This window comes from Sulfurovum sp. (genome assembly GCA_020525365.1).
Taxonomy (GTDB): domain Bacteria; phylum Campylobacterota; class Campylobacteria; order Campylobacterales; family Sulfurovaceae; genus Sulfurovum.
Window position 1 is genome coordinate 216,381 of the sequence record JAIZOF010000001.1, and the last position, 57,671, is coordinate 274,051.

General features: G+C 37.9%; 55 protein-coding genes, 4 tRNA genes and 2 pseudogenes (1 of these 61 only partly in view). 26 read left to right on the forward strand and 35 right to left on the reverse strand.

The features are described 5' to 3' along the window. A partial coding sequence (gene groL / locus LGB01_01105) for a chaperonin GroEL (protein ID MCB4752825.1) occupies positions 1-1,613 on the reverse strand: 1,613 nt, incomplete at its 3' end. Positions 1,614-1,659: 46 nt separating this feature from the next. Continuing rightward, on the reverse strand, positions 1,660-1,920 hold the full coding sequence (gene groES / locus LGB01_01110) for a co-chaperone GroES (protein ID MCB4752826.1): 261 nt from the start codon (positions 1,918-1,920) through the stop codon (positions 1,660-1,662). Positions 1,921-2,183: 263 nt separating this feature from the next. Here groES and LGB01_01115 point away from each other — a divergent pair. Further along, a tRNA-Met gene (locus LGB01_01115) sits at positions 2,184-2,260 on the forward strand. Between the two features lie 1,498 nt (positions 2,261-3,758). Here LGB01_01115 and LGB01_01120 read toward each other — a convergent pair. Together LGB01_01120 and LGB01_01125 are read right to left on the reverse strand one after the other, a co-directional pair. Continuing rightward, on the reverse strand, positions 3,759-4,031 hold the full coding sequence (locus tag LGB01_01120) for a hypothetical protein (protein MCB4752827.1): 273 nt from the start codon (positions 4,029-4,031) through the stop codon (positions 3,759-3,761). A 106-nt stretch (positions 4,032-4,137) separates the two neighbouring features. Continuing rightward, a pseudogene (locus LGB01_01125) lies at positions 4,138-4,365 on the reverse strand (co-chaperone GroES). Between the two features lie 293 nt (positions 4,366-4,658). On the opposite strand from LGB01_01125, the gene LGB01_01130 reads away from it, so the two are divergent. Both LGB01_01130 and serS read left to right on the forward strand, forming a co-directional pair. After that, positions 4,659-4,735, forward strand: a tRNA-OTHER gene (locus tag LGB01_01130). 74 nt (positions 4,736-4,809) lie between these two features. Continuing rightward, on the forward strand, positions 4,810-6,054 hold the full coding sequence (serS, locus tag LGB01_01135; protein MCB4752828.1) for a serine--tRNA ligase: 1,245 nt from the start codon (positions 4,810-4,812) through the stop codon (positions 6,052-6,054). A gap of 31 nt (positions 6,055-6,085) precedes the next feature. On the opposite strand, the gene LGB01_01140 is transcribed toward serS, so the two are convergent. The 8 genes and pseudogenes from LGB01_01140 to hisH all read right to left on the reverse strand — a co-directional run bounded on the left by LGB01_01140 (position 6,086) and on the right by hisH (position 15,263). Continuing rightward, positions 6,086-7,642: a 2-isopropylmalate synthase gene (locus LGB01_01140; GenBank protein MCB4752829.1), complete on the reverse strand. Its 1,557-nt coding sequence runs from the start codon at positions 7,640-7,642 to the stop codon at positions 6,086-6,088. A gap of 306 nt (positions 7,643-7,948) precedes the next feature. Then, the gene (locus tag LGB01_01145; protein MCB4752830.1) at positions 7,949-9,559 is read right to left on the reverse strand and encodes a lipid A phosphoethanolamine transferase; all 1,611 of its coding nucleotides are present in this window, start codon (positions 9,557-9,559) and stop codon (positions 7,949-7,951) included. Between the two features lie 81 nt (positions 9,560-9,640). After that, positions 9,641-11,563 carry an ATP-dependent zinc metalloprotease FtsH gene (ftsH, locus tag LGB01_01150; protein MCB4752831.1) on the reverse strand — a complete coding sequence of 641 codons (1,923 nt, stop codon included), beginning with the start codon at positions 11,561-11,563 and terminating at the stop codon, positions 9,641-9,643. Beyond that, a complete protein-coding gene (locus LGB01_01155) occupies positions 11,556-11,723 on the reverse strand; it encodes a 50S ribosomal protein L11 methyltransferase (protein ID MCB4752832.1) in 168 nt (55 codons plus the stop codon). The genes ftsH and LGB01_01155 overlap by 8 nt, the downstream gene beginning before the upstream one ends. Positions 11,724-12,177: 454 nt before the next feature. Continuing rightward, on the reverse strand, positions 12,178-12,540 hold the full coding sequence (locus tag LGB01_01160; protein ID MCB4752833.1) for a hypothetical protein: 363 nt from the start codon (positions 12,538-12,540) through the stop codon (positions 12,178-12,180). A 213-nt stretch (positions 12,541-12,753) separates the two neighbouring features. Next, positions 12,754-12,846 (reverse strand): hypothetical protein, encoded by a 93-nt coding sequence (locus tag LGB01_01165; GenBank protein ID MCB4752834.1) that lies wholly within the window; start codon positions 12,844-12,846, stop codon positions 12,754-12,756. Positions 12,847-13,264: 418 nt separating this feature from the next. Continuing rightward, complete coding sequence (locus LGB01_01170) at positions 13,265-13,450, reverse strand: hypothetical protein (protein ID MCB4752835.1); 186 nt, start codon at positions 13,448-13,450, stop codon at positions 13,265-13,267. A 1,363-nt stretch (positions 13,451-14,813) separates the two neighbouring features. Further along, a pseudogene (gene hisH, locus LGB01_01175) lies at positions 14,814-15,263 on the reverse strand (imidazole glycerol phosphate synthase subunit HisH). A 225-nt stretch (positions 15,264-15,488) separates the two neighbouring features. Between hisH and gltX the strand changes: the two are divergent. After that, positions 15,489-16,877: a glutamate--tRNA ligase gene (gltX, locus tag LGB01_01180; protein ID MCB4752836.1), complete on the forward strand. Its 1,389-nt coding sequence runs from the start codon at positions 15,489-15,491 to the stop codon at positions 16,875-16,877. 62 nt (positions 16,878-16,939) lie between these two features. Here the strand turns inward: gltX and LGB01_01185 are convergent, their stop codons facing one another. After that, on the reverse strand, positions 16,940-17,587 hold the full coding sequence (locus LGB01_01185; GenBank protein ID MCB4752837.1) for a hypothetical protein: 648 nt from the start codon (positions 17,585-17,587) through the stop codon (positions 16,940-16,942). Between the two features lie 85 nt (positions 17,588-17,672). On the opposite strand from LGB01_01185, the gene LGB01_01190 reads away from it, so the two are divergent. The 13 genes from LGB01_01190 (at position 17,673) to LGB01_01250 (ending at position 26,433) form a co-directional block, all read left to right on the forward strand. Continuing rightward, complete coding sequence (locus tag LGB01_01190; GenBank protein ID MCB4752838.1) at positions 17,673-17,894, forward strand: MoaD/ThiS family protein; 222 nt, start codon at positions 17,673-17,675, stop codon at positions 17,892-17,894. A gap of 64 nt (positions 17,895-17,958) precedes the next feature. Then, positions 17,959-18,393, forward strand: coding sequence for a molybdenum cofactor biosynthesis protein MoaE (locus tag LGB01_01195; protein ID MCB4752839.1), 435 nt, complete (start codon positions 17,959-17,961; stop codon positions 18,391-18,393). 86 nt (positions 18,394-18,479) lie between these two features. Further along, positions 18,480-19,679: a molybdopterin molybdotransferase MoeA gene (locus LGB01_01200; protein ID MCB4752840.1), complete on the forward strand. Its 1,200-nt coding sequence runs from the start codon at positions 18,480-18,482 to the stop codon at positions 19,677-19,679. Between the two features lie 277 nt (positions 19,680-19,956). Beyond that, the gene (locus LGB01_01205; GenBank protein MCB4752841.1) at positions 19,957-20,613 is read left to right on the forward strand and encodes a helix-turn-helix domain-containing protein; all 657 of its coding nucleotides are present in this window, start codon (positions 19,957-19,959) and stop codon (positions 20,611-20,613) included. A 6-nt stretch (positions 20,614-20,619) separates the two neighbouring features. After that, complete coding sequence (locus LGB01_01210) at positions 20,620-20,970, forward strand: DUF309 domain-containing protein (GenBank protein MCB4752842.1); 351 nt, start codon at positions 20,620-20,622, stop codon at positions 20,968-20,970. 110 nt (positions 20,971-21,080) lie between these two features. Next, a complete protein-coding gene (locus LGB01_01215; GenBank protein ID MCB4752843.1) occupies positions 21,081-22,430 on the forward strand; it encodes a S41 family peptidase in 1,350 nt (449 codons plus the stop codon). A 3-nt stretch (positions 22,431-22,433) separates the two neighbouring features. Beyond that, on the forward strand, positions 22,434-23,153 hold the full coding sequence (locus tag LGB01_01220; GenBank protein MCB4752844.1) for a phosphoribosylaminoimidazolesuccinocarboxamide synthase: 720 nt from the start codon (positions 22,434-22,436) through the stop codon (positions 23,151-23,153). Beyond that, positions 23,153-23,395, forward strand: a complete 243-nt coding sequence (gene purS / locus LGB01_01225; protein ID MCB4752845.1) for a phosphoribosylformylglycinamidine synthase subunit PurS — start codon at positions 23,153-23,155, stop codon at positions 23,393-23,395. The genes LGB01_01220 and purS overlap by 1 nt, the downstream gene beginning before the upstream one ends. After that, entirely contained in the window at positions 23,396-24,067 is a 672-nt protein-coding gene (gene purQ, locus LGB01_01230; protein ID MCB4752846.1) for a phosphoribosylformylglycinamidine synthase subunit PurQ, read from the forward strand. Positions 24,068-24,111: 44 nt separating this feature from the next. Continuing rightward, positions 24,112-25,110 carry a hypothetical protein gene (locus LGB01_01235; protein MCB4752847.1) on the forward strand — a complete coding sequence of 333 codons (999 nt, stop codon included), beginning with the start codon at positions 24,112-24,114 and terminating at the stop codon, positions 25,108-25,110. Continuing rightward, the gene (locus LGB01_01240; protein MCB4752848.1) at positions 25,088-25,798 is read left to right on the forward strand and encodes a 1-acyl-sn-glycerol-3-phosphate acyltransferase; all 711 of its coding nucleotides are present in this window, start codon (positions 25,088-25,090) and stop codon (positions 25,796-25,798) included. The genes LGB01_01235 and LGB01_01240 overlap by 23 nt, the downstream gene beginning before the upstream one ends. Continuing rightward, positions 25,767-26,153 carry a fluoride efflux transporter CrcB gene (gene crcB / locus LGB01_01245; protein ID MCB4752849.1) on the forward strand — a complete coding sequence of 129 codons (387 nt, stop codon included), beginning with the start codon at positions 25,767-25,769 and terminating at the stop codon, positions 26,151-26,153. Before LGB01_01240 ends, crcB begins: the two co-directional genes overlap by 32 nt. 19 nt (positions 26,154-26,172) lie before the next feature. After that, on the forward strand, positions 26,173-26,433 hold the full coding sequence (locus LGB01_01250; protein MCB4752850.1) for a hypothetical protein: 261 nt from the start codon (positions 26,173-26,175) through the stop codon (positions 26,431-26,433). Between the two features lie 45 nt (positions 26,434-26,478). Here LGB01_01250 and LGB01_01255 read toward each other — a convergent pair whose 3' ends face one another. The 4 genes from LGB01_01255 to speA form a co-directional block, all read right to left on the reverse strand. Beyond that, a complete protein-coding gene (locus LGB01_01255; protein MCB4752851.1) occupies positions 26,479-27,987 on the reverse strand; it encodes a hypothetical protein in 1,509 nt (502 codons plus the stop codon). Between the two features lie 129 nt (positions 27,988-28,116). After that, positions 28,117-29,310, reverse strand: a complete 1,194-nt coding sequence (locus tag LGB01_01260) for a pyridoxal phosphate-dependent aminotransferase (GenBank protein MCB4752852.1) — start codon at positions 29,308-29,310, stop codon at positions 28,117-28,119. A 136-nt stretch (positions 29,311-29,446) separates the two neighbouring features. After that, positions 29,447-30,148, reverse strand: coding sequence for a serine O-acetyltransferase (gene cysE / locus LGB01_01265; GenBank protein MCB4752853.1), 702 nt, complete (start codon positions 30,146-30,148; stop codon positions 29,447-29,449). After that, positions 30,145-32,025 (reverse strand): biosynthetic arginine decarboxylase, encoded by a 1,881-nt coding sequence (gene speA, locus LGB01_01270; GenBank protein ID MCB4752854.1) that lies wholly within the window; start codon positions 32,023-32,025, stop codon positions 30,145-30,147. The genes cysE and speA overlap by 4 nt, the downstream gene beginning before the upstream one ends. A gap of 69 nt (positions 32,026-32,094) precedes the next feature. Here speA and LGB01_01275 point away from each other — a divergent pair, with 69 nt between their 5' ends. Genes LGB01_01275 through LGB01_01290 form a run of 4 tightly spaced genes read left to right on the forward strand, consistent with a single transcriptional unit; the run spans position 32,095 to position 35,412 of the window. Continuing rightward, positions 32,095-33,198 (forward strand): MlaE family lipid ABC transporter permease subunit, encoded by a 1,104-nt coding sequence (locus LGB01_01275; protein MCB4752855.1) that lies wholly within the window; start codon positions 32,095-32,097, stop codon positions 33,196-33,198. After that, complete coding sequence (locus LGB01_01280) at positions 33,195-33,980, forward strand: ATP-binding cassette domain-containing protein (GenBank protein ID MCB4752856.1); 786 nt, start codon at positions 33,195-33,197, stop codon at positions 33,978-33,980. Before LGB01_01275 ends, LGB01_01280 begins: the two co-directional genes overlap by 4 nt. Further along, complete coding sequence (locus LGB01_01285; protein MCB4752857.1) at positions 33,973-34,788, forward strand: MlaD family protein; 816 nt, start codon at positions 33,973-33,975, stop codon at positions 34,786-34,788. Before LGB01_01280 ends, LGB01_01285 begins: the two co-directional genes overlap by 8 nt. A gap of 3 nt (positions 34,789-34,791) precedes the next feature. Next, on the forward strand, positions 34,792-35,412 hold the full coding sequence (locus LGB01_01290) for an ABC-type transport auxiliary lipoprotein family protein (GenBank protein MCB4752858.1): 621 nt from the start codon (positions 34,792-34,794) through the stop codon (positions 35,410-35,412). 1 nt (position 35,413) lies between these two features. Here LGB01_01290 and LGB01_01295 read toward each other — a convergent pair whose 3' ends face one another. Next, positions 35,414-36,178, reverse strand: coding sequence for a carbonic anhydrase family protein (locus LGB01_01295; protein MCB4752859.1), 765 nt, complete (start codon positions 36,176-36,178; stop codon positions 35,414-35,416). 296 nt (positions 36,179-36,474) lie between these two features. On the opposite strand from LGB01_01295, the gene LGB01_01300 reads away from it, so the two are divergent. Beyond that, complete coding sequence (locus tag LGB01_01300; protein MCB4752860.1) at positions 36,475-37,833, forward strand: OprD family porin; 1,359 nt, start codon at positions 36,475-36,477, stop codon at positions 37,831-37,833. An 84-nt stretch (positions 37,834-37,917) separates the two neighbouring features. On the opposite strand, the gene LGB01_01305 is transcribed toward LGB01_01300, so the two are convergent. From LGB01_01305 to LGB01_01365, 13 genes are all read right to left on the reverse strand, one after another. Next, complete coding sequence (locus LGB01_01305; protein ID MCB4752861.1) at positions 37,918-38,859, reverse strand: alpha/beta hydrolase; 942 nt, start codon at positions 38,857-38,859, stop codon at positions 37,918-37,920. 8 nt (positions 38,860-38,867) lie between these two features. Further along, the gene (locus LGB01_01310; protein ID MCB4752862.1) at positions 38,868-39,293 is read right to left on the reverse strand and encodes an alpha/beta hydrolase; all 426 of its coding nucleotides are present in this window, start codon (positions 39,291-39,293) and stop codon (positions 38,868-38,870) included. Between the two features lie 121 nt (positions 39,294-39,414). Next, the gene (hisS, locus tag LGB01_01315) at positions 39,415-40,626 is read right to left on the reverse strand and encodes a histidine--tRNA ligase (GenBank protein MCB4752863.1); all 1,212 of its coding nucleotides are present in this window, start codon (positions 40,624-40,626) and stop codon (positions 39,415-39,417) included. 79 nt (positions 40,627-40,705) lie between these two features. Beyond that, complete coding sequence (tmk, locus tag LGB01_01320; protein MCB4752864.1) at positions 40,706-41,281, reverse strand: dTMP kinase; 576 nt, start codon at positions 41,279-41,281, stop codon at positions 40,706-40,708. After that, positions 41,281-41,757 carry a pantetheine-phosphate adenylyltransferase gene (gene coaD, locus LGB01_01325; protein MCB4752865.1) on the reverse strand — a complete coding sequence of 159 codons (477 nt, stop codon included), beginning with the start codon at positions 41,755-41,757 and terminating at the stop codon, positions 41,281-41,283. The genes tmk and coaD overlap by 1 nt, the downstream gene beginning before the upstream one ends. A gap of 188 nt (positions 41,758-41,945) precedes the next feature. Then, positions 41,946-42,467: a UbiX family flavin prenyltransferase gene (locus LGB01_01330; protein MCB4752866.1), complete on the reverse strand. Its 522-nt coding sequence runs from the start codon at positions 42,465-42,467 to the stop codon at positions 41,946-41,948. 59 nt (positions 42,468-42,526) lie between these two features. Further along, complete coding sequence (locus LGB01_01335; GenBank protein MCB4752867.1) at positions 42,527-43,009, reverse strand: iron-sulfur cluster assembly protein; 483 nt, start codon at positions 43,007-43,009, stop codon at positions 42,527-42,529. Between the two features lie 14 nt (positions 43,010-43,023). Continuing rightward, positions 43,024-43,446 carry a SufE family protein gene (locus tag LGB01_01340; GenBank protein MCB4752868.1) on the reverse strand — a complete coding sequence of 141 codons (423 nt, stop codon included), beginning with the start codon at positions 43,444-43,446 and terminating at the stop codon, positions 43,024-43,026. Continuing rightward, positions 43,443-44,633 (reverse strand): SufD family Fe-S cluster assembly protein, encoded by a 1,191-nt coding sequence (locus LGB01_01345; GenBank protein MCB4752869.1) that lies wholly within the window; start codon positions 44,631-44,633, stop codon positions 43,443-43,445. The genes LGB01_01340 and LGB01_01345 overlap by 4 nt, the downstream gene beginning before the upstream one ends. Further along, positions 44,633-45,388, reverse strand: coding sequence for a Fe-S cluster assembly ATPase SufC (sufC, locus tag LGB01_01350; GenBank protein MCB4752870.1), 756 nt, complete (start codon positions 45,386-45,388; stop codon positions 44,633-44,635). Before sufC ends, LGB01_01345 begins: the two co-directional genes overlap by 1 nt. Next, on the reverse strand, positions 45,385-46,827 hold the full coding sequence (sufB, locus tag LGB01_01355; protein MCB4752871.1) for a Fe-S cluster assembly protein SufB: 1,443 nt from the start codon (positions 46,825-46,827) through the stop codon (positions 45,385-45,387). Before sufB ends, sufC begins: the two co-directional genes overlap by 4 nt. A gap of 105 nt (positions 46,828-46,932) precedes the next feature. Beyond that, positions 46,933-47,009 (reverse strand) — tRNA-Gly (locus LGB01_01360). Positions 47,010-47,029: 20 nt separating this feature from the next. Next, positions 47,030-47,114, reverse strand: a tRNA-Leu gene (locus LGB01_01365). Positions 47,115-47,291: 177 nt separating this feature from the next. On the opposite strand from LGB01_01365, the gene LGB01_01370 reads away from it, so the two are divergent. The 3 genes from LGB01_01370 (at position 47,292) to LGB01_01380 (ending at position 53,350) form a co-directional block, all read left to right on the forward strand. Beyond that, on the forward strand, positions 47,292-49,583 hold the full coding sequence (locus tag LGB01_01370) for a DNA translocase FtsK (GenBank protein ID MCB4752872.1): 2,292 nt from the start codon (positions 47,292-47,294) through the stop codon (positions 49,581-49,583). Positions 49,584-49,727: 144 nt separating this feature from the next. Continuing rightward, positions 49,728-52,304 (forward strand): bifunctional aconitate hydratase 2/2-methylisocitrate dehydratase, encoded by a 2,577-nt coding sequence (gene acnB / locus LGB01_01375; GenBank protein ID MCB4752873.1) that lies wholly within the window; start codon positions 49,728-49,730, stop codon positions 52,302-52,304. Between the two features lie 155 nt (positions 52,305-52,459). Beyond that, on the forward strand, positions 52,460-53,350 hold the full coding sequence (locus LGB01_01380) for a metallophosphoesterase (protein ID MCB4752874.1): 891 nt from the start codon (positions 52,460-52,462) through the stop codon (positions 53,348-53,350). 70 nt (positions 53,351-53,420) lie between these two features. Here the strand turns inward: LGB01_01380 and LGB01_01385 are convergent, their stop codons facing one another. Together LGB01_01385 and LGB01_01390 are read right to left on the reverse strand one after the other, a co-directional pair. Continuing rightward, complete coding sequence (locus LGB01_01385; GenBank protein MCB4752875.1) at positions 53,421-53,795, reverse strand: DUF779 domain-containing protein; 375 nt, start codon at positions 53,793-53,795, stop codon at positions 53,421-53,423. A gap of 48 nt (positions 53,796-53,843) precedes the next feature. Further along, positions 53,844-55,340 (reverse strand): aldehyde dehydrogenase, encoded by a 1,497-nt coding sequence (locus LGB01_01390; protein MCB4752876.1) that lies wholly within the window; start codon positions 55,338-55,340, stop codon positions 53,844-53,846. A gap of 448 nt (positions 55,341-55,788) precedes the next feature. On the opposite strand from LGB01_01390, the gene LGB01_01395 reads away from it, so the two are divergent. Continuing rightward, on the forward strand, positions 55,789-56,211 hold the full coding sequence (locus LGB01_01395) for a hypothetical protein (GenBank protein MCB4752877.1): 423 nt from the start codon (positions 55,789-55,791) through the stop codon (positions 56,209-56,211). A gap of 161 nt (positions 56,212-56,372) precedes the next feature. On the opposite strand, the gene LGB01_01400 is transcribed toward LGB01_01395, so the two are convergent. Both LGB01_01400 and LGB01_01405 read right to left on the reverse strand, forming a co-directional pair. After that, positions 56,373-57,356, reverse strand: a complete 984-nt coding sequence (locus LGB01_01400) for a lytic murein transglycosylase (GenBank protein ID MCB4752878.1) — start codon at positions 57,354-57,356, stop codon at positions 56,373-56,375. After that, positions 57,357-57,671, reverse strand: partial view of a CoA ester lyase gene (locus tag LGB01_01405; protein ID MCB4752879.1) — the 3' portion only. Its footprint extends 588 nt past the window's final position; the window shows 315 of its 903 coding nt (coding positions 589-903); the start codon falls outside the window, past its right edge; it ends in the stop codon at positions 57,357-57,359. It abuts the gene before it with no gap.

Consider the following 57,671-nt stretch of genomic DNA (forward strand, 5'->3'; position numbering starts at 1 on the left):
CCCATATCAGGCATTGCTGGAGCTGCTGCTGGAGCTTGCTTCTCTTTAATATCTGAAACGGTTGCTTCTGTTGTTAGAAGTAGGCTTGCTACTGATGTAGCATTTTGAAGTGCTACTCTCTCTACTTTTAATGGGTCAATAATTCCCGCATTAAACATATCGACATACTCACCAGTTGCAGCATTGAAACCAAAGTTTGCTTTGTCGGAATTGGCAATCTTGTCTGCTACCACACCCGCATCAAACCCTGCATTAGATGCAATCTGTTTCATAGGCGCATAGACAGCTCTAAGGATGATATCTGCACCAACTTGCTCATCACCACAAAGATCAAGGTTGACTGATTTGGATGCCTTAACAAGTGCTGCACCACCACCAATAACAATACCCTCATCGACTGCCGCTTTGGTTGCAGAGAGTGCATCATCAACTCTGTCTTTTTTCTCTTTCATTTCAGTCTCAGTTGCTGCACCAACTTTGATGACCGCTACACCACCGCTAAGTTTTGCTAGACGCTCTTGAAGCTTCTCTTTGTCATATTCACTTGTAGTATTATCAACTTGGATTTTAATCTCTTGAACACGTGCTTCAACAGCCTTAGAGTCACCCTTACCATCAACAATGACTGTATTGTCTTTGTCAATAACCACACGTCCTGCCTGACCAAGGTCTTCCAAGGTTGCCTTATCAAGACTTAAGCCAAGTTCTTCAGTGATGACATTACCACCTGTAAGGATAGCAATATCCTTGAGCATCTCTTTTTTTCTGTCACCAAACCCTGGTGCTTTGACCGCAGCAATGTTCAGCACACCTTTGAGTCTGTTAAGTACCAATGTTGCCAATGCTTCACCTTCTACATCATCAGCAATAATAAGCAGTGGTCTGCTACTTTGCTGAATTTGTTCCAATACAGGAATAAGATCTTTAAGTGATGTAATCTTACTATCAGCAATAAGCAGTAATGGGTTTTCAAGTTCGCATGTCATCTTTTCAGAATTGGTTACAAAGTATGGAGAGAGATATCCTCTGTCAAACTGCATACCTTCGACTACTTCAAGGTCATCATTAATACCTTTGGCCTCTTCAACTGTGATAACACCATCTTTGCCCACTCTATCCATTGCTTCAGCAATGAGACTACCAATATTTTCATCAGAGTTTGCAGAGATGGTTGCAACCTGTGCAATCTCTTTTTTATCTTTGACCTCTTTGGTAATCTTTTTAAGCTCATCAATAATTGCATTAGAGGCCTTGTCCATTCCTCTTTTAACTTCAATGGGGTTGGCACCTGCAGTAATATTTCTAAGCCCCTCTTTGAAAATGGAGTGTGCCAGTACAGTAGCAGTAGTGGTACCATCACCTGCCTCATCGGCAGTATTGCTTGCCACTTCTTTGACTAACTGTGCACCCATATTTTCAAGTGTATCATCAAGTTCAATCTCTCTTGCAACGGAGACACCATCTTTGGTAATATTGGGCGCACCAAAACTCTTTTGGATGAGTACATTACGTCCCCTCGGTCCCATAGTAACCTTTACGGCATCTGCCAGTTTGGTTACACCTTCAAACAGTCCATTTCTTGCGTTATCTGAAAAGTGAATCTCTTTTGCCATTTTTCTACTCCTTGTATTCTTTTTAGTATATTAAGTTAATTTTATGTTATGCAATGACACCAAGTACATCGGAAACTTCAAGTACCAAGTACTCTTTGTTGTCAAGTATTAACTCTGTTCCAGCATACTTACCAAATACGACAACATCTTTAACTTTGATATCTTCAACATCATTTCCAACTGCTAGTACATTACCTCTAGATGGCTTCTCCTTAGCATTGTCTGGGATGATGATGCCACTAGCTGTAGTGTTTGCTTCTTCAACTCTTTCTATAAGAAGTCTTTTACTGAGTGGTTTAAAGTTCATCTGATACCTCCGGTATGTTTAATTGATTTTTGTATGGGGATTCTACAATATTTTTTTAAAAATGTCAATAAAATTTAGTCAAATAGACTAAAACTTCCTACAAATTTTTTTACACCTTTTAAGTATTTACTGTAGTATTAATGAAAAAATAAAAACGGATTGTATCTTTTTTCGTTGACTAAAAAGTAATCAAAAAGTGTTATGCCAAGCATTTTAACCCCTTTTTAAGTAAGAATAAACTAAAATCTCGACCTCTCAAGAATGTCAAGGTAGCTCAGCTGGTTAGAGCGCTGGTCTCATAAGCCGGAGGTCGAGGGTTCAAGTCCCTCTCTTGACACCACTCCTTTAACTATATTTTTTAAATTTTACTATGAATTTAACATAAAAAATCCATTCTGAGCAACCACAATTATGATTGATCTCAAATATCTTCAGAACCATTTTGATGAAGCTTAGCTACAAAATTACAAGAAAAAGGGTGTTGATGCGCAGACATACAAGGTGCTTAAAACACTTTTTGCACAACTTAAAGAGGCTAACGCAACACTTGAGGCACTCAAGGCAGAACAGAACAGTATGTCTAAGCTTTGGGCGAGTATAAGCGTGAGGGTAAGGCATTGTTGAACTTAAAGCAAAAGTTGAGGTCACCAATAAAGAGGCAATGATACCATTGCAGGAAGGCAAGAAGAAGCAGAGGTTGCATTGTATGAGTAGCGCTGGCAATTCAAATCTTCGATGACTCTGTACAGAGGGTGCCAGTGAAGATGATAATATTGAACTTCGTAAAGTGCTTGAGCCACGTAGTTTGATTTACTGAACCATTGGAACACTGGGCATTGGCAGAAAAAAATGGATGGATTGACTTTGAGCGTGGAGTCAAGTTGGCAAAGAGAGTCGTTTCTCTATTTTGCGTGGTGAGGCGGCAAGGCTTGAGAGAGAGCACCAGTAATTTCTTTCTTGATGTCAATAGGGAAAAAGTTTGAAGAGATATGTGTGCCGTTTATGAATAGCACAGATGCTTCAAGGCACAGGACAATTACCAAGTTTGAGGATGATCTTTTCAAGATTTTGTGATGAGGACCTTTGAGGATTCCTACAGCAGAGGTGCCATTGACCAATATGTACAATGATGAAATCTTTAAAGAGAAGTGAATTACCTGTGCTAATGACAGGCCTATACCATGTTTTAGAAAAGAAGCTTGGGGAGTGCAGGGCGTGATACTCGTGGAATGATAAGACAACACCAATTTGATAAAGTAAGAGATGTAGTTTGCTATTTCACACCCCGATAAAAGTGATAAAATTTTTGAAATGATGGTACAGAATGCATCAGATATTTTGACTGCATTAAGGTTGCCACACAGTTTGTAGCGTTATGCGGTGGGGATCTTGGCTTCTCTGCGGCAAAGACCATTGATCTTGAGGTGTATGGCTACCAGGGCAGAACAAGTATCGTGAGATCAGTTCAATCCTCAAATACCCATGATTTTTCCAGGCAAGACAGCGCAAAGATACGATTTAAAGATGACAAAGAAATCGACTAGTACATACATTGAACGGTTCTGCCTGCACTAGCAGTTGGTATTACACCTGATTGCACCATTATGGAGAATTATCAGAATGCAGATGGATCAGATTGAGATACCAGAGGTTTTGAAGAGATATATGTAATAGAAACCAAGGCTACCTCTATTGTTTACACTGTCTGTGATGAATCCTTTAGCGTGATTTTGGTTTTCCTTCCATGCTTAAGTAGCTGTTGAGTGCACCAATGTAGTAATCTTTTTAAGCTCATCAATAATAGTGCATTAGAGGCCTTGTCCATTCCTCTTTTAACTTCAATGGGGTTGGCACCTCTGTGTATTTCTAAGCCCCTCTTTGAAAATGGAGTGTGCCAGTACAGTAGCAGTAGTGGTACCATCACCTGCCTCATCGGCAGTATTGCTTGCCACTTCTTTGACTAACTGGAGCACCCATATTTTCAAGTGTATCATCAAGTTCAATCTCTCTTGCAACGGAGACTTACCATCTTTGTGTGGGCGCACCAAAACTCTTTGGATGAGTACATTACGTCCCCTCGGTCCCATAGTAACCTTTACGGCATCTGCCAGTTTTAGTTTACACCTTCAAACAGTCCATTTCTTGCGTTATCTGAAAAGGTGAATCTCTTTTGCCATTTTTCTACTCCTTGTATTCTTTTAGTATATTAAGTTAATTTTATGTTATGCAATGACACGGTACATCGGAAACTTCAAGTACCAAGTACTCTTTGTTGTCAAGTATTAACTCTGTTCAGCATACTTACCAAATACGACGCATCTTTAACTTTGATATCTTCAACATCATTTCCAACTGCTAGTACATTACCCCTAGATGGCTTCTCCTTGGCATTGTCTGGGATGATGATGCCACTAGCCTGTAATTTGCTTCTTCAACTCTTTCTATAAGAAGTCTTTTACTGAGTGGTTTAAAGTTCGCTGATTACCTCCGGTATGTTTAATTGATTTTTGTATGGGGATTCACACAATATTTTTTAAAATGTCAATGAAAATTTAGTCAAATAGACTAAAACTTCCCACCTGGGGGTACACACCTTTTAGGTATTTACTGTAGTATTAATGAAAAATAAAACGGATTGTATCTTTTTTCGTTGACTAAAACAATCCAAAAGTGTTATGCCAACCATTTTAACCCCTTTTTAAGTAAGAATAAACTAAAATCTCGACCTCTCAAAGAATGTCAAGGTAGCTCAGCTGGTTAGAGCGCTGGTCTCTCATAAGCCGAGGTCGGGGTTCAAGTCCCTCTCTTGACACCACTCCTTTAACTATATTTTTTTAAATTTTTACTATAATTCCATAACATAAAAATCCATTCTAGGCAACCACAATTATGATTGATCTCAAATATCTTCAGAACCATTTTGATGAAGCAGCTACAAAATTACAGAAAAAGGGTGTTGATGCGCAGACACTTAAGGTGCTTAAAACACTTTTTGCACAACTTAAAGAGGCTAACGCAACACTTGAAGCACTCAAGGCAGAGCAGAACAGTATGTCTAAGCTTTTTGGGCAGTATAAGCGTGAGGGTAAAGATATTGTTGAACTTAAAGCAAAAGTTGATGCCAATAAAGAGACAATGATACCATTGCAGGAGAAGGCAAGAGAAGCAGAGGTTGCATTGTATGAAGTGGCACTGGCAATTCCAAATCTTCCTGATGACTCTGTACCAGAGGGTGCCAGTGAAGATGATAATATTGAACTTCGTAAAGTACTTGAGCCACGTAGTTTTGATTTTGAACCATTGGAACACTGGGCATTGGCAGAAAAAAATGGATGGATTGACTTTGAGCGTGGAGTCAAGTTGGCAAAGAGTCGTTTCTCTATTTTGCGTGGTGAGGCGGCAAGGCTTGAGAGAGCACTTATTAATTTCTTTCTTGATGTCAATAGGGAAAAAGGATTTGAAGAGATATGTGTGCCGTTTATGAATAACGCACAGATGCTTCAAGGCACAGGACAATTACCCAAGTTTGAGGATGATCTTTTCAAGATTTGTGATGAGGACCTTTATTTGATTCCTACAGCAGAGGTGCCATTGACCAATATGTACAATGATGAAATCTTACAAGAGAGTGAATTACCTGTGCTAATGACAGGCTATACACCATGTTTTAGAAAAGAAGCAGGGAGTGCAGGGCGTGATACTCGTGGAATGATAAGACAACACCAATTTGATAAAGTAGAGATGGTTGCTATTTCACACCCCGATAAAAGTGATAAAATTTTTGAAATGATGGTACAGAATGCATCAGATATTTTGACTGCATTAAGGTTGCCACACAGGGTTGTAGCGTTATGCGGTGGGGATCTTGGCTTCTCTGCGGCAAAGACCATTGATCTTGAGGTGTGGCTACCAGGGCAGAACAAGTATCGTGAGATCAGTTCAATCTCAAATACCCATGATTTTCAGGCAAGACGCGCAAAGATACGATTTAAAGATGACAAGAAGAATCGACTAGTACATACATTGAACGGTTCTGCACTAGCAGTTGGCCGTACACTGATTGCCATTATGGAGAATTATCAGAATGCAGATGGATCAATTGAGATACCAGAGGTTTTGAAGAGATATATGTAATAGAGGAAACCAGAAGGGCTACCTCTATTGTTTACACTGTCTGTGATGAATCGCTATGGCGTGATTTTAGTTTTCCTTCCATGCTTAAGTAGCTGTTGAGTGCACCAATGTAGGCTCTTGCAGAGGCAAGCATGGTATCAAGATGTAGTCCATGCCCAATGATGGCAGGTTCGTCTTCAAAGGAGACTTTGACGGTAACATTGGCAAGGGCATCTTTTCCTTCTGAGACTGATTTGACACTGTAACCTTCAAGGTTTCCATTGTAGCCAGTAATACGGTCAATCGTTTTGAAGACAGCATCAATGGTTCCCCCGCCAATACCGGCATCCATAATTTTTTTACCTTCTTTTACAATGCATACAGCTGCACTTGGTACCCCTTTAGAACAATCCATCAACTGAAGTGATACTATCTCATAGACTTGTGTGGCTTTGGTCATTTCATTGGTGACGAGTGCCCTGATGTCATCATCATAAATCTCCTTTTTTTGATCAGCAAGTATCTTAAAGCGTTCAAAAGAGGTGTTGAGTGCTTTATCATCAAGACTGAAGCCCAGTTTCTTCAATTTATCTTTAAATGCAGCACGTCCAGAGTGCTTGCCTAGTACCAGTGTATCATTCTTGCTCAAGCCAATATCTTCAGGACAGATAATTTCATAAGTCTCCTTATGTTTGAGTACACCATCTTGGTGTATGCCACTTTCATGTGCAAAAGCATTTTTACCAACAATGGCTTTGTTGGGTTGTGGCTCAATACCAGTGATGGTGGCAATGAGCCTGCTAGTAGGGTAGATCTCTTTAGCATTGATGTTAGTGTCGTATCCATTGAAAATATCACTCCTCACTTTAAGTGCCATGACAATCTCCTCAAGTGCTGCATTTCCAGCACGCTCTCCCAACCCATTAATGGTACACTCAACTTGTCTAGCACCATTAACAACTGCTTCAAGTGAGTTAGCAACACCAAGACCAAGATCGTTGTGGTTGTGTACAGAAATAATGGCACGCCCTTTGACATACTCACTCATCTCTTTAACCATTGCCCCAATTTCAGAGGGGAGCTTAAAGCCCACAGTATCTGGTAGATTAATGGTGGTTGCACCTGCTGTAATGACTGCATCACTAATCTCTTTCATGAAACCAATATCGGATCGTCCTGCATCTTCACAACTAAACTCCACATCTTTAACAAAAGTACGCGCATAGGAGACAGCTTCTACTGCACGTTTGATGACCTCTTCAGGCTTCATCTTTAACTTGTGTTCCATATGAATGGAGCTGGTAGCAATAAAAGTATGAATACGCTGATGTTTTGCTTTGGCAATCGCTTCACCAGCTGCTTTAATATCTCTCTCTAGAGCACGGGCAAGTGAACAGACAGTGGAGCTGATGATGCGTTGGGAAATTTTATCAATGGCATCGAAATCACCAGGGCTTGCTGCAGCAAATCCTGCTTCAATGATGTCAACCCCTAGACGCTCTAGCTGTATGGCAATTTGGATCTTCTCTTCGGTATTCATGGATGCACCAGGACTTTGCTCGCCGTCCCTTAATGTGGTGTCAAATATTTTGATAGTCTCTTTGTTCATATGTTTTACCTTGTAAAAATAGGTACCCTATTGCATTACACTATAAAATAGTATTTAGTATGAGTGTGACAAAAAGGTAGAAAAATTGTCTAATTTTACCCAAATTCGGGTAATTAGAAACTAAAGATGGGTTATAGAAAGACTAAAGAGATAGGAGCAGAAGTGTACTGTCTTGTTTGAAGATGGTTGTTTGGTTAATAATTTGTTTCATCGGTACACTCCTTTATGATTTGAATGGAGTATACATGTTTTTAATATTTTTGTCAAATATAGAATGAGTGAATCACATGACAGTGTGTGTGGGTTTTACTTTTTTGGAGATTTTAATAATGTTGTAAATGAGTCTTGAGATGATGGATTAGAGCAAAGATTTAAACTTTGGTGTTGCGTTTGACCATCTGATACAATTTGACTACAGCCTAAAATAGTATGAAATAGATAGTCATGTGTTATGTTGGCATCTAAACCTTTTGTTTGAACGAAATACTGAAGATTTTTTGCCTCGGCATAGTGCAAATAGGTGTCTGACATCCAGACAATAAAAGGTACTTTAAACTGTTCTTTGGGAGCACTGTTTTTAGGGTAGCCATGAAAATAAAACCCATTTTCCCCTAATGATTCTCCATGGTCAGAAATATAAAATAAGATAGCATTTTTATCTTGGAGCTTATTGATAATAGAAAATAGAAATTTATCTATTGCCACAATAGTATTATCATACGTATTGATGAGTATTTTTTGTGAACATCTTTTAACATCTTGATAGGTACAAATAGGTTTAAATTTAATATCATCAGTGTCAAGTCTATCTATATAGCTCTGATGAGAACCAAGTGTATGTAAAATGATTAACATTTTACCCTCTTTGTAGTTTTGTAATGTATGATGCAAGTATGGCAAAAGTGCCTTGTCTCTTGTTCCAAAATTTTGTTCATTGATAACTGCATATTTAGAAACAAGTGTATCGTAGCCCAAAAACCGATAAAATGAACTCAATGTTTGCAGGGAATAGATATGAACATTAAATCCAAGTCTTTGCATAATTGTGACAAAAGACTCTTCTTGTACCTGGGCTAGTTGTGTGTCACACTGTAAAGGAGTGAACATATATGCCAAAGATCGTATTGTTAAAGTATCACAAGATGTAACATTTTTAAAACTATATAGATGGGGAATTGTCTTGAGATATTGATTGGTCTCTTTTTTATACCCATTGAGTGAAAAATGATCAGCACGAGAAGATTCTCCTACGACAACAACTACGATGAGGTTATCATTTTTATTGTCTAAAATATAATTTTCAACTTGATTCGATTTTGCTTTCGTATAAGTTTTTTTCAATATTTTTAAAGATTTTACTGCTTTTTTGTATGCAACAATAAGGTCAATTGGTGAAGCCGCACTGATTGCCTTAATGGCAGTAAAGTCTCTAATTTGTCCTGGTTTTCGATATTTGTATCCTTGAAAATAAGCAACAGTAGACAAAAGAATCACAACAGTGATTGCACAATATAGAGCAGTTCTTTTTTTATATTTTTTAATTTGAATTAAAATGATGATTATCAAAGGGATAATGGCTGTTAAAAAGACCCAAACCAAAAAACTGATTGAAATAATTTCTTGTGTGAGAGAAAAATCATTAATAAGCCCACTAAGGAGAATATCCTCTGTAATTACAATATTATATTTCCATTTAAAAAAGATACTCCCACTCGCTAGCATTATCAAAATAACAGCTAAACTTTTTAAGAGTACTTGATGCAAAATGGCACCTATGGATAACAAAAGAGGTATCAAAAGCAAGGGAGCAATAGATAAGTAGATTGCTTCAAAATGATGATTAGCAAATAGGTTAAGTAAAAAGATATAAAAGCTAACAGTGGCAATAAAATATTCGAGTTTAAGCGATAGCTTCATTATTTTTGACTTTTATAGCAATATTTAGCCTGATAAAAATGATATATAAAAAATAAGATTTTTATCATTTTGGCTATGTTTTTACTTATCCTTATGGGCAAGACGACTTTTCATACTGTTCTCTTTTTCGTACGTTTCAATGATACTGCGAACAGTTTTTCCCTCAATAACCTCTGTGCTCAAAAGCTCTTGTGTCATTTTCTCGATCGCTCCTTTGTAAGTATGAAGCGTCTCTTTAACATAAGTATAGCGTTCGTTAAGGGTATGTTTGATGTAGGCATCCATCTCTTCGGCCATCTTTTCACTGTAGTCAGTATTTACCGCACCCCCGCCAAGGAAGGAGTTTTGGGTACGAGAGAGTACCATGAGTCCTGCCACATCGGTCATACCATAAATAGAGATCATATCTTTCAAGATAGCTGTAGCACGATCAAGGTCATTGCCTGCACCTGTACTAATTTCACCTATGAAAACCTCTTCTGAAGCACGTCCAGCAAGCAATACATCAACCTCAGCAAGTAGTTCGTGTTTCTGTTTGAGAAAACGCTCCTCATCTTCAGGAAGATGTAGAGTGTAGCCTAGTGCACCAAGCCCTCTTGGAATAATAGAGACTTTGGTAACACGTGTTGCACCCTTTGTTAATTCTGCCATCAACGCATGACCACTCTCATGATAGGAGACGATACGCTTTTCAGTCTCATTGATCTTTCTATTCTTCTTTTCTAATCCAACGAAAGAGCGCTCAATGGCTTCAAGCAGATCCTCTTGATCAATCTGTTTTTTATTCTGACGACCAGCAAGGAGAGCTGCCTCGTTGATGATATTGGCAAGATCTGCCCCAGCAAGTCCAGCTGTCTGCTTGGCAACAATTTCAAGGTCAACGCTAGAAGAGAGCTTAACCCCTTTGGAGTGTACTTTGAGAATTGCAAGACGCCCTTCGTAGTCAGGTTTGTCTACCAGTACTTGTCGATCAAAACGCCCCGCACGCAATAGGGCGGCATCAAGTGTTTCGGGACGGTTGGTAGCGGCAAGAACAATGACAGGAGTGTCGGTACCAAAACCATCCATCTCAGCAAGAAGTTGGTTAAGTGTCTGCTCACGTTCATCGTTTCCGCCCATCTGTCCACCAGCTGCACGGCTTTTACCAATTGCATCAATCTCATCAATAAAAATAATACAGGGTGCCTCTTTTTTTGCTTGTGCGAAGAGGTCACGCACACGACTGGCTCCAACGCCAACAAACATCTCAATAAAACCTGAACCACTCACAGAAAAGAAAGGCACACTTGCTTCTCCTGCCACGGCTTTTGCAAGCAGGGTTTTACCAGTACCTGGGGGACCCACAAGCAACACCCCTTTGGGAATCTTTGCACCCAATTCCATGTAGCGTTCAGGGAACTTGAGAAAGTCAACAATCTCTTTGACTTCATCTTTTGCCTCTTCAACCCCTTGCACATCACTAAATTTGGTATCAGGCTTCTCAGAGTTGATTAGCTTGTCTGCTTTGCCTGCACCCAGAATGCCACCACCCATTCCTTTTGACATCTTTTTGGCAAGGAAGATCCAGATGGCAAAAAAGATAAGAATGGGTAAGAGCATATTGATAATCTCAGAGAGAAAACCACTACCTATTACTCCTTCATAATCAATACGCTTCTTATCAAGTAGAGGGATGAGGTCTCGATCGTAAGTAGGTATATTGGAGGCAACATATCGTACTTTCCGCCCATTTTCATCTAAAATTGCTTCAACAGTACTTTGTGTCAGTTTGACACCCTTAACAACACCTTCTTCAATCTTTTTTTTAATTTCAGAATACTTTACTTGTTTGGTTAGTGATATGCGCTGTGTATTCACCATGGTATTAAATGAACCTGTTCCACTGTCACCAACAAATGTTTTAAATATCAAGATAATGACAATAGAAAAGATAGCAAATGCCAACAACGGATTGTCGTTGAAAAAGTTGTTTTTATTATTTTGGTTTTTATTATTTTTACCCATGTATATCCTTCTGATAAATAAGTGTTACCCACTCATCTTTGAGTATTCTTTTTTTTAAAGCAAGATCTTTAAATGATACTTTAACAAGATCCTCTTTTTTATCTAAAATGCCTGAAAGTATTAAATATCCGCCAGATTTAGTGGCCTTTTGCCACTCCAACAAGGCACAACTACTTCAGGTCTTAAGGGAAGAGTATATTCATTGGTGATGCTGCACTTCAATACTATCTTGGGGAAAGGGCACCATCTAGCAGAGGCTTCAGGCTGCAAAACTGTCTACTATTTGTTCTTGCAGGCCTCTGTTACAACCAAGAAAGTACCTATATTAATAAACTAGCACAGGCTTTTGCTGCCAAAAAGGTGCGTACCCACAATATATCCTAAAAAAGAGGCACAAAGAGAGCTCATTACCTCTAACGAAACTACACTGGTATCTAGACATATTCTATTATAAAATGGATTGGAAGGCAAGAAGTTTGAAAATTCCAATGTCGTTAACATTCTGCAGCTAATAATAGATAAAAATAGTAAAATAAGGTTACATCTAACTTTATCTTGTTTGCAAAAATGCTTCAATACGCTTAATTGTTGTGATCAACCCCAAGTATTACATATCATTCATCAACCCTGCACCTGTTAGTACAACAAGTGCTACACGAAGCGGCATACCAATCTTTCCCAAAACCAATATCTTTCTTAGTTACAATCGACTCAAGCACTTCATGATAATCACTTGCACAGTGGTTTTTGCCATGTTTGAAGTGCATTGTCATAAAGTCTGTTAATACTTCTTGTCCCTTCCTTGAAAGCTTTAACTGCCTTAGAGTCATACCTGTTGGTGCATTCAAAATCAACTTAATCTGCTCTGCCAACTCGACCAATGTTCCTGCTTCGCTCTTTGGTCGCATGTAAAATGATAGAGGTATTTTTATTGTCCCTAGGTCTACTCCAAACTCTTGAGCAAACTTTATGTTCATTCGATGCCTTTGATATAATGTGCGTTAAGCCACAAGAGCTATCGAGATTATAGTTTGAGGCAGATTTATTAATATTTTGAGGGTCGTGTTGTATCATCTCCTCCAAAGAGAAGATCTCCGATCACCATGGCTCCACCTTAGATCGTACTAAAAAATTAAGGAGTGCTTCTGCAAGAAACCTGTATTTTATACTCCATCACATCAGTTGCACCATCACGTTTGGAGAGTTTTTCCTTGCTCGTTGTTAATCATTGCCACATGATAAAAACTGAGGAAGTCAAAACCCAATGCATTATACACCACAATCTGCTTAGGCGTATTATAGAGATGGTCGTCACCACGGGATTACGTCGTCAAACCCATCAATGCATCATCAATGGCGACAACGAAATTATATGAACGGTGCGCCGTCTGCACGAGCAATAATGAAATCACTCCACCTCCAGCAGCGGACAATATCTCCTTGACTCCATCGTCGTGCCAATCATGCCCCTGCGGTGCTTCTTAATACGGATGACTGGTTAACTCCCTGTGGAGGCGTGTACCACTAAATCACGATAGCGACCCATCATAATGGGACGTTCTGCGTGCTGTCTAAGTTGCGAAGTGCACTCAAGTTCCCTTGGTCATATAACACTTGTAGGCTTTATTCTCTTTAAGAAGCTGGATCAATATACTTTATAAAGGTCAAACGCTTTCTTGACCCTGATAGACCACTTCACCGTCATAGCTCAACCCTGCCCACTAAATGCCTTAATAATTGCTTCAAGTGCCTCTTTGGAGTTTCGAGAAAGATTCGCATCTTCACGCGAAGTAAAAATTTTCCATTGTTGTGTCTAGCAGTCAACCAAGAAAAAAGTGCTGTTCTCAGTCCACCAATATGTAGATACCCTTGTGGAGTAAGGAGCAAAACGTGTTACCGTCGACATAAATTAACCTAATTTTTTCGCAAAGTAATTATACCATGAGGAGTAGCTAAGAGGGAGAGGGTGGCTGTGCAGGTTTTGTCGGACTAGGCGGTACAAAACCTTAAAATAATTAGATATAATCACAACACAACAGAACAAGAGGCATGCAGTAACGTGAGCATAGACAAAAAGAAAACATTGTCAAGCAATGCATGCTGGTATACTACTAACTACCCAAAAGGCATTTTAATGATAGGTATCGTCGACTATAGTATGGGCAACCTGCTCTGTCATTAATGCTTTTTGGTGTGCGGGTACCAAAGGTACTAGAGAGGACCCAGAGAAGCTTCTTGCACTATGACAGACTCGTCCTTCCAGGTGTTGGTGCATTTGGTGATGCTATGATGATTTAAAGAAGCGGATGGATGAAGGGTCAAAGCCTTTGCTGCTTCCAGGAAACCATTACTAGGTATCTGTTTCAGTGGTAACTTCTTTGAAAGTAGCAAGAGTTTGTTTCACTAGCTATCTAGGGGCTCATCCCTGGGAAAGTGGATTGCATTTGACGAAAGCAGATTTGATCACCCTCAAAAAGTATTCTCATGGTTGAATGAACTATTTGTACAAAAACAGCACAAAACCATTTGATGGCTCAATCACAGTTTGATTCCTATTTTGTCCACTCATTCCATCATGATGATACGTACACCATAGGTAAACCATGGTTACGAGCTTTGTAGCTGTCAACAAAGAGAACATCTACGGTATATACAACCCCACCCAGAGAAGAGTCACAAACGGGTTGAAGATTATAGGAGACTCTTGCAATCTATAAACTTTGTAATACTTAAAGAAGGGAGAGATCCGATGCAAGAAGAAGAAAAGACCATTTCATCAAAAATATAGAAATCGAAAACTTCAAATGTTTCAAAGAGTTCAAAGCAGAAGGTTTTTTGAGACTGGTCAATCTCATTGGTGGGAAGAATAATGGGAAGACGGCTTATGAGGCGTGTTATCTTACTACAAATATGCATCAAAATCACACAACATGTAGATTTAAACATACTATGGGGTAATTGCGAATGAAAGAATGGATGTATTTTGAAATGATTTAAATTCTTATAATCATTCAAAGCAACAAACAGAGAACAAGTAGATTTTATTACAGAATGATGTTATTAGCTCAATTGACTACATATGATGATTGTGTGTATTAACTTTAAATGAAACTCAATAAAATAAATATGAGAGGTCTTGATTTAAATAACAGAATTTAAAATATCTTCAGTGGTATCATATTATGACATAACATCTATTCATGATTTCAAAATAAATACTTTTATAAAATTTTTAAAAATAATCCCTCAATGAGTGGACAAAATAGAGATAAAACTCTTGATTGAGCCCATCAAATAGTTTTGTGCTGTTTTGTACAAATAGTTCATTCCAGCCCATATGAGGTACTTTTTGAGGGTGATCAAATCTGCTCTCGTCAAATGCAATCACTTTCCCAGGGATGAGCCCTAGTCCTTCGTGGCTCCCAAACTCTTCACTGCTTTCAAAAAGAAGTTGCATACCCAAACAGATACCTAGTAATGGTTTCCCTGAAGCAACAAAGGTTTTGACCGCTTCATCCATCCCACGCTTCTTTAAATGCATCATAGCATCACCAAATGCACCAACACCTGGAAGGACGAGTCTGTCATAGTGCAGAAGCTTCTCTGGGTCACTCTCTAGTACTGCTTTGGTGCCCACTTTTTTAAAAGCATTAATGACAGAGGCAAGGTTGCCCATACTATAGTCGACGATACCTATCATTTAAAATGCCTTTTGGGTAGTTGAAGTAAAGTATACCAGCATACATTGCTTGACAATGTTTTCTTTTTGTCTATGCTCACGTTACTGCATGCCTCTTGTTCTATTGTGTTGTGATTATATCTAATTATTTTAAAAGGTTTTGTACCGCCTAGTCGACAAACCTGCACAGCACCTCTCCCTCTTAGCCTCCTCATGGTATAATTGCAAAAAAATTAAGGTTAATTTATGTCGACAGTAACACGTTTTGCTCCTTCTCCCACAGGGTATCTACATATTGGTGGACTGAGAACAGCACTTTTTTCTTGGTTAACTGCTAGACACAACAATGGAAAATTTTTACTTCGCATTGAAGATACAGATCTTTCTCGAAACTCCAAAGAGGCACTTGAAGCAATTATTAAGGCATTTGAGTGGGCAGGGTTGAGCTATGATGGTGAAGTGGTCTATCAGTCCAAGCGTTTTGACCTTTATAAAAAGTATATTGATCGGCTTCTTAAAGAGAATAAAGCCTACAAGTGTTATATGACCAAAGAGGAGCTTGATGCACTTCGCAAAGCACAGACAGCACGCAAAGAACGTCCACATTATGATGGTCGCTATCGTGATTTTAGTGGTACGCCTCCTGAGGGAGTTGAACCAGTCATCCGTATTAAAGCACCGCAAGAGGGCATGATTACTTTTGATGATGGTATCAAGGGAGATATTGAGATCGCTGCTACGGAGGTAGATGATTTCATTATTGCTCGTGCAGACGGTACACCGACATATAATTTCGTTGTCGCCATTGATGATGCATTGATGGGTTTGACTGACGTAATCCGTGGTGACGACCATCTCTATAATACCCCTAAGCAGATTGTGGTGTATAATGCATTGGGTTTTGAGCTTCCTCGATTTTATCATGTGGCAATGATTAACAACGAGCAAGGAAAAAAACTCTCCAAACGTGATGGTGCAACTGATGTGATGGAGTATAAAATACAAGGTTTCTTACCAGAAGCACTCCTTAATTTTTTGGTACGTCTAGGGTGGAGCCATGGTGATCAGGAGATCTTCTCTTTGGAGGAGATGATACAACTTTTTGACCCTCAAAATATTAATAAATCTGCCTCAAGCTATAATCTCGATAAGCTCTTGTGGCTTAACGCACATTATATCAAAGAGGCATCAGATGAAAAGCTTATAGGTTTGCTCAAAGAGTTTGGAGTAGACCTAGAGGACAATAAAAATGCCTCTATCATTTTACATGCGACCAAAGAGCGAAGCAAGACATTGGTTGAGTTGGCAGAGCAGATTAAGTTGATTTTGAATGCACCAACAGGGTATGATTCTAAGGCAGTTAAAAAAGCTTTCAAGGAAGGGACAAAAGAGATATTAACAGACTTTATGACAATGCTTCAAACATGGCAAAAACCACTGTACTTGCCAAGTGATTATCATGAAGTGCTTGAGTCGATTGTAACTAAGAAAGATATTGGTTTTGGGAAGATTGGTATGCCGCTTCGTGTGGCACTTGTTGGCGCACTAACAGGTGCAGGGGTTGATGAGATGATGGCAATACTTGGGGTTGATGCAACAATTAAGCGTATTGAAGCATTTTTGCAAACAAGATAAAATAACCTCTTGTTAGACATAGCCTTGTTTTACTGTTTTTTATCCTAATGTGCTGGGAAATATTAACGATTGTATTGTAGGAATTTTTTCAAACTTTTCTTTGCCTTCCAATCCATTTTATAATGAATATGCTCTAGATACCAGTGTAGTTCGTTAGAGGTAATAGCTCTCTTTTGTGCCTCTTTTTTTAGGATATATTGTGGAATACGCACCTTTTTGGCAACAAAAGCCTGTGCTAGTTTATTAATATAGGTACTTTCTTGGTTGTAACAGAGCCTTGCAAAGACAAATGGTAGACCAGTTTTTGCATACCAAGCCTCTGCTAGATCGATGCCCTTTCCCCCCTTAAGATAGTATTGAAGTGCAGCATCACCAATGAATACTCTTCCCTTAAGACCTAGTAGTTGTGCTAGCTTGTTGGAAGTGGCAGAGGCAGGATCTTTTTGGTCTTCTCCAGGGATAAGAAGCACACTGTAGACGCTCTTTTTGGCAATGATGCCAACATCAGTACAGTGACATTTTTTTGATACTACTGAAGAGATAAATGCTGCATGTATTGCCCTTCTTTTAAAGTCATGGTTGATTTTTGATGGGATAGCACGGTTGTGGTGAAATGCCATTTTTGCACCACTACTTTTAAGTCGTTTTTTGAGAAAAATATGAAAAGGAAGGAGATTGAGGTATGAGATGGAGCCAAAACGTATGCCCATAATGCTCCTACCTCCTTTTTGGATAATTTAAGCGCAATTATACCAAACAAGAATTATAATCGGTCAATATTGCAAGGAGTCTTGTGTGGTAACAATAGAGTTTCTCGGACCCATTAAAAAGCCCTCTGTAGAGATTGAAGCCAAAACACTTTTAGATGTAGCAAAACAACTGAAGGAAGATAAGGAGATTCAAGAATGGTTACCGCAATGTGCTGTAGCATTAAATGATACCATGGTGAATGATCTTTCCATACCATTGAAAAATGGAGACAGAATTTCCATCCTTCCCCCTGTTTGTGGCGGATAACAGTTACATTAGTAAAACGTAGTGATATATTTATTGTAATACTTTAATTATAGTAGGGATACCGATGGAATTATATAATGGTTCTTTAGATGTTAAAGAGATTTTTACCAGATGGCTGGATGAAGAAGCCAGATCAAATTATGGTGCCTTTATTCCATTTATAGGAACAATACGTGCTGAAAATGGTATAGAAGCACTCAGTTTTGATATTTATGAACCCGTACTGAAAATATGGTTTGATACATGGCAAGAGAGAGCTAAAGCAAGAGGGGCAATAGTAAAGATGGCACATGCCATTGGGGATGTACCAATACATTCGTCTTCTTATATTGCAGCAGTATTTTCTCCTAAGCGACGTGTGGCATTGGATCTCATAGAAAAATTTGTTGAAGATTTCAAGGCTAACGCACCTATTTGGAAGTATGATATGAAGCATGGGGAACGTATCTATGCAAAAGATAGAAGTACACCGATGGATGGTGCAGGGCTACTGGGGTAATTTTGCAAGTTAGTTATAAATAGTGTTAGCAAGCACTGCTCTGTAATGCTAGAATGAATAATAAATTTGAAAAAGGAACTTTTCCCATGATACATTTTGATGAATCGATGGCATTACTTGAGGGTTTACAGATTAAAAAGTATAAGACTAAAAAATGCTATCTAATGGATACACTCGGTTATGTGTTAGCAGAAGATATTGTTGCCAAGCACAACTCTCCAGAACTTCCAACTTCAGGGATGGATGGATATGCGATTATATATGAAGATCAGGCAATGGGACGGCTTAAAATTACTAGCATAAATCCTGCTGGCTCAACACTATGTAGTCAGGTAATTGGTGGAACTTGTATTAAGACTTTTACAGGATCACTGATGCCAGAGGGTGCCGATACACTCATTCCTATTGAAAATGTAGAGGTAGAAGGTAATGAGATTATCATTAAAGAGGAGGTACCTCAAGGTTTTGCCGTACGTGAGGTAGGTGAGAATTATGCCAAAGGGCAGAAGCTCATTGAAATGGGCACCAAGATAGATTTTTCTCATATTGGTGTACTTGCTAGTTTGAATATTGTACACGTATTGGTTTATGAAAAGCCGATAGTTTCCATTCTCTCTACCGGATCCGAGCTACTTGATTTGGGTGAAGTACAGATAAATAATTCACAGATACGTTCATCGAATAACTATACTATTGAAGCAATTGTTAAGAAGTATGATGGGCATCCTATGCAGTTAGGATGTGTTGGTGATGACAAAGCAAGTATTAAAACAGTGGTTTCTGATGCGCTAGAGAAGAGTGATATTGTAGTGACTACTGGTGGGGTGAGTGTTGGAGACTTCGACTTTGTCAAGGATATTATCTATGAATTGGAGTGTGAAGTTATTTTCAAAGGGGTGCGTGTCAAGCCAGGTCAGCATATTATGGTAGCACGTAAAGCAGATAAGTTCATTGTGGCACTTCCTGGTTTTGCATACTCTGCAACAGTAATGGCACTGGTCTATGTGGTGCCACTGATTGAAAAGCTACAAAGAGGCAAAAACCCCATAAAGCAGGTAAGGGCTAAACTTAAAGAGCCATTTTCCAAACGTACAAAAAAGGCAGAGTTTACAGCTTGCAATATCTCACTTATACAAGGAGAGTATTATGCAGACTTCAAAGGAAAAAAGGTTGGCACATCTGCTATCTTAACCAATATGCTTGGTAATATTGGACTTATCTTTACCTCTGAGAATGATACTTCTAAAGAGACTGGAGATGAGGTGACTGTACTACTGCTAGATTAGTCATAAAATTCCTTTTGCCATAACCATGTTTTTAGAGTGCAAGAATTGACTCCCTTGCCTTTAAAAATAGTGCAAAATCAGATGCTGTTTTACACCCCATTTTTACCGCATAACCTAAAAGCTCTTTATGTAGTCTATAATTCATTATTAATCCTTTTTAGTATTTTTTATATCAAATTGTAATTTAATATAAAAAAAATCATTAAAAGTATGTCAATTTGACATACTTTTTAAGAAAAATATCCTATAATTTGATATATAAAAAATTAAAGGAGTAATGATGCAGACTATGACAGAGACTATAGAAAAACTAAAAGATATTATTTCTGAAACCAAGATAGGCAGCAAGGTGTTTGATAAAGATGTTGCCAATGCACTCAATATTCCACAAGCAACCTTTGCAACAATGAAGAAACGAAATGCTATTCCTTATGAGGAGATACTTGAATTTTGTGCACTTAAAAAGATCTCTGCCAATTGGCTCTTTTTTGATCAAGCGGTTGACATGCTCAAGGAGCAGACAGAGAAGTATTTTAGGGTACGCTATTTTGCAGACATCCGTGCAAGTGCTGGAGGGGGAGCTGAAGTATTTGATGAGAACTATGAGACTATTGCTATCGATAAGAAAATTATGCATAATATGGTAGGATTGGGAAATACTGAACTTGAGGCAATACATGTTGATGGCGAATCGATGGAGCCTACCCTTCAAGATGGAAGTATTGTTTTTATTGATCGTGCCCAAACCAATATCAACAAAGATGGTATCTTTATTGCTGCAACTACAGCTGGACTCTTCATTAAGCGTATCCGCCAAAGAGCCGACGGTATGGTAGAATTAATCTCTGACAATAAAGCATATTCACCTGAAGTGCTTTCTCCTGATGAGGTGGTGATTGTGGGAAAAGTAGTTGGAAATATTGAGAGTCTGTAAGAATAGATGTCGTTAGCCAATAATGATCTTGAAGAGATACTTCAGACATATTTGATATTGATGGATACTGAAAAGTATTTTGAGGCACATGAGGTGCTAGAGGAAGCATGGCATTTGCTACGGTTTCACAAAGACCCCCTTGCCAATCTTGCTAAAGGGCTCATCAATGGGGCAATTGCATTTGAACATTTGAAACGCAATAAAGAGAGAGCAGTTGCACGTGCACAACGGGTAATTGTCTCTTATGAGCGCCATAAACATTTGTGCGTGGAAGGGATAGAATATTTTATGCTTTTTGCTAAGGCATGCAAAAAGATTGAAATATTAAAAAAGAAATATATGTTACATGGCGTATAAAAATTAAATATTATATCGATAGACTTTTCTTTCTTAAACTATGCACTGACAGCGGTCTCTTAGTGAGATTTTTATAGAATAATAAACTAATTTTTGGAGTATATTATTGTATGATTAAAAAAAATAAAAAAATAATTGTTTTGGGTCTTGTTGTTACCTTAGCTTTTACCTATCTTTCCGGCTCTTCCCTTTCAACAAAAGAGACAAAAAAATCTACCGCAAAAGAGAAACTTGAATCCTATATTAAATTTACTCAAATTCTAAATGTTATTGAAAGAGAGTATGTGGATGATATTAATACCACAGCACTTATCAACAAAGCACTTAAGGGGCTTATGACAAACCTTGATGCTCACTCAACTTTTATGGATACCAAGTCTTATAAAAATTTAACCGTTCAAACCAAAGGTGAATTTGGTGGATTAGGCATCTCTGTAGGCATGAAGGATGGTGCGCTGACAGTCATTGCACCACTTGATGGTACACCTGCTATGAAAGCGGGTGTTAAAGCAGGTGATATTATTCTCAAGATCGATGACAAGGCAACTATTGGTATGAATATCGATGAGGCAGTTCAGTTAATGCGTGGAAAACCAGGAACGGATATTACACTCACTGTCATACGCAAAAAAGAGTCTAGACCACTTAAGATTAAAATTACCAGAGGCATTATTAAGATTGATTCAGTTTATGCCAAAACCATCGAAGGTGCTAGTGGGATACTCTATTTGCATATAGTATCTTTTGATCAAAAAGTAGTCAAGAGTGTTAAAAAGGCAATTCAAGAGCACAACAATACTAAAGGGATTATTCTTGATTTGCGCAATAACCCAGGAGGGCTACTTGATCAGGCAACTGGTTTGGTTGATATGTTTGTTGAAAAAGGTGTTATTGTGAGCCAAAAAGGTAAAAGCAAACATGAAAATATTAAATACAAAGCACATAGAGAGAGTACTGACACCAAAACACCTATTGTAACACTTGTTAATAGTGGTTCTGCTTCAGCAAGTGAGATTGTCTCTGGTGCATTACAGGATTTTAACCGTTCTGTTATTGTTGGAGAGAAGACTTTTGGTAAAGGGTCGGTACAGGTTGTTATACCTGTAGGCAAGAAAGAAGCACTTAAATTAACCATAGCACGCTACTATCTCCCAAGTGGACGCACCATTCAAAACAAAGGTGTTACACCTGATATTATTGTTCATTTTGGTAAAATAGAGTATGTCAAAGACCTAATACGCTTTAAAGAGAAAGACCTTAAGAAGCATCTTGAGGTTGAGTTGGAAAAAATAGATGGTAAAAAGCAGAGTAAAAAAAGTGATGATACTACTGTAGCTGAAGATCAAAATATGACTAAATATAAAAAATATATTACAGAAAAAATGGTCTATAGTGATACGCAGCTTAAAAGTGCCATTGATATTCTTAAAGCACTTATTGTTGCACAAAAAGGGAAATAGTGTATGAATAAAAAGTCACTTATATATGAAGGTAAGGCTAAAAAGATTTGGTCTACAGATAATGAAAAACTTTATATTTCTGAGTTTAAAGATGACTTAACAGCATTTAATGGAGAGAAGAAGTCAAGTGAAGCAGGAAAAGGGGCACTTAATAACAAAATATCTACCGAACTCTTTAAATTTCTTAATACTAAAGGGGTTCCAACACATTTTATTGAAATGCTTGATGGTACCCATATGCTACATAAAAAAGCCGAAGTGATTCTTATTGAGGTGATTGTACGCAATATTGCCACAGGAAGTCTCAGTCGTAATCTTGGTATTGAAGATGGAAAAGTACTTCCCTTTGCGCTGGTAGAATTTGATTATAAAAATGATGAACTAGGAGACCCTAAACTTAATGATCAGCATTGCCTTATTCTTGAATTGGTTAATGATGCGGCAGAGCTTGATTTTATCCGCTACTGGGCAAGGCGCATCAATGAGCTTCTTAAAGTATTTTATGAAGAGCGTGGGCTTATATTGGTTGATTTTAAACTTGAGTTTGGACGTGATGTAGATGGTAATATTATGCTTATTGATGAGCTCAGCCCAGATAATTTTAGACTTTGGGACAGTGAAAGTGGTGAGAGTATGGACAAAGATCGTTTTCGAAAAGGTCTTGGTGGACTCAAGGTGGCATACGAAGAGGTGCTTAACAGAATTTTAAGGGGAAACAAATAATGACAACAGCAATTGTAAATATATTTTTAAAAGAAGGTGTATTGGATCCCCAAGGAAAAGCAACACATCATGCACTTGATTCACTTGGCTTTAAGGGTGTAAAAGATGTACGCATAGGAAAGCAGATTATTCTGCAGCTTGAAACAGATGACAAGAGTGAAGCCAAAGCCAAAGTTAAAGAGATGTGTGAGATGTTGCTTGCAAATACAGTGATTGAAGACTATACTATTGAGATGAAGTAAATGAAAGTAGCAATATTACGATTTCCTGGAACCAACTGCGAATTTGATACACAGTATGCGTTTGAAAAACTAGGATATAGCACCGAACTTGTTTGGCATAAACAGGAGAGTCTTTCTAAAGATTTTGACCTAGTGGTCGTACCTGGTGGGTTTTCTTATGGTGATTATCTACGTTCAGGATCTATTGCCTGTTTTTCTCCTATTATGAAGGCAGTATCAAAATATGCTAAAAGTGGTGGTAAGGTACTTGGTATTTGTAATGGATTTCAGATACTTACAGAGGTTGGGCTTCTTCCTGGGGCTTTGAAGCGAAATAATAATCTACATTTTATCTCTAAACATCAAACATTGTATGTTGAGAATAATAATAATGCTTTCTTGAATCAGTGTGATAAAGGCGAGGTGCTCAATATCCCTATTGCTCATGCAGATGGGAACTATTATATTGATGATGAAGGCATCAAGAAGCTCGAAAGTAATGGGCAGGTGTTGCTTCGATACTGCGATAAAGCAGGTAACCGAGTTATGGTAAATGGTTCTGTTGCTTCTATTGCTGGTATCTGTAATGAAAAAAAGAATGTCTTTGGTCTTATGCCACACCCAGAGCGTGCACTTGAATCTATTCTTGGGAGTGAAGATGGCATTAAAATGCTGAAAGGTTTTAAGGTCTGATTTCTTTGATGCGTATCTTATACCCTATATGGACTTTTTTATTGATGGCAGCATCCATACTTCATGCTGAGAGTAGTTTTAAGTATAGCTATGTACCAAAAAAGGTGTATGAAAATCAGATTTTCCCCATTACCATTATTGATACACGTACAAAAAAGATCCCTCTTCACTATCGATTTGAGATAGGAAGTGATGTGTATCCTCTTTCTGCTGAACCGCTTGTTATTAAAAATGGAAATTATGACTTCTATACTTTTTACTTTAAAGCAGCACAATCAGGAGAAATTACCCTTCCACGCATCTTTATCGATATCAACGGGAAGAGTACCATTTTAGAATCTCATACTATTCCTGTAGTTACACTAAAACGGAGAAAAGATTTCTGTGGTGTGCTTGCTGCTGATATGAAGATCCAAAATTCACAAGTTTCCCACTATGACGAAAAGAACTATCTTGTTATGTTATCTGTAGAAGCCCATGAGGCTAACTTGGAAGATATGCATCTTCAAAAAGTTGAAGAATCAGGGGTTGAGGATATTGAACGCCAAGGAGCAAAAGCCAAAGGTGAGTTCTATGTAGTGATACCCACAACACAAAAAAAACTCAGTTTTACCTACTTTAATACGATTAAACACCAGTATGTTTTTTTAAAAACACCAGTAGAATTATTTGAAAATAGCGTTATTACACAGATTAATCTTAATCCTCAAGAAGATAACTTCGATAAACTTAAAAAGTATATTGTTATAGTATTGGTTGGATTCTTTTTTCTGATGCTTTTAATTTATCAAGATTTTTTCTATCTTATATTAGGAACAGTCTCCTTAATTACACTCCTTACTTTTTATGTACCAAAAGAACGTATATGTGTGAAGCAGGGTGCACCCCTTTATGTTCTTCCTACAAAGACTAGTGATGTCAGTACTGAAGTAGATAGTAAATACACCACCCCCCTGCTTGGGAAACGTTTAGAGTTTAGAAAGATTGAATATAAGAATGGCATTATAGGATGGGTTAAGGATGAAGATCTTTGCAAAAATTAGATTTTATTGGGGTGTAGTAGTCATCTCTTTTGTAAGTGGGGCTTTAATGATTCCTGCTATTTTTATTGCGCCAAAGTACAAAGGATCTATTATCCATACACTTAATAGGCTTAGTATGTTTCTTATGGGTGCAAGGTTTAAGCAAGAAGGGAAGATGGATCTTGAAGCTGACTTGTATGTGATGAATCATCAAGGGGTTATTGATATTGTTGGCATGGAAGCACTACAAAAGAACCACCTTCGATGGGTAGCAAAAAAAGAGCTTTTTGATGTATTGTGGTTTGGAAATCTACTCAGAGGCGGAGACATGATCTCTTTGGATAGAGGCAATAAAGCGGGGATAGTTAAGCTGATGAAAGATGTTAAAAAGTCTATAGAAGAAAAGCACCGTGCTGTTATCATTTTTCCTGAAGGTACCCGTGCTAAAGGTCAAAAATTGCTTCCTTTCAAGCAGGGTGCCAATATAATTGCTAAAAAATTGGGACTGAAAGTACAACCGATAGTCGTTACTGGTAGCAAATGGATACTAGATCAGCATGAAAGAACAGGACACGGTGGAACAGTACATTATAAATTTCTTCCAGTTGTTAATGTAGAAAAAGCCCCTGATAATTGGTATAAAACTATTCAGGAACAGATGCAAAAGGAGATAGACAATGCAGCTACCTACCATCATCGCAGTCGCTAGTGGAGGCGCAATTGGTGCAACGGCACGGATGCTTATTAATGGATTTGTTAATAGCCGTATGCCACATGCACTACCCTTTGGCACATTGACTGTCAATCTGATTGGAAGCCTTTTCATCGGTATATTGTTTGCCTATTTTCATCTCAATGAACATTTCTCTCTCCACTTAAAAACCTTCCTTGTTACAGGTATACTTGGAGCACTAACAACTTACTCAACCTTTGCTATGGAGAGTTTCCTTTTGCTTGAATCTGGTCATTATGGTCATGCTTTTTTGAATATGGCACTTAATCTTTTTGGTACTATTGTGATGGCAGGGCTTGGCTATATGTTGTTACTACAGCTAACAAAATAATAGATACAATTAGGAAAATATGAAAACATTACAAGAAGAGGTTACTCTACACATCAACAAATTAGTTCATCCACTTAAAGCAGAGAAAGAGCTTAAAGAAGTACTAAAAGTCAAATTAACCAAAAAAGAGTTCAAAATTCTCAATGCATGGGCAGAAGATATTGATATTGAAGCACTGAAGCTAAAACTTAACCTTGATGAGAAGCGCTTTTTAGAACTATCGGCCAAACTAGTTAAAAAGCTCAATCAGGAGAAGATTAAGCAGGCAATATGTTGCTAAACCATCTCTATTTTACAGATAAAACTAATTTTTAAGAAAGCCAATCTAAGCCTGAATCAGACTTTTGGCATAATCTAGAGCTATTTTTTTGTTATACAACTCCCCCTCCATTTGCAATATGTATACTGTATCAAGGATTTCTTTGAAGCGTACAGATGGTGTCATGCCCAAAGCAATAAGATCCCTCCCTTGAAGTAATGGTTTAAGTGGTTTATTTTTAACCTGTAAATTTTCTGCTACCATCAAAAGCCAATTCCCAGCCGGATAATTATGTGTTATATTCTGATTGGTTTGTGCTTCTGTTGAAATATCTTTTTTATCTTCTCCCCCAAGATAGTCAGCTGTGGCAACCAATACAAGCTCTTCAATACTTACTTTGGTTGCTAGGCGACATATATCACCTGCTTTTATATTTTGGATATAGAACTCAGAAGGCTTGAGGTGGTATGCCACCAAGGGGAGGATACTTTCGATGAAAGTATGTTCATTGGTGAGACGATAAAGAAAGCTACGAACAGCTTCAAGATCAATAGTTTTGTATGAAAAAGTATAAATTGATACATCAAGAGTACCGGTTTGTACTGCTGCTAAAATACTCTTATGCTTTTGAATATTTTTCCCTGAAAATATATCCTCATACTTTGGGTTAATTGTTATGAATGGTTTTCCAAAATCATGGCACAATACAGCAAATAAAAGTTTGAGCCAAAACTTATGATTACTGGCTTGTTTTTTATTTTTCTGTCTCTGCTTTTTGAGTATTGATACCATGATATCAATACTTATCATTGTATGTGCCCATCTATCTTTTTCTAGATACCATCTTGGATAACCAATAAGTGCATGAAGTTCTGGAAAATAACGTATGGTGATACCCCATATTCTCATCAATTCAAAACCAATAGAAGGTTTGGATGCTTTAAGTAACAGCTTTTTCCACTCTTCATAAATACGTTCTTTGGGTAGCTCGTCAAGCTGTTTATTTTCAACCATCTTTTGACACAATATGGATGTCTCCTCTGCTATCCTAAACTCAAAACGTGCTGCAAACTGTATTGCTCGATATACTCGTAGTGGATCATCCATAAATGTAGCATCATCAATATGTCTTAATACTTTATGTTGTATATCTTGTAAGCCTCCGAAGGGATCAAGAATCTTTCCTGTTAATATATCATATCCTAATGCATTCATTGTAAAATCTCGTCGCTTCGCAGCAGTAGAAAAATCAAGAAACCCATCTACTTCAACACAAAACCCTCTATGCCCATTACCTATTTTCCTTTCTGTACGGGGAAAAGAGAAGTCATACTCCTTTTTATCAATATAGAGCTTGACAACACCAAAGCATTTCCCTACTTGACTAACATTGCCGTAGGCATGAAGAAAATTTTCAAGACTATTTAGTGTATTTAGACCATATACTTCAATATCATAATCTTTTACTTCTCTCTCCATTATCATATCCCGTACCGCACCGCCTACAAGCAATGTTCGGGCACCTTGAGTTTGTAGATCTTTGGCAATAACCTTAAGGATAGATGGTAGATTCATATACTCTCTTTCATGTAGCTCTTACTCAAATTCTAATACGATTTTTGAATCTATAATACTTATCAGTCTTATAGATAAGTATATTATCGAGAGGGAAGAGGTATATTCTTCTTGAGGGAGAAGAGAGATTTAGTTTTTTTTCAATGGAGTATATTTACTTTTAATAAACTTCTCAATACGTCTAATTCCTTCACGAATTGTTATGATGTCAGTAGCAAATGAGAACCGGAAGTATCCTTCGCTTCCAAAACCAATACCAGGCACAACGGCAACACCAGTTTCTTTGAGAAGCTCTTCGCAGAATACAATAGATTTTTCTGTGATATCTTTAATATTCACAAAGAGATAAAAGGCACCCTGTGGTTTAATAACAGAGAGACCGTCTATTTCATTAAAGAGCTTGACTGCCTCTTCAGCCCGTTTCTTGAATGCTTTTTTCATCTGTGTAATTTCTTCATCTACCTCACCTAACAGAGCTGGAATAGCTGCTTTTTGAGTGATAGAATTAATATTTGAAGTACTTTGACTCTGTAGTTTATTTATAGTAGCAATCAGCTTTTTGTTTGGACTTGCAAGGTAGCCAAAGCGCCATCCAGTCATTGCAACCGATTTACTTAATCCATTAATTGTAACTGTTCTTTGATACATGTCATTGCTAATACTTGCTGTGGCAGTAAAGTCGACACCATAAATAAGTTTTTCATACATTTCATCACTGGCAACAAGAATATTAGTGTCTTTAAGTACTTCAGAAATCTCTTTAAGTTCCTCTTTGGTATAGACTGAACCTGTTGGATTAGACGGTGAGGTTAGTACTAGCATTTTTGTTTTGGAGGTAATGGCATTCTTAAGTTGCTTGGGAGTAATTTTAAACTTATTGGTATCGTCGGTCTCAATAATGACAGGTACACCAAAAGCATATTTAACCAATTCAGGATAAGTAACCCAATAAGGAGATGGAATAATGACTTCATCGCCTGGATTGATCACTGCTTGGAAGAGGTTAAATAGTGAGTGTTTTGCACCATTACTAACAATAATATCAGATGGAGCATACTCAAGGTTGTTGTCTCTTTCAAGTTTAGTAGCCACCGCTTTAAGTAGTTTGGGAATACCAGGTACGGCCGTATATTGGGTAAATCCTTCATTGATTGCTTTGATTGCTTCATCTTTGATACGTTTTGGCGTGCCAAAATCTGGTTCTCCTGCAGAGAAAGAGAGTATATCTTTTCCTTCTGCTTTGAGCTCTCGTGCTAATGTTGAGATTGCAATTGTTAAAGATGGTGAGAGTGTTTGCATGCGGTCGGAAAGTGTTAGTTTCATAAAAACCCTTATTGAAAAATACTACATATTATAACAAAAAGTGCTTGACAGAGCAGTAAAATGAAACAGGAAGTATTACTGAAACTAAAGTACTATTTGTTTTAAGTCTGCCAATAGCCCAATATAATATCCAATCTTAATCCATTGAATGAATAAAATTATTATAGAGCTCTTCTAGATCATGGTCTTTCTCTTTGACCTTCTCTTTTTTGGTTTTTGGCAATACTTCTTCAAGCACTTCGATACGTTGTAGCAGGTATGCAAAAAGCTCTTTGTCGACATCGGGTATTTTGTTATGACTAAGTGGATTTTTATCATGACCACGTTTGAGAACACGGGCAGGAATACCAATCGCGGTAGAGTTGGATGGTACATCTTTAACTACAACGGAATTAGCACCAACCTTAGAATTTTCTCCAATAGTAATATTGCCAAGTATTTTAGCACCTGCACTAAGTAAAACATTATTCTCAATGGTAGGGTGACGTTTTCCTTGATTGGTGCTAACCCCTCCAAGTGTTACTTGTTGGTAGATTAGTACATCATTGCCAATAATTGTGGTTTCTCCTATAACCACTCCTACACCATGATCAATGAAGACACGCCGACCAAGCTTGGCAGCAGGATGAATATCTACCATTGTTAAGAACATACCAAGTGCTGAAATGAGACGTGGAATAAATCGTAACCCTTTCTGGTAGAACCAGTGAGCAATACGGTAAAATAATAGTGCCCATAAGCCAGGATAGTTAAAGAAGAGCTCAAAAGTGGAGCGGAGTGCTGGATCGTTACGTTTGACATTGGCAAAGTCTTCCTTAATGAGTCTAAAGAGGTTCACGTGTTAGCTCCTTGTGATATTTCGCTAATAGCTTGAATGGTTTTAAGATAACTATTTTCACTTAAATAAAGATAAATTTTACCTAAAAGTTCTCGTTTCTCCTCAGATGAAATGTGAGATGACTCCTCTATTTTGTGTTTGAGTGATTTATCAATAATGCCGGTATCATAGTCAAAATCATCGAGTATATCCATGAGATTTTGTGCTTCAATAATATTATCGATACTGTAACTGTTGTCTTCATGGAAGGTAATGATACATTCGGTTGGGTGGGTAAAGAGGTTATGCTTCATGCCTAAAACCTCTTGATAGGCACCAGTGAGGAAGAAGCCAATAAAATACTCCTCTTTGCTTAGATCAATGTCGTGTAGATAGAGCGGTAGATTGCGATTGAATCCTATTTCTCCATCAGAGTCACAAGTGATATCCCAAATACTAGCAGGGTTGGTTGGCTTAGTATCAAGATGGCTTAATGGCACAATAGGGAAGTGTTGCCCCAATCCCCAAAAATCAGGTAAGGATTGAAAAGCAGAGAAGTTAACCAAATATTTTTCCTGAATACGGTCTTGTAGTTTTTTTAATTCATCCGTCCCTTCGTTTTCTAAAAGAGCAATTGCTTTTTTAATAATAAGGTTAACCAGTATCTCTGTATTGGAGCGGTCTTCAAGGTCAATGTATCCAAGATCAAAAAGTGTCAGCAGGCTTTCCATATGGTCAAGTGCATCGTGTAAATATTCTCGTGCATTTTTCTGTTTAATAGAGAGATAGAGGTCGTAGAGTTCCTGAATAAGTGGTGGATTTTTCTCCTTAAGACGTAGAAGCTTGGTATTATACTCTGAGGAAAACAGTTCCAATACGGGTGCTACCAATACCGAGTGTGATGCTGCGATGTATCGTCCTGACTCAGTAAAGATATCAGGCTCTGCAACCCCTTTGCTTTTGGCAATTTCTTGCATGAGATAGACCACATCATTAGCAAATTCATCAAGCGAATAGTTACGTTCTTGTGCAGTGTGATGCTGAGAATACTCTACGGCAAGTCCCCCACCAATATTGATAGCACCAAGTGCATTTGCACCTCTTTTTTTTAGTTCAGCATAGATATTTCCAGCCTCTCTCAGTGCTTTTTTGAGTGGAGCAATATCTTCCATTTGGGAACCAATATGAAAATGAATCATCCAGAGTTGGTTGAGTAGGGTATGTTTTTTAAGAAGTTCATAGACTTCGAGTAGCTCAGTGGAGGTTAAGCCGAATTTAGAAGAGTATCCTCCACTTTTTGCCCAAATGCCTATGCCAGAACTATGAAGTCTGATGCGAATACCAATTTTGGGTGAAATGGGTGTGTTGTTGTGTGCATTAAACTCTTCATTGACTTGTATGATTGTTTTTAATTCACCAGTTCCTTCGATAGTGACAGTAATGTTGTGCCCCATTTTTACAGCAATAAAACAGAGTGCAATCATCTCTTTATCTTTGAATCCATTAACGGTGATGGGCGCACCAAGTGGTGTTTTGGTCATTGCAATAATCAACTCCGCCTTACTCCCTGCCTCTAACCCATAACCATATGGTTGAGAGATCTCCATAAGTGCGTGAATAAAGTTGGGGAATTGATTTACTTTCAGGGGAAAGACTGCGTGGAATTTGCCTTGATAATTAAATGCTTTTTTTGCTTTTTCAAAAGTTTTAAAAAGAGTAGAAATCTGTTTTTCAATCAGATGGGGAAAGCGCAATAGAAGTGGTCCCTTATATCCTTTTTCTCTAACTTCTTTAGTGATTTGAAGCAAAGAGGGTTTAGAGGCATGGTTAATATTGATTGTTTTACCATGAATGATAAAGTTATCATCCCCCCAAATATTTAACCCAAAATACTTCATACTGTTACCTCTTATACATCGTGAAGTGATTATACCAAAATTTAATCCAATCTCCTCTATAATAAAACAATGAAGAGAAACTTTATTCAATGGAAAGATAATCAAGATCAGCTTATACTTAAGGCAACTGGAGAGTGGACGCTTCATCATATATCAACCATAGAGGCAGAGCTGCAGGCTGTTCCTGTGACAAAAAAGATCTTTTGGGATCTCTCTTTGGTTACTAACTTTGATAGCTCAGGGATCCTGCTTTTCATGGAACATCTCAAGTACTTTAATACAAAGACAGAGGTAATTGTGACAGGTTACACGCAAAGCCAAAAAGAGATGTATAATCTATTACAAGAACATACAGTAGAGAATGTCTCCGCTCAAAAGAGTAGTTTTCTAGAAGATATAGGGAAAGTGACAATAAAGACACTTTCAGATATAAAGGATTTTATCACTTTTTTAGGACACTTGTTTGCCACTTTATTTTATACTTTTGTTCACCCCCGAACTATTCGCTTCAAAGAGATGGCTTATCACATTCATCAGTCTGGATTCAACGCACTTATCATTATTGGACTGACTTCTTTCCTTGTGGGGATGGTTATTGCCTATCAAGGGGCAGTACAGCTTGCTAAATTTGGAGCTGATATTTTTATTGTCGATACAGTAGGTATTTCTATTGTTAGAGAACTAGGACCGATGATTACTGCAATTGTTATTGCAGGCAGGAGTGGTTCGGCTTATACAGCAGAGATTGGTGCAATGAAGATTACCGAAGAGATTGCCGCTATGCGTACAATGGGGTTTGACTCTTACCATTTTCTGGTACTGCCACGTATCTTTGCATTGATGATTGCTTTACCACTACTGATATTTTTTTCAGACATTATAGGAATACTTGGTGGAATGGTGGCTTCAGGTATAGTGACTGGCATCTCTTATGATCAGTTCATTTCCAGACTCTATGAGGTACTTGAGGTAAAGCACTATATACTAGGAATGATTAAGGGACCAGTATTTGCCTTTCTAATTGCTGCAATTGCATGTTTTCGTGGTTTTCAAGTTTCAGATAATACAGAAAGTATTGGGTTACATACTACAGCATCAGTCGTTAATGCCATTTTTATGGTTATTGCGTTTGATGCACTCTTTTCGGTTCTCTACACGGAGCTTGGTTTATGAGTACGGTTATAAATATAGAAAATATCATTACCCGCTTTAGGGGACGTACCATACACGATGGTGTCTCTTTGCATATTGAAAAGAATGAAATATATGGTATTTTGGGGAAGAGTGGTTCAGGAAAATCAGTTTTGATGAGAGAGATGATTATGCTTCTTGAACCTAGTGGGGGAAAGATAGAGGTTTTAGGGCGAAATATAGGTACAATTGGTTTTAAAGAGGCACAAAAATTACGTGGTGAATGGGGTGTACTTTTTCAGTTTGGTGCACTCTACTCCTCTTTGACGGTTGCTGAAAATATTGAAATACAATTAAAAGAGTATACACATTTAAACAAATATATGCGAGAAAAACTTGTACGCTCAAAAATTGCACTTGTTGGGCTTGATGCACATGTGGCTACGCTTTACCCTTCTGAGCTTAGTGGAGGGATGGTTAAGCGTGCTGCGCTTGCACGTGCACTGGCTATGGATCCAAAGCTACTTTTTCTTGATGAACCAACTTCTGGGCTTGATCCAGTTGGTGCACGTAACTTTGATAAACTTATTGTAGAATTACGCAATATGCTTGGGATTACAGTTGTAATGATTACACATGATTTGGATAGTATTTTTAATATTGTTGATCGTATGGCAATATTAGCAGATAAGCAGGTTGTAGCAGAGGGGAACATGAAGAAAGTACTCCGCTCAACACATCCATTTGTAGAAGCATTTTTTAAGAATGAATATACTAAAGAGAAGTTTGCACAGAAGCTTAAGGAGGGGGAAGGAAATGTATAATAAGGTCAACTATACCATTGTTGGACTATTTGTACTTCTTTTTGGAGTTGCCATGACTGCATTCTTTTTTTGGCTTGCCAAGTATGGATTACAGCAAAAATATGATGTCTATAAGATATATATGAAAGAGTCAGTATCGGGACTCTCCAAAGACTCTGTGGTTAAGCTTCGAGGTGTGTCCATTGGAAGGGTTAGGGAGATACGCATTGACCCTAACAATATTGAGCGTATTGAAATACTATTGAGCATTAAACATGGTATCCTCATTAAAGAAAATATGGTTGCATATATGGCAATGCAGGGACTTACAGGTCTTTTGGCAGTTGATATCAAAAATGGAACCAATGATGCGAAGACACTTGAACCGACTAAAGACTATATTCCTACAATCAAAACAGCCTCTTCTTGGTTTAATGCCACCAAGAAAGACATTGGAACACTTACGGGTCATCTATCAAGGCTGGTACAGCAGGTCAATAAACTCATGAGCAATAAAAATATTGAACACCTTGATAAAATGTTACAGAATATGGAGGCACTAACAGATGTCTTTAAAGATGTGGGTCATGAGACTATTCCAGTCATGAAGAAGCTTATGGAGACAACACAGAACTTCAACAGAGTAACCCTTAAAATAGAGAGGAGTCTCGATAGAGGAGACTATAATATTAAAAAAATCTTTGAGCCAATGATTATAGAGGCAGAGATACTCTCGGAGCAGGTCAACGATTTGGCAACCAAAATGAACCAAAGCCCAAGTGATATCTTCTTTAAAGCAAGGGAAATTAGACAGGGACCAGGAGAATAGAAAATGAAAAGTTATTATAGTCTTATAGTTGTAGTAGTACTGTTTATAAGTGGTTGCATTGTAAAAGAGGCAATACCGATGAAATACTACACACTCAAGATAGGGAAAATGCCAATTATACACAATAGCCCATTTCGTGATAAGGTACTTAAGGTCTCCTATCCTAAGACACTAACAGGAAAGCTGACCAATAAGATTGCTTTTTCCTACAGCAGCAGTGACCGAGGCGTGTACCAGAACTCACGATGGTCTAATACACTCGAAAAACTGATTGAGGGCAACATTATTGCGACACTTCACCAGATTAAGATCTTTAAAGCAGTTCTGGCCTACAACTCAACAGCAACAGCTGACTTAAGACTAGAGAGTGTGGTTTATGATTTTTCCCACTATGTTAGAAAAGATGCCTCTTATGCAATCATTTCCATGGGGTTTATACTCATTGATGTTGAGACTGGAAAACTCATCAAGACCAAATATTTTTCATACCGTGAAGATACCGAAACAACTGATGCAAAAGGGTATGCCAAAGCAGTTAATATTGCTATGACACGGCTTATTAAAGATTTGATAAAATGGATAAAAAGTGAAGAAGGTATAGATATTAAATCTATACCTTTGTAGTCTATTCAGCAATGATTCTAGCATCTAATGGCTGAATAGGTCTGTTGTTGTTATGATGCATTGTGTCATCATGAAATTTTTTGATCTGCTCTTTTGAAACAACCAAAGGCTCTTTTAGTACAAACCATCTTACCCCTTCTGTGCAAGGGGGAGTAGTTAGTGAGCCATTAAAACGATAATAGTGCTTATTTTTTGGTAAAAGTGATTGTGCAATATGGGCTAGTTTTAGTTGTTTACTCTTTCCCTCTTTGTTGGGCATATCTTTCCATATTTTTTCAAGTACAGTATTTGTTTTCCCCTCTTTAAACATCACCGCAATAACAGCAATGTTTCCATTTTTATCTACATTAACAAAATGTGCTTCAAGAGGAAAGGCTTTTCCGTTAATATGGTTTTCGCTAGGCGAATGAAAATGAAACTGCTTGAGTTCAAAGGTTATGCCATCAACAGTAAATGTACTTCCTGACTCCATATTGACTTGAATTGTATGTCCATTGTCTACAATATTTTTAGAATGACTTGCATAGTGAGGATCTAGTGGAGGAAGGTTTGCATGAAGAGAATGTGTAATATTGATTGGAGATTGGTTTAGTCCCACACCACACTCTCTAAATTTTTTAGACAAGGTGCCCCACTTATCGGGTGTATTGTGTCCAGTATAGCCCCAGTGCATAGTTTCTGTTTTGGGCTCATTCGCAAAAGCAAATGTGGTTGTTAATGCTACGATAGCAGAAACACTTCGTAAGAGGTTTATATTTTTGTGCATATGTTAAATCCTTTATTGTTGATATGTCAAAAGTATAGTACAGCAAAGCTCAAAAAGCTCAAAAAAAATAATAAAATAAAAGATAAAAGCTTTTTTAATTATTAATTTTTGTATATAGTTTATATGCTAATCAATTTTTTAGTTTAAAATAAACAAGATAATTGACATATAATTTATATTTTAATCATGCTATTTGGTAATAGATGTAATTTTAGTAAATTATGAAGCTAAAAAAGTATTTTTCTACTTTGGAAGAGTTATGATAAATAAAATAATAACCCAAAAGGAGAATTAAAGTGTCAAAAATTTTATTGAGTGGATTAGCCTGTTTTGCATTACTGCAGGGTGCAGATAGTACTCAAGATATCCTTAAAAATGGAAAAGTGTATGGAAATATAAAATACTACTACATTCAGACAGATAAACAAAATAATACACCTCATAAAGATAGTTCTGCTAATGCAAATGCTATTGGGGGAACATTTGGAGTTCAAACGGGGAAATATTATGGGTTTAGCGGACAAGCAACATTCATGACAACAAACGGTTTTGGTTTAAGTGGTGCGGTAGATACATCTGTTTTAGGACGTGATAATGGTGTAAGATTAGACAGTGGTAATCCATCAGGTTCGATTGCACAAGACTCTTTTTCTGTATTGGGCGAAGAGTTTATTGGTTATAGTTATAAAAAATTTTATATTAATTATGGACGACAAATTTTAAAGACCCCTCTTGTTAATGCCAAGGAAGTGCGTATGTTGCCTTCATCTATGGAAGGTTTAAAAATAAGCTATCGCACAAAAGATGATCATCTGTCTTTTGGTGGCAAATATTTGACACATTTTAAACAGCGTACCTCTAGTCAGTTTATGAACATCATTGAACATGCATTAGGTACGCATACAGAGGAGGTAATAGGTGATGAAAAAGGTAGTATGTGTATTGCAAATATAAACTACAATAATCATAATCTATCTACTTCTATATATGACTATTATGCAGCAAATTTTATGAACTCATTGTTTGCAAATATATTGTATAAAGGTAATACAAATAGTTATGTTTATCATTTAGGATTAGAGGGAATTGTTCAAAAGAGTATTGGTAATGCAGATATAAATTTACAAAAATCTGATTCTATTACAGGAGGCAAGAAGATTAATGCGGCATCTATATCTGTAAAAAGTGATATCCAATATCATGAGAGTAAGTTTATGCTTGGTTATTCGCATATCTCAAGTGATGACTCGGCACATGACAGCCTGGTTTTACCTTGGGATGGTACACCACTTTATACTAATATGATTACTTCGAATGATCTATTTGTTTCAAATTATGGGAAAAGTCTAATTGCAGATAGTATTTATATAGGTGGAACACAGTCTTTTAAAATTGCGTATACACAAGGCTATGACTTTACAGGTAAAAAAGGTTTTAAATCAACTCTCTCTTATATGGTTGCAGATAATGATAGGTTTTTAAAAGGAAAACAAAAAGATTTTAATATTGTGTTGGCTTATCGGCACAATAAACACTTTTCTGTAGTACTTAAAGGCATATTTGTTACAAATAACACTTCTGCCGAAGAAGATGGTACCATCAAACAGCTTGATGATTTTCAACAATATCGTGTAATAGCTAACTATGTATTTTAAACAAGAGTACTAGAAATATCATGGTCAGTCTGATAAAAATACTATCAAGGACTGGCGATGAAGTATTTCATGGGGCTTTAAATGTTAAGGTATCTGTACAAAATGATCACTTCTTTCATTGTCTAAAATATTAATATTTTCACTCTCAATAAATTTATCTATTAGTACTTGAGCATATGGACTATCCATTGAAAGTCCATGCTCTGTATCTTTAAAGAAAAAAAGTTTACTATTTGTCAGATATTGTCGAGCTTGTTTAGACCAATATAGTGGCGTTTGATTGTCGTGTTCTGCTGAAAGTATTAGGGTTTTTATATTTGTCCTTACTGCTTGTTTTTCTATATTGTTTTTGGGGGATATATCAAATCTTAACTTAGCCATTTCCGATATAGGTACAGGAGATCCGCCCCTAAAAGTACTTAGCACACTTGTTACTTTTTGACTAAAACCAAAATTATAATATTGCTGATCTTCATCATGAATGAAGGCATATTCTTCATACAGTATGATAGCAAAAGACATGATGGTAGAGAAAGATTTTTCTCTTATTTCGCCTATCTCAAGATTGCCAGCAGTTCTAATAAAAGGATGGGTTCCATCTAGGATTTTGTCAAAATTAGGTTTTACATATTTCTCTGATACATTGTCTTCGTATGCATGAAAAGTAAGTGCTTTCAAAAAGGCTGCAGTAGAATCGTTACCTTTGACACTTTTTATTTTATCTATCACTGCGTCTAATTTTGTAGCAAAGTTTTCTCTAGGGTAATCTCTACTATATTTATCTTCCATGGTTTTTAATTTATCTAAAATGGCCTCTCTAGCCTGTGAAAGTCCATTTACCTCAATAGGAAATAAGCCATCCAGCGTTAGACTCTTTACTCTTGATGGAAAATCTCTTGCTATGGTGAGTGCCACCCTGGTTCCGTAGGATACCCCTAATAAATTTGCTTTTTTAATATTTTCTTTTTCTAAAACCTTGTCAATATCAATAGCAATATTTTTTGATGTATAGTCTTTAACATGGATATCTTTATTTAGATTTTAACACAGTTGTTAATATCTTCTGCACTGCTTGCGCCACCCCTACATTTAGGAAATGGAGTCGAAAATCCTGTACCTCTATAATCTATGGCTATTAAGTCGTGATTTTCTCTTAAAGAAGAATAAAAATCATGACTTAATATCTTGTCCATATCAATCACACTAGAACTTCCTGGTCCACCTGTTAGGTATACAATAGGTGCTTTTTTATTACTTGAGTTTTTAGCCGGCACTCTCGTATAATAAATATTAATTTTTCTATTATCGCCCATATCTGACGGATTGGCTTTAACTTCTAAATATTTACATTGGGCATTTGCCCGTTCCAAATTTGCCAGCCTGCAACCGGTACCGGTTTCACCACAAGCATTAAATAATACCACTGCAGAGATTAACATAATCCCATTAAACAATTTCATCTTAACTCCTATTTATTAATAGTGCATTATGCCAGTTTACTTATTAGGGCTTCATTGTGATGTAGCATCAATGCAGTTGACATGAACCTTAATATGCTTAAATGAGATTACTAAAGCACGACTAAAGTGCTTCGAAAGGAACTATTTTCTCCTCTTTACTCTCCATATCTTTAACCCATACTGTGCCATTTCTTAACTCATCTTCACCTATGAGAACAGTAAAGCGTGCATTGGACTTATCGGCTCCTTTCATATGGCTCTTAAAGCCTTTAGAGGTATACTCAACTGTTACTTTATTCTGAACCCTTTTGATATGAGCAAGCATAATAATCTTTTCAATCGCTTCGGGAACCATTGTGCCCATATAGTAGCCCTCTTTTGGAGGCTGTGGTATCTTGACTAAATCTATAATACGTTCAATACCAATAGCAAATCCTACCGCAGGAGTTGGTTTGCCATCAAGGAATTCCACCAGTTTGTCGTAGCGACCTCCTCCAGCAATGGCAGACTGTGCACCAATTTCATTACTGACAAACTCAAAAGCAGTCTTGTTGTAGTAGTCTAGACCACGTACAAGATTAGTATCTACTGTATAAGTGATGCCCGCTTCATTGAGTAGCTTTGCCAGTTTTTTAAAATCTGTATCACAATTCTTGCAGAGACTATCAATAAGTTTAGGTGATACACTTAGGAGTGATTGGCATTTCTCATTTTTACAGTCAAGTACACGGATGGGGTTGGTTCCAATACGACGATTACAGTCTTCACACAGATCAGATTTGATGCCCGTGAGGAAACCGACAAGGTTCTCACGGTAGGGCGGCATACACTCAGGACATCCCAGTGAGTTGATTAGCAGGTTAAATTCGATGCCAAGCTCTTTGAATATCTGACTGATCATCATAATAAGTGTAAAATCCTCATAGACTGAAGCCTCCCCAAAACTCTCACATCCAAACTGATGGAATTCTCGAAGTCTTCCTTTCTGTGGACGCTCGTATCGGAACATTGGACCGTAGTAATAGAATTTTTGTTTCATTGGCTGACGATCAAGTTTAGTGGAGACAAAAGTACGTACTACACCAGCTGTTCCTTCGGGTCGCATACAGACATCATTGTTTCCTTTATCCTCAAACTGATACATCTCTTTGGTGACAATATCAGAGCTATCCCCTACTGAACGTTTAAAAAGAGCAGTCTCTTCAAGGATGGGGGTTTCAATGTAGTTGTATCCATACCGTTTGGCAATTTTGATAGCTGTAGTAATAATATATACGAAGCGCTGAGCATCATCAAACATTAGGTCTTTCATGCCGCGTAGTGGTTTGATCATACTGATCCTTTGTATAGAAAGTATTCCTCTTCATGCTAAATATGACTGGAGGATTTTGCTTTGGTATAAAAGTATAAAATTATATCTTCAAATAGGTTAGTATGGCTTGATGTATCGTCTCAATACTCTCTGTTGCATCGATAAAGAGATGAGGAATACCTAGTTTGATAACACTCTCTTTCATATAATCTTGAACACGTAGTAGATATTTGAGTCCACGTAATTCGATACCGTCAAGCTCCTTTTGAGAGGTGCGTGCTTTCAGGGTCTCCATATCTATTAAAAAGAGGATAATGCAGTCAGGAAAGTCTCCTTTGAGTGCAAAACGATTGAGTGCTATGAGTTCATCAAGATCAAAATTACCATTTGCTAAAGCATATCCAATACCAGAGATGAACCCTCTGTCTGAAATAATGAGCTTCTGTTTGTTGGGCTCGATAATCTTCTTATGGTGCTCAGCACGATCTGCAAGGAAGAGTAATATTTCGGCATGCTTGGAACAGATAGAGTCACTAAGTAACATCTCTCTTGCTTTTTTCCCAAAATTGGTTGCTCCAGGTTCAAAAGTAGTAACAATCTCTGGGTGCACTTGTTTGAGAAGTTCAATCTGTGTACTTTTCCCACAGGTGTCAATACCTTCGAAGAGAATATACATTACTTTCTAATGTTCCCGATGATGCGATGTGCCTCAGGATGTAGTAAGTGATCAACTTTACCACCATAGGCAAGAATGGTACGTACTACAGAAGAGCTAACAAAAGCATGTTGAAGGTTTGGCATAAGGTAGATAGTCTCAAGATCGGGCTTAAGTGAAGCATTGGCATAGCCCATCTGTAGCTCATACTCAAAATCACTGATTGCACGTAGTCCTCTGACAATAATGTTGGCACCAAGGTCTTCAGCAAGATTAACCAATAATTTGTCAAAGCCAACTACTTCTATTTTAGAAAACTCTTTTGTGGTCACTTGTACCATTTGAATACGTTGTTCTAGTGTAAACATTGGTTCTTTTGCTTTTGACGCTGCAACAGCAACAATGATGCGATCAAACATCTTGCATGCACGGGTAATGATATCAAGATGTCCATTGGTAATGGGATCAAAAGTACCAGGATATATAGCTGTCCTCACCGAATAGCTCCAATAAAAGTAATCAAAAATAGTGAAGCATGCGTGGTAAGAAGTATAGGTTTACATTGTTGCATAATACCTGTATTGGTTGTATAAAATAACATTGGCTTTGATGGAACCTTTGTTTTAGTAAAAGTTTTTATTAAGAAAAGCATACCACAACTATTTGCTTTTTGCTCTTAATGCCTTCACTTCCAGCGCGTAAATAATGCGTTAGATATTCCTAATGCATCATACCATTTTCCAATGATGAATTGTTCCATCTCTTTAAGATTTTGATGTTCAGCATAATAGCCCATAACAGGTGGTGCAATGATGGCACCGAGTGAGGCAAGTTTGTGCATATTCTCAAGAGCAATGGCAGAAAAAGGAAGCTCTCTAGGTGCAAGTAGAAGTTTTTTTTGCTCTTTGAGTGCAACTGCAGCAACACGAGTAGGGAGATTGTCGCTGATACCGCAAGCAATTTTAGCAAGAGTATTCATAGAGCAGGGGATGATAGCTGTACTATCTACACGAAAAGAACCACTTGAAATAGAGGCTGCAATATTGCAGCTGCTGTGCAGGGTCACATGTGTATGTTCAAATGATTCAACAGTCAGCGCATTATCTGAGACAATGACGTGCACTTCAATCTCTTTAGGTAAGTAGTCGATAAATTTCTTTCCCAACTGTACCCCACTGGCACCAGTAATGGCTACAACCAATTTCATCTATTCACTCTTTTGATTTAAGTAGGCAATGCTTTAAGCCTTATTCTTTCAGATTTCAATTATAGCATACCCATGGCTAATTTTGCTTCATCGCTCATTTTGTTTTGATCCCAAGGTGGGTCAAATACTAGTTCTACATCAATACATGCAAGGTCACCTCCTAAGCGAGAGGGAATGGAGCGTACCAAGTCAACAATCACTTCTGACATAGAGCAGGTTGCAGAGGTAAGGGTCATTATAATTTTGCATTCACTCTGTCTGCTGGTGGGGTTCTTCCAGCAGTCTACATGATAAATGAGTCCAAGGTTATAAATATCTACAGGTAGTTCGGGATCATAGATAGTTTTGAGTTGATTAATAATGCTTTCTCTCATCTCTTCGTCTATTTCGGCATCTTTGGGCTTATGACATTTGTTTTCTATCACATCAAAACGATTGTCTGCACCACTATTTGTATTATTGCCAAATTTTGCTTCCCAGGCTGCCATCTCTTCAGCAGTAGATGGAATATCGTTATACTGAATATTGTTTGGGTCTTTCATAAAAATCCTTAGCGTTATGATGTTGCATCTTTGCATCTCTGTGCATATGTATACACCTTTTTAATGAATGCCTCAAGGCTTTGTTGGCGTACCGGAGAGAGCAGTTCAACAATACCAAGCTCTTCAAGGCGTTTTGGGTTGAAAGTGAGTATTTCGTCAACTTTTTTGTTGCCAAAGATATCTAGTAAAAGGGTAAGCATTCCCTTTGCCATTTCGGATGTACCTTCACCACGCAATATAAGTTTACCATCCTTGCATTTGCCAACAAGCCATGCGGGTGATGCGCATCCTACGATGAAGGTGTCATCATTTTTTTCCTCTTTGGTGAGAGTAGTGTGTTTTTTTCCAAGGTCGAAGATATATTCCATCTTCTCGTTAGGGGTCACAAAAAGGTCAAAATCCTCTTTGTATTTTTGGAGTGTTTCTTCAATGGTCATATAAAATCCTTTTCGCCTGCATAGAAGGCTTCTTCAAATGTTGCCTTAATCACCTCTTGATGGCGACTATCCTTAATCTGCTCTATAAGTGTATTGGCAAAGGCGATGACAAGTATTTTTTTTGCTTCAATCTCGTCGATACCACGTGAACGTAGATAAAAGAGTTGTTTCTCATCAAGTTGTCCTGTAGTTGATCCATGACTCGCTTCTAGCTCATCAATATAGATTTCAAGTTGTGGTTTACTTGCCATGTAAGCTTTTTCATGCAGGAGTATTGCCTTGGAGTTTTGATAGGCTTTTGTCCATTTGGCGGAGTGCTCTACCCTAATGAGTGCATCAAAGATACCGCAAGATGCACTGTCAATAATACTTTTTGCCTCTTGATGAGAAGTAGCATATTTGCCTTGATGGATAATTTTGCTAATTGTACCACGCTGTGCCCCGTCATTGATGTAGAGAAGGTGTCCCATATTCAGGTGTGCGTAATAGTCAAGATCTACTTTAATCAATTGTAATCCCATACCACTGCCCATATCAAAACTTTTGACAACAGCATTGGCATGCCGGTTAAGCTGTAGATGGTGTGAGGCAATCATGGCATAATCCTCACCGTGTATCTTTTGATTCTTGAGAATACGTAGGGTACTATCAGGTGCAATAAAGGTGTCGTAACCATAGAGCACCAGTGTATCTTTGATATTTTTATTGTAAAAACTCTCAAAAAGTGTTGCATGACGATTGGCTTGGTTGATTAGCACAATACGATAAGCGATAAGTGTGCCACTTTGACTGTAATGATGCTCCACCTCTACATCAGTATCACCATCAAGGTCTATTTTAATTACATGTGGACTAAGCAGGTGCCCTAAATAGTACATAGGGTCAAAGTGTTCCATGTCTATTGTCTGGCATTGTTCGTAATAGATACGCATCCCGTGAGGTGCATGGGTAACGATACCATCAACAATGATAATTTTTTTGGCCTCTTTGATGGGTTTAGGGATGTAGGAGATGGTGCAGTACTCTTTTTCAAATAGTTTCTTTAGCTGAAAATAGCGGTATTCCTCATTCTTTTTGTTTGGTAATCCTAATATAGCAAAGCGTTCAAGTGCTACAGACTTTCTATCCACGCTGAGTAGCTGAGCTATTTCAGAAGGAGACTTTTTTTTGAGTTCGCTCAGCTTCATTATGCTTCCTCAACAATGCTTTCATAGCCATGTTCCTCGAGTTGTGAAACCAGCTCAAATCCGGCAGTCTTAATGATGCGCCCATCTTTAAGTACATGAATATAGTCTGGTTTGATGTAGTCAAGAATACGGCTATAATGAGTGATGACCAGAAAGCTTCGCTTATTATCTTTCATTAGGTTGATTCCTTCTGAAACTGCTCTGAGTGCATCAATATCAAGCCCAGAATCAATCTCATCAAGGATAATCACATCAGGGTTGAGCATCAGCATCTGTAATATTTCATTACGCTTTTTCTCTCCTCCGGAAAAACCTTCATTGAGGCTACGGCTAATCATGTCTGCTTTCATGCCAAGCATTTCAAGATACTTTTTCATTTCACGCAGGAACTCTGCAGCATTGAGTTCCTCTTTGCCCTGATATTTGCGTTTGGCATTTAATGCAGTTCTAAGAAAGTAGGCATTGTTGACGCCTGAGATCTCTACGGGGTGCTGAAAACTAAGGAAGATGCCCTCAAGTGCTCTCTCTTCTGGTGCCATCTCAAGAATGCTCTTGTTTCTATAGAGGATATCTCCTTTGGTTACCTCTATATCGTAGTGTCCCACAATAGTCTTACTTAGTGTTGACTTGCCTGCACCATTTGGTCCCATAATAGCATGCACTTTTCCTGGTTCCAACTCAAGTGTGAGCCCTTTGAGTATCTCTTTTTCTCCAATTTTGGTATGAATATTCTTGATTTCTAATATTTTACTCATCCTACGCTTCCTTCCAATGTTAATTCTAGTAATGCTTTTGCTTCCACTGCGTACTCCATAGGGAGATGATTGAACACCTCTTTGCAAAATCCGTGCACAATCATACTGACCGCACTCTCTTCGTCTATACCTCTTTGTCTAAGGTAAAAGAGTTGCTCATCACTAATTTTACTGGTGGTTGCCTCGTGCTCTACCTGTCCTTGAGAATCTTTACTTTCCAAATAAGGGAAAGTATGTGCACCACACTGGTTACCTATGAGTAGAGAATCACATTCACTGTAGTTTCTTGCCCCTGTAGCACTTGCACCTATCTTGACTAGCCCACGATAGGTATTCTGTCCTTTCATTGCCGAAATGCCTTTGGAGATAATGGTTGAACTTGTATTTTCTCCTAGATGAATCATTTTTGTTCCTGTATCTGCTTGCTGTGCTAGTGTAGTGACAGCAACAGAGTAGAATTCACCAATACTGTTATTGCCTTTGAGAATACAGCTTGGATATTTCCAAGTAATTGCTGAACCGGTCTCTACTTGTGTCCAGCTGATTTTGGCATTGTCACCCGCACAGATACCACGCTTGGTAACAAAGTTGTAAATGCCTCCTTTGCCTTCCTTGTCGCCTGGGTACCAGTTTTGGATAGTGGAGTATTTAATTTCTGCATTCTTCATGGCAACCAGTTCGACGACAGCAGCGTGTAGTTGATTTTCATCACGCATTGGCGCAGAGCATCCCTCATTATAGCTGACATAACTACCTTCATCTGCAATAATGAGTGTACGCTCAAACTGCCCTGTGTTAAGCGCATTTATACGGAAATAGGTACTTAGTTCCATTGGACAACGTACCCCCTTAGGAATATAGACAAAAGTTCCATCGGTAAAGACAGCCGAATTAAGTGTAGCAAAGAAGTTGTCTGTCATAGGAACAACGGAGAACATATACTTTTTAATTAACTCTGGATAGTTGTGTATTGCATCAGAGATAGAGCAAAAAATGACACCATGTTTTTCAAGTTCGTCTTGATAGGTAGTTTTGACTGATACCGAATCAACAACTGCATCAACAGCAACTTTTACACCAGCAAGCTGTTTTTGTTCCTCAAGTGGAATACCAAGCTTCTCATAGGCTTCAAGGATTTTTGGGTCAACTTCATCAAGACTCTTTGGTCCATCAGTCTTGGGTGCAGCATAGTAGGAGATAGATTGGTAATCTACCGGTTCGTATGTTATATTTCCCCAAGTTGGCTCTTCCATTTTCCTCCACCTGTTAAGTGCCTTTAGGCGCATATCAAGCATCCACTCTGGTTCTTTTTTCTTTGTTGATATAAATTTGATTGTATCTTCATTGAGTCCAGGCGGTACCACATCGGTCTCAATATCTATTTCAAAACCGAGTCCATATTCGCCAGAAACAGCTTTGTCAATCTCTTCTTGTGCCATAGGTTTTCCTAATTCGGAGTTATTTTGTATTATTTATAACATAAAAAGACTCATGGGTCAAGTGATGCAGATCAAATGGTATACAATTTTGGGATATATTAGAGGTGGAGCGGGAGACGGGACTCGAACCCGCGACCCTCAGCTTGGAAGGCTGACGCTCTAGCCAACTGAGCTACTCCCGCAAAAAGTTTTTGCTAAATGGTGGTACCTCGAGTCGGAGTCGAACCGACACGGCCGAAGCCACCAGATTTTGAGTCTAGCGTGTCTACCAATTCCACCATCGAGGCATACGTCTAAAGCGCAGGTTGCATTTTACTCTCAGAGAACTTAAAAACATATGATATATAGTAATCCTAATGCAGAAAACCAACAATTTAATATATTTTCAAAGATGACTAATTTTTCTGTGTTATAATACATCTTCATTAATTAATATTAAAACGATTCCATTTTTAGGACAATGAGTGAAGACCATACTAATTATGACAGCTATTCTTTTTATTTACGGTATATTTTCAACTTTTTTTAGAGATACAGCACTATCAGGAAATATTGGTAATATCGTAGGAAATACAAATATTTACCTTTTTGGTTCTTTTGCCTATATGAATATTTTGATACTCTTTTATCCACTTTATAAACTCTACACCAATGTAGCCGTACGCAACAATATTGATTTTTATTTAGGATGGGTTTTACTCTTTATTGGCGCCATACTCTTTGAGTCATTGATATTAGAGGCAAAAGATGCAGGAATCATTGGACCGCAGGTAGTGGAATTTCTTCGTCCCTATATTGGAGAAGCTGGACTTTGGTTACTTTGGCTGATGACCATAACACTAGCATTGACTTTCATTGTTGATGATGAATTTCAGTGGCAATCGCTTGTTTCTAAAAGAGAGAAAATAATAACCTTGTTCAAGAGTATGGGAACCATTTCTAAAAGTATTTTTTTAAAGTTTACTATAGGTATCAAGAAAATAATGATGATTATTTTCACTAATCACTTTGCCTCACCCAAGCTTGAAGATGAGATAATGCCATTCATTGATATTGATATAGCAGAAGATACAGAGCTAAAAACCATAACCCCAAAATTAACAATGAAACAGGAAACAGTGGTTAAAAAAAAGCCTAAACCAAAGCCCAAAAAACAGACAGACAGCCCAGTGTTTGAAGAGGTGCTAGGGGTTGAGCCACCCATTAAGAAGTTATTTGATACACAGGAAGATAAAGAAATTTCTGATACAAAATCAACAGCATCTTCAAGTAGTGTAAAAATTGTCGAGGAGCTTGAAGAGAACTCTAAGTTGATGGAGACACTAGAAAGAGGTAAAGTTGAAAAGCCAAAAAATTTCAAACTTCCCAAACTTGATTTTTTACAAAAAGCCCCCAATCAACAGAAGAAGCATATTAATGAAGCTGAGATTGACCGTAAGTCTGGTAACCTAATTGAGAAACTTAAGCTCTTTAAGATTGATGGGGATGTGGTTCGCACCTATACAGGACCACTTGTAACAACTTTTGAGTTCAAGCCTGCACCACATGTAAAGGTCTCTAAGATACTTGGATTGCAAGATGATCTTGCTATGGCACTAAGTGCAGAGACTATCCGTATTCAAGCACCCATACCAGGACGTGATGTAGTAGGTATAGAGATTCCCAATGAGCATTCAAATATTATCTATCTTCGTGAAATTCTTGAGGATGATCTCTTTCAAAACTCTAAATCTCCACTAACAATTGCATTGGGTAAGGATATTGTTGGAAAACCATTTATTACCGATATTAAGAAATTACCACATTTGCTTATTGCTGGTACGACAGGTTCGGGTAAATCGGTGGGAATTAATGCAATGATACTTTCATTGCTTTACAAAAATGACCCTGAGCATCTCAAGCTAATGATGATTGACCCCAAGATGTTGGAGTTCTCTATTTATGATGAGATTCCACATTTGATTACGCCCGTAATTACCGAGCCTAAAAAGGCAATTGCCGCACTAGCAAATATGGTAGGTGAGATGGAGCGTCGTTATCGCTTAATGGCAGAGAAGAGGACTAAAAATATCGATAATTATAACGAGAAGATTAAAAGAGACAATTCGGGGGACGAACCGATGCCCTTTATTGTTATTGTTATTGATGAGTTGGCAGATTTAATGATGAATGGTGGAAAAGAAGTGGAGACTTCTATTGCTCGCTTAGCACAGAAGTCAAGAGCCTGTGGTATCCATTTGATTGTTGCAACCCAACGACCAAGTGTTGATGTTGTGACTGGGATTATCAAGGCAAATCTCCCGTCAAGATTAAGCTACAGGGTAGGACAGAAGATTGACTCAAAAGTTATTCTTGATTCAATGGGTGCAGAGAGTTTGCTTGGACGAGGTGATGGGCTCTTTACTCCCCCAGGTATGACCGGATTAGTACGCATTCATGCACCATGGGCAACAGAAGAGGAGATTGAGGAGATTGTTGAGTTTATTAAGGTACAGCGTGCACCAGAGTATGATGAGAGTTATTTTGTTGAGAGTAGTGGCACATCACTAGAAAAAGGAGAGAAGGAAATTGAACTTGATTCACTTTATGAGGAGGCAAAGGCAGTTGTTCTCTCTGATAAGAAGACCTCTATCTCTTACTTGCAACGTAAACTTCAGATAGGCTATAATCGTTCAGCAAATATCATAGATCAGCTTGAGGCAACAGGGGTGCTCTCCTCTCCTAACACTAAAGGAAATAGAGATATATTGATTTGACTAAAGTAGCCCTAAAGCATGGTCTTTGTAACTATCTGATACACCCAATTAAACAACCTTTTCTATACTTATTATTCAAAATAAGATTTAATGCAAACTTGCTACCATTAAGCTACGAATTTACATACAATAGGAGACCACAATATGGCCTTAATCGAAGATTATAAAAAACATACATCTGAGCGTGCAGAGCTTGGTGTTCCTTCACTTCCGCTCACAGTAGAGCAGACAGCAGAACTGGTTGAGATCCTTAAACAGAGTCCAATCCCAGAATCAGACTATGTGATGGATATGTTTGAAAATAAAGTACCTGCAGGTGTAGATGATGCAGCATATGTAAAAGCAGCATTTCTTAATGATATTATACAAGAGAATGTTACCTGTGATGCAATCAGCAAAACAAAGGCAATTGAGATCCTTGGCAAAATGCTAGGTGGCTTTAATGTAACACCGATGGTAGAGGCACTTAAACTTGGTGATGACGTTGCTGATGCTGCAGCAGAACAACTAAAGAATACTATTCTTGTCTATGATGCATTTAATGACGTTAAGAAAATGATGGATGAAGGCAATGAAAAAGCCAAAGAGGTGATTCAGTCATGGGCAAATGCTGAGTGGTTTATCAATAAGCCTGAGCTTGAAAAAGAGATTAAATTAACTGTCTATAAAATACCAGGTGAGACCAATACGGATGACCTTTCTCCTGCATCAGAAGCTTTTACTAGAGCAGATATCCCATTGCATGCAAATGCTTTCCTTGTTTCGCGCATGGAAAAACCACTTGAGACAATGGCAGAGCTTAAAGAGAAGAATGGTTTGCCATTAGCATATGTTGGTGATGTTGTTGGTACAGGATCCTCAAGAAAGTCTGGTATTAACTCTGTACAATGGCATATGGGTAGAGATATTCCAGGTATTCCTAATAAAAGAACAGGTGGAGTTGTTATTGGTTCCATCATTGCACCCATTTTCTTTAATACAGCAGAAGATTCAGGATGTCTGCCTCTTCAGGCACCAGTGAATAATCTTGAGACTGGCGACGTGATCACAGTTAAGCCATTTGAGGGTATTATTGAAAAAGATGGTAAAGTGGTTTCTGAATTCAAACTTGAACCCAATACAATTCCCGATGAAATGAGAGCAGGTGGGCGCATCCCTCTCATTATTGGCAAGGGATTGACTATAAAAGCGAGAGAAGCACTTAATATGGGTACAGATGATATCTTTATGAGACCTGACCAGCCTAAAGATGATGGTAGTGGATATACACTAGCACAGAAGATGGTTGGAAGGGCATGTGGCATGGAAGGCATAAAGCCTGGTGTCTACTGCGAACCTGTCTGTACAACAGTTGGTTCTCAAGATACGACTGGTCCCATGACTAGAGATGAGATTAAAGAGCTTGCAGCACTGAGTTTTGGTGCAGACTTTGTATTGCAATCTTTTTGCCACACTGCAGCTTATCCAAAGCCAGCAGACATTGAGCTTCAGCATACACTCCCCAAGTTTTGGACAGAGAGAAAAGGGTTTATTCTTAGGCCAGGTGACGGCGTTATCCATAGCTGGCTTAACAGAATGTGCTTACCTGATACAGTTGGTACAGGTGGAGATTCTCATACCAGATTCCCTATTGGCATCTCCTTTCCTGCGGGGTCAGGGCTAGTAGCATTTGCTGGGGTAACTGGCATGATGCCCCTCACCATGCCAGAATCTGTTTTGGTTAAGTTTAAAGGAGAAATGCAGCCTGGTATTACCCTACGCGACTTGGTTAATGCCATTCCATATCAGGCGATCAAAGATAATCTATTGACTGTAGAAAAAAAAGGGAAGAAGAATATTTTTGCAGGTCGAATTCTTGAGATTGAAGGACTTGAACAGCTCAAGTGTGAGCAGGCATTTGAACTTTCAGACGCTTCAGCAGAGCGTTCAGCAGCAGCTTGTACGGTTAAATTAGATAAAGAACCTATCATTGAGTATCTTGAGTCCAATATTGTACTTATTGAAGAGTTGATAGAGCAAGGTTATGAAGACAAAGAGACACTCAAACGCCGTGCAGACAAGATGAGAGAGTGGATTAAGGATCCAAAACTTCTCGAACGTGATCCTGATGCGACATATGTAGCAGTTATTGAGATTGACCTCAATAAGATTACAGAGCCAATTCTTGCGTGCCCTAACGATCCAGATGATGTGGCAACACTCTCTGAGATTCTTGCTGATCCCAAGCGCCCAACAGAGAAGATTGATGAAGTTTTTGTTGGCTCATGTATGACAAATATTGGTCTCTTTAGGGCACTAGGGGAGGTTCTTAGAGGTGAAGGTGCGGTGAAAGCAAAAACATGGGTTGTTCCGCCAACCAAAATGGATGAGAAAGAACTGATTGAAGGAGGCTATTACGCTATTTTCGGTGCTGCTGGTGCGAGAACAGAGATTCCTGGTTGTTCACTGTGCATGGGCAATCAGGCACGTGTGGCAGATAATGCAATTGTCTTCTCTACATCAACTAGAAACTTCGATAACCGTTTAGGTAAAGGGGCACAGGTTTATCTTGGTTCTGCTGAGGTTGCAGCAGTTGCAGCGCTACTTGGACGTCTCCCAACAAAAGAGGAATACCTAGAGATTGTTAATAAGAAAATTACACCTAAGAACAGAGACAGTGTTTATAAATATCTTAATTTCAATCAAGTTTCCAAAGAAGAACTTGAAGCAATGGTTGGTTAAACACTCGATTGATGCATGATTGATATGCCAAGACAAACAATCTTGGCATAAACTTTTATTTTCTACAATTTCCTATTTATTATTATGTTAGTAAAACCTTTGTACCATTATGGATATATTTTGATACAGAGTAAACTTCTAAGGGAAATTTCTTCATGAGCCAAAAGTCACTACGTATTTTACATTTTAGCGACATTCATGTTAGTGCCCTTGTACGCCATATGAAATGGAGGAAGTGGTTTAGCAAATGTGGAATTGGTGCAATCAATCTACTTCGTGGACGGGCAAAATATTTCAATGATGTTGAAAAGAAGATGGCAGCAATGGTACGTTTTAAGAAGGAAAATAGTATTGATATTGTCATTAATACTGGAGATTATACAGCACTAGGATTAGAGCATGAGTTAATACAAGCACGTAAGTTGATGGAGCCTATGATGTATCCATCAAATAATTATCTGACCGTACCAGGAAATCATGATATCTATGTGCATGAGAGAAATAGTCACCACCATTTTGTTAAACAGTTTGGCTCAGTGCTGCAAAGTGATTTGCCAGAGTATTGTGTAGAGAGACATTACCCATTAGTACGACTTATTGATGATGGTGTGGCAGTGATTGCACTCAATAGCTCAAAGCCCAATCCGCAACCATGGCGTTCGGATGGGTATATTTCTCATAGACAACTCGAATCTTTTAAAAAACTCTTACAAGATAAACGAATTAGGGGACGTTTTTTATTTGTTATAACCCATTATGCTCCTCGTTTAGCAGATGGAAAACCTGATAGAAAACGACATGGACTTTGTAACGCAAATGACTTTTTATATGCCTGTAGTAGCATTGAGCAGGGTGCCATACTATTTGGTCATGTACATCAAACTTACTATACTGAAGTGCCTGAAACAAAGATACCACTCTATTGTGCAGGAAGTGCCACAATGAAAGACCATGAGGGAGCATGGGTCTATGAACTTGAAGGGAATATTTTGTCCCATAAACGTGTATACTGGAACGGTAGATCCTACGGTTTTAATTCTAAATAGGATGTTTATGTATCACTTAAATAACTATTATTTTTTTAAGTAGAAAAAATGTACCAATAGGAGAAGAGAACTAATCTATTTCTATATCTTCTAGATCTGCTGCTTCTTCTGGGGTAAAGAGTCTTGATATAGTAATAAAGCGAAGACCTAAGGGTATTTCAATGGAAAAACTAGAACCTCTTCCTTCTACCACATCTATGGTTAAATGAGTATTTTTCATGTATTCAAATTGATCAGGAGACATGAAAAATTCACAACCGTGAATCTCTCCTACTTTGACATCACGACTTCCCACCATAAAATCACCTACTTCGAAACACATAGGGGCAGAACCATCACAGCATCCACCACTTTGGTGAAACATAAGCTCTGTACCATGTTTTTCTCTAAGTCTATCTATGAGTGTGTTGGCTTTTTTGGTAGATACTACACGTGCTGTGGGCATTGATTTTCCTTAATATGATTTTAATCTATTTTATGACTCAATCTGGACCTAAAAGAAACCTAACTTATTCTCATCATATGATGTCAATATATTTTTAGTATGACGATAGCTGTTTAGCATCATGAGGTGAGTTTCTCTACCAAAGCCTGACTGCTTGTACCCACCAAATGAAGCATGAGAAGGATAATGATGATAACAGTTTGCCCATACACGTCCAGCCTCTATCCCACGAGTTAGTTTTTGCATCTCGTGTACATTTCTAGTCCATACACCAGCACCTAGACCATAGAGTGTATCGTTAGCAATCTCTAGCGCCTCATCTATATTCTTAAAGGTTGTAACAGAGAGCACTGGACCAAAAATCTCTTCTTGGAAAATACGCATTTTGTTGTGTCCTTTAAATATTGTTGGCTGTATGAAGAAACCGTCTGGGTATTCGGAATTGTCAAATTTTGAACCACCTGCCAATAGTTCAGCACCTTCTTCTTTGCCTATAGAGATATAGTGTAAGATTTTTTCATACTGATCACTTGAAGCTTGTGCTCCCATCATGGTGTTGGGGTCTAGAGGGTTACCCATTTTGATGGCAGCTACTCTTTCTAACACTCGTTTCATAAATGGCTCATAGATACTCTCCTGAATTAATGCACGAGAAGGACATGTGCACACTTCACCTTGGTTAAATGCAAAGAGCACTAAGCCTTCTATGGCTTTATCAAAAAATGCATCATCTGCATCCATAATACTCTCCATAAATATGTTTGGTGATTTACCACCAAGCTCTAGTGTGACAGGTATGAGATTTTCAGAAGCATACTGCATAATGAGTTTCCCCGTAGTGGTTTCTCCTGTAAATCCTATCTTGTTAATATCTGGACTCAGTGCCAGTGGCTTACCGCACTCAGGACCAAAGCCATTAACAATATTAATGACTCCATTGGGTATAAACGCTTGTATTAATTCCATAAGCACCATAATAGAGACAGGGGTTTGTTCCGCAGGTTTAAGCACCACACAGTTTCCTGCTGCAATGGCAGGAGCAAGTTTCCATGCTGCCATCAAAATAGGAAAATTCCAAGGAATAATCTGTCCAACTACACCTAGAGGCTCATGTATCTCTTGAGATACTAAAGAACTATCTAGATCAGATACTGTTCCAGACTCAGAACGAATCACCGAAGCAAAATATCTAAAGTGATCAATTGCCAAAGGTAAGTCTGCATTGATGGTCTCTCTTATCGCTTTACCATTATCCCATGTCTCAGCAATAGCCAACGTTTCCAAGTTGGCTTCCATGGTATCGGCTATCTTGTTAAGGATGGCAGATCGCTCTGAAACGGAAGTCTTTCCCCAAGTCTCAAACCCTTTCCATGCGGCATCTGTAGCTAATTTTATATCTTTTTTATTAGATTGGGCTACTTTTGCCATAGGTTTATTGTCTATAGGCGAAAGGGCTTCAAAATAATTTCCATCTACAGGAGGTACCCACTCTCCGCCTATAAAATTTTCATATTGTGCTTTAAATGTTGGTTTTTTAAATGACATAATATCCCCCTTTTATATGATAATCACATACATTATAATTAAATTCTATGGGATAAATGATTAATTAAAGCAGTTTTTAAGATTATATATTTTTGATTGTGTATAGTTGAAGCTTTGGAATGTAAGTTACTAAGTGCCAAAGGGAGTTTGAAAAATATAACCTAAAACCCTCCCCTTAAACCACCATCAAAACCCTAAAAGTCCTAAAAGCCTTCTTGTGCCTAGGTTTACGCACCATAGTCTATAAAGTAGATAGCTTCAAAATATTTGAAAGAATTAGAAAATAAATATTGTACAAAATGTACCAATTAAAACAAGTAAGTTTTTTGTGTATAAGGAATTTTTTGATAGACTAAAAAGTAAAAAATATATTATTATGTTAAAAGTTGTATAAAAATAAAATTTTAGCTATAATTATTTTGTCTTAAATAAAATATAAAGGGAAAAAATGAAAAGAATAGCTTTAACATCAAGTGCAATAGCTATTGCATTATTGATGAGTGGATGTGCAGCATTATCAAACTCAACTCAATATGTGGTTAGATCTAAAAAAGTAGTTGTAGGTTTTGCAGAACCAGAAAAAAGTAACAACTGTAAAAAAGTAGGTGTCTCTACAAAGTTTGATGCAAAGGCAAAAAATATTTTTTCCATCATCAGGATTGGTGACAGTGTAGAAGAAGCAATCCACAAAGGAAATGTTTATTTTGCAAAAGAAGCTACTAGAAAGGGTGCAAATTATGTAGATAGAACATTCTATGCAGAAAAAGTATATTTTCCTGCAGTTTATAGCGTTAGTAGAGAGGCTACAGCTGATTACTACAAATGTAGAAAAATACCAAAACCAAATTATATTGACCATACTAGATACTAGCCAATATAATCCATTTGCAATATTCAAGTTAGCTTAATAGCTTGGTTGATTATTGCTTTGGCTGCCCATGTAAGTAAGTTGGTAGTCTACGCTCATCAACAATTAACAACTTCTAAATCAATGAATAAGCTGTAACTTATTAGCAAAAGAGAGTACAATTTCTACAGTGATTTAAGCGACTGTGCAATGAGGTGTATTGCCATGCCATAGTTGCTACTAGCATTATAGGCAGTAAGTACCTTGAAGTTGCTTCCGCCTAACCAGAGCTCGTCATGGGTTTTGTTGTGTAGCCTAATGAGTGCAGCAGTGCTGTAAGGAAAGGGCATTGTTGGCTTAATACCATATGTGTGCAACATGGAGAGTTGGTAGTGGGTTTTAAACCCTGTACGAAGCCCCTCAAAGCGTTTTTCCTTAAATGAAGTTTTTACGGCAACCACTTCTTTGTTTTTCCACCCTTTGTGGTGCATAAATTTAGCAATGGACCCAATACAGTCCTCAATATCCCATACACTTGCCCCATCTCCATCAAAATCATCATTGAATTTTCTAGCAATGGAAGGCATCTGCTGCACACATCCCATGGCTCCTGCAAACGAACCTTCAAGTTTTGTAATGTCATACCGCCTCTCTTTGGCAAAGAGAAAAAGATGTGCCAGTTCATTATGAAAATACTTCTGCATACGATTTTTATGGAAAGCAAGGGTAGTAAGGGAATCAAGAATATTATAGTCACCCGTGTAGGTGCCAAACCGACTCTCTACACCAAGAAAGCCAACAATATAGTCTGCATCAACCCGATACTGTTTTGCTGCCTTTTGAAGTGTGTGAAGATGCCTATGTTTAAATACCTTTGCCTCTTTAAATGTTTTCTCATTCACTACATGTAGTTTAAATCGCTCCCAACTTCCAACAGTAGAGTTTTTCTTGAATTTTCCTGTATAGCGTGCAAGGGTATCACGGTCGAGCTTTGCATGTTTAAATACCTTTTTGAGATAGGTGGTATTAAAACCATATTTTTGATGCATAGTGTGGATAAAATATTGTACACGAGGCTTAGAAAGGTAGTCATAGGGAATAGGTGGTCTGTCATTGTTTGCATCTAACACAAAAAGAAAGAGAAGAAGTATTAAGAGTAGTTTGATCATTTAAATTTCCTTTTTAAGTACAAGGAGTGCATCGCGGTAAATGGGTTCATCAACAAAGATACCATAAGTCTCATCCATAAATCCATTGTTCCCTTTGGCAGACTCCTTTTCAAAGCGTGTTTTAATATGTCTAGCACGTATAATCTCTGCTTCGCTAATGTCAAAAATCTCATTGGCAATGGCAACTTGCTTGGGTCCCATGCAGGCTTTGGCAGTGAAGCCCATATTTTTTTCATACTCACACCACTTTCTAAAGGTCTCCGTGTCATGATACACTTGAAACATAAATGAAATAGGCAATAGCCCTATGCTTTT

Bases quoted from the DNA above. Each gene is read 5' to 3' on its own strand.
- groES (MCB4752826.1), bottom strand. From the start codon at position 1,920: ATGAACTTTAAACCACTCAGTAAAAGACTTCTTATAGAAAGAGTTGAA.
- serS (MCB4752828.1), top strand. From the start codon at position 4,810: ATGATTGATCTCAAATATCTTCAGAACCATTTTGATGAAGCAGCTACA.
- LGB01_01140 (MCB4752829.1), bottom strand. From the start codon at position 7,642: ATGAACAAAGAGACTATCAAAATATTTGACACCACATTAAGGGACGGC.
- LGB01_01145 (MCB4752830.1), bottom strand. From the start codon at position 9,559: ATGAAGCTATCGCTTAAACTCGAATATTTTATTGCCACTGTTAGCTTT.
- ftsH (MCB4752831.1), bottom strand. From the start codon at position 11,563: ATGGGTAAAAATAATAAAAACCAAAATAATAAAAACAACTTTTTCAAC.
- LGB01_01160 (MCB4752833.1), bottom strand. From the start codon at position 12,540: ATGAACATAAAGTTTGCTCAAGAGTTTGGAGTAGACCTAGGGACAATA.
- gltX (MCB4752836.1), top strand. From the start codon at position 15,489: ATGTCGACAGTAACACGTTTTGCTCCTTCTCCCACAGGGTATCTACAT.
- LGB01_01185 (MCB4752837.1), bottom strand. From the start codon at position 17,587: ATGGGCATACGTTTTGGCTCCATCTCATACCTCAATCTCCTTCCTTTT.
- LGB01_01195 (MCB4752839.1), top strand. From the start codon at position 17,959: ATGGAATTATATAATGGTTCTTTAGATGTTAAAGAGATTTTTACCAGA.
- LGB01_01200 (MCB4752840.1), top strand. From the start codon at position 18,480: ATGATACATTTTGATGAATCGATGGCATTACTTGAGGGTTTACAGATT.
- LGB01_01205 (MCB4752841.1), top strand. From the start codon at position 19,957: ATGATGCAGACTATGACAGAGACTATAGAAAAACTAAAAGATATTATT.
- LGB01_01210 (MCB4752842.1), top strand. From the start codon at position 20,620: ATGTCGTTAGCCAATAATGATCTTGAAGAGATACTTCAGACATATTTG.
- LGB01_01215 (MCB4752843.1), top strand. From the start codon at position 21,081: ATGATTAAAAAAAATAAAAAAATAATTGTTTTGGGTCTTGTTGTTACC.
- LGB01_01220 (MCB4752844.1), top strand. From the start codon at position 22,434: ATGAATAAAAAGTCACTTATATATGAAGGTAAGGCTAAAAAGATTTGG.
- purS (MCB4752845.1), top strand. From the start codon at position 23,153: ATGACAACAGCAATTGTAAATATATTTTTAAAAGAAGGTGTATTGGAT.
- purQ (MCB4752846.1), top strand. From the start codon at position 23,396: ATGAAAGTAGCAATATTACGATTTCCTGGAACCAACTGCGAATTTGAT.
- LGB01_01235 (MCB4752847.1), top strand. From the start codon at position 24,112: ATGGCAGCATCCATACTTCATGCTGAGAGTAGTTTTAAGTATAGCTAT.
- LGB01_01240 (MCB4752848.1), top strand. From the start codon at position 25,088: ATGAAGATCTTTGCAAAAATTAGATTTTATTGGGGTGTAGTAGTCATC.
- crcB (MCB4752849.1), top strand. From the start codon at position 25,767: ATGCAGCTACCTACCATCATCGCAGTCGCTAGTGGAGGCGCAATTGGT.
- LGB01_01250 (MCB4752850.1), top strand. From the start codon at position 26,173: ATGAAAACATTACAAGAAGAGGTTACTCTACACATCAACAAATTAGTT.
- LGB01_01255 (MCB4752851.1), bottom strand. From the start codon at position 27,987: ATGAATCTACCATCTATCCTTAAGGTTATTGCCAAAGATCTACAAACT.
- LGB01_01260 (MCB4752852.1), bottom strand. From the start codon at position 29,310: ATGAAACTAACACTTTCCGACCGCATGCAAACACTCTCACCATCTTTA.
- speA (MCB4752854.1), bottom strand. From the start codon at position 32,025: ATGAAGTATTTTGGGTTAAATATTTGGGGGGATGATAACTTTATCATT.
- LGB01_01275 (MCB4752855.1), top strand. From the start codon at position 32,095: ATGAAGAGAAACTTTATTCAATGGAAAGATAATCAAGATCAGCTTATA.
- LGB01_01280 (MCB4752856.1), top strand. From the start codon at position 33,195: ATGAGTACGGTTATAAATATAGAAAATATCATTACCCGCTTTAGGGGA.
- LGB01_01285 (MCB4752857.1), top strand. From the start codon at position 33,973: ATGTATAATAAGGTCAACTATACCATTGTTGGACTATTTGTACTTCTT.
- LGB01_01290 (MCB4752858.1), top strand. From the start codon at position 34,792: ATGAAAAGTTATTATAGTCTTATAGTTGTAGTAGTACTGTTTATAAGT.
- LGB01_01295 (MCB4752859.1), bottom strand. From the start codon at position 36,178: ATGCACAAAAATATAAACCTCTTACGAAGTGTTTCTGCTATCGTAGCA.
- LGB01_01310 (MCB4752862.1), bottom strand. From the start codon at position 39,293: ATGAAATTGTTTAATGGGATTATGTTAATCTCTGCAGTGGTATTATTT.
- hisS (MCB4752863.1), bottom strand. From the start codon at position 40,626: ATGATCAAACCACTACGCGGCATGAAAGACCTAATGTTTGATGATGCT.
- tmk (MCB4752864.1), bottom strand. From the start codon at position 41,281: ATGTATATTCTCTTCGAAGGTATTGACACCTGTGGGAAAAGTACACAG.
- LGB01_01330 (MCB4752866.1), bottom strand. From the start codon at position 42,467: ATGAAATTGGTTGTAGCCATTACTGGTGCCAGTGGGGTACAGTTGGGA.
- LGB01_01335 (MCB4752867.1), bottom strand. From the start codon at position 43,009: ATGAAAGACCCAAACAATATTCAGTATAACGATATTCCATCTACTGCT.
- LGB01_01340 (MCB4752868.1), bottom strand. From the start codon at position 43,446: ATGACCATTGAAGAAACACTCCAAAAATACAAAGAGGATTTTGACCTT.
- LGB01_01345 (MCB4752869.1), bottom strand. From the start codon at position 44,633: ATGAAGCTGAGCGAACTCAAAAAAAAGTCTCCTTCTGAAATAGCTCAG.
- sufC (MCB4752870.1), bottom strand. From the start codon at position 45,388: ATGAGTAAAATATTAGAAATCAAGAATATTCATACCAAAATTGGAGAA.
- sufB (MCB4752871.1), bottom strand. From the start codon at position 46,827: ATGGCACAAGAAGAGATTGACAAAGCTGTTTCTGGCGAATATGGACTC.
- acnB (MCB4752873.1), top strand. From the start codon at position 49,728: ATGGCCTTAATCGAAGATTATAAAAAACATACATCTGAGCGTGCAGAG.
- LGB01_01380 (MCB4752874.1), top strand. From the start codon at position 52,460: ATGAGCCAAAAGTCACTACGTATTTTACATTTTAGCGACATTCATGTT.
- LGB01_01385 (MCB4752875.1), bottom strand. From the start codon at position 53,795: ATGCCCACAGCACGTGTAGTATCTACCAAAAAAGCCAACACACTCATA.
- LGB01_01390 (MCB4752876.1), bottom strand. From the start codon at position 55,340: ATGTCATTTAAAAAACCAACATTTAAAGCACAATATGAAAATTTTATA.
- LGB01_01395 (MCB4752877.1), top strand. From the start codon at position 55,789: ATGAAAAGAATAGCTTTAACATCAAGTGCAATAGCTATTGCATTATTG.
- LGB01_01400 (MCB4752878.1), bottom strand. From the start codon at position 57,356: ATGATCAAACTACTCTTAATACTTCTTCTCTTTCTTTTTGTGTTAGAT.